Origin of the sequence: Faecalicatena fissicatena, from assembly GCF_016900595.1 — a bacterium.
In the GTDB taxonomy this organism is placed as follows: Bacteria; Bacillota; Clostridia; order Lachnospirales; family Lachnospiraceae; genus Claveliimonas; species Claveliimonas intestinigallinarum.
This window is the reverse complement of the sequence record NZ_JACLYY010000015.1, coordinates 1-57671: the sequence shown is the minus strand read 5'-3', so window position 1 is coordinate 57671 and position 57671 is coordinate 1. Positions and strand designations below refer to the sequence as shown.

The following is a 57671-nucleotide window of genomic DNA, read 5'->3' as shown; positions in this document are numbered from 1 at the left end:
TCACCTTTGAGCAGGGCAGAAATGAGCTCCATATCGGGGACGATTTCTTTGACAACATTGTGACGGAAAATAAAGAGATGCCAAAAGAGGCGAAGATAGACCTGGCCATTTCCATGATCACCCTGAAATACACCCAGTCCAACTCCGTCTGCTACGTAAAAGGCGGACAGGCCATCGGCATCGGGGCAGGCCAGCAGTCCCGTATCCACTGCACCAGACTGGCCGGACAGAAGGCGGACAACTGGTGGCTGCGCCAGTCACCGAAGGTGATGGGCCTGCAGTTCCTGGACAAGATCGGACGGGCCGACAGGGACAATGCCATTGACCTGTACATTGGGGATGAGTACATGGATGTGCTGGCTGATGGAAAATGGGAGCAGACCTTCAAGGTGAAGCCGGAGGTGTTCACAAAGGAGGAGAAGAGAGAATGGCTGGACAAGCTGACAGATGTAGCCCTCGGCTCCGATGCCTTCTTCCCCTTTGGCGACAACATTGAGAGAGCTTACAAGAGCGGCGTGAAGTACGTGGCTCAGCCGGGCGGCTCAGTCCGGGATGACAATGTTATCGAGGCATGCAACAGCCACGATATGGTGATGGCCTTCACGGGAATCCGCCTGTTCCATCATTAGGAAGCGAAATCCACAGAAAACCAGTTGTATATTTAGATAAAACGCAGTATAATATACAGGAAATGGCCGATTGTGCAAAAAAAACGGACAATCGGCCAAAATTATATCTGTGATAAGGAGATAATTCAAATGGGCAAATATTTTGGAACAGATGGTTTCCGGGGAGAAGCGAATGAAGTCCTGACAGTGGAGCACGCCTTTAAGGTGGGACGTTTTCTCGGATGGTACTACGGGCAGGAGCACAAGGCCAGAGTGGTCATCGGAAAAGACACAAGGCGAAGCAGCTACATGTTTGAGTACGCTCTGGCGGCAGGACTGACCGCGTCAGGTGCGGATGCGTTCCTCCTCCACGTGACCACCACTCCCAGCGTGTCCTACGTGACAAGGACCGAGAACTTTGACTGCGGTATCATGATCTCCGCCAGCCACAATCCCTTCTACGATAACGGGATCAAGGTGATCAACGGCAAGGGCCACAAGCTGGAGGCCGAGGTGGAAGAGAAGATCGAAGCGTATATTGACGGGGAGACAGGAGAACTGCCCCTGGCCAAACGGGACCAGATCGGCCGCACGACAGACTACGTGGCCGGAAGGAACCGCTACGTAGGCTATCTGATTTCACTTGCTACCAGGTCCTTTGAGGGGATGAAGGTGGGGCTTGACTGTTCCAACGGAAGCGCGTTCATGATCGCCAAGAGCGTGTATGACGCCCTGGGCGCGAAGACCTATGTCATCAACAATGAGCCAAACGGTCTCAACATCAATCTGAACTGTGGCTCCACCCATATCGACGTGCTGAAGCAGTATGTGAAGGACAACGGCCTGGATGTGGCCTTTGCCTTTGACGGAGACGCGGACCGGTGCATCGCTGTGGATGAGAATGGAAACGAGGTCAACGGAGACTTGATCCTCTACATCTGTGGAAAATACATGAAGGAGAACGGCCGTCTCAACGGGGACACCATCGTCACCACCATCATGTCCAACCTGGGTCTTTACAAGGCCTGCGACAAGGCCGGGCTGAAATATGAAAAGACGGCTGTGGGAGATAAGTATGTGTATGAAAACATGGTGAAGAACAACTTCTCCCTGGGCGGCGAGCAGTCCGGACACATTATCTTCAGCAAGCACGCCACCACAGGAGACGGCATCCTGACCTCTCTGATGGTCATGGAGGTCATGCTGGAGAAGAAGATGAGCCTTGCCAAGCTGACAGAGGAAGTCCGGATCTATCCCCAGCTCCTGAAGAACGTAAAGGTGACGGACAAGAAGACAGCCCGTGAGAACCCGGCAGTCGTGAAGGCTGTGGAGGAAGTGACAGAGGCTCTTGGAGACAACGGCCGCATCCTCGTGCGGGAGAGCGGTACAGAGCCGGTGATCCGCGTTATGGTAGAGGCGGAGACAGATGAGCTCTGCGAGAAATATGTGGATCAGGTCGTGGACGTGATGCACGCGGAGAACCTGGCTGTGGAAGCGTAAAAGCACAAAAAACAAGGTGAGAAAAGATGCGCCGCATGAGTGATGCGGCGCATTTTCATTTGTGAAAAGGGACATACTAAACTCCGGCTGAAAGAATTTTAAGATGAAGATAAAAAGGAGGAGCAGGATGTTTTATCAGTATTTACCGATCACAGATGTGTACGCGAGAGAAATCATCGACTCCAGAGGGAATCCTACGATAGAGGTGGAGGTTCTGGCCGACGGGAAGTACGTGGGCAGAGCCAGCGTCCCCTCGGGGGCGTCTACCGGAAAATACGAGGCGGTGGAGTTGCGGGACGGGGAAGAGCGCTACGGGGGAAAGGGCGTGGAGCGGGCAGTGGACAATGTGAACGCCCGGATCGCGCCGGAGCTTGTGGGAAAAAACGTGCTGGAGCAGATTCAGATCGACCAGCTGCTCACCAGGCTGGACGGCACGGAAAACAAGAGAAACCTGGGGGCCAACGCCATCCTGGGCGTTTCCATGGCTGTCGCCAGAGCAGCCGCGGAGGCGCTGCGGCTGCCTCTTTATGCCTATCTGGGAGGAGTGCACGCCAGGACCCTTCCTGTTCCCATGATGAACATTATGAACGGAGGGCGGCATGCGGACAACACGATTGATATACAGGAGTTCATGATCATGCCCTGCGGCGCCTGCTGCTTTAGGGATGGGCTGCGGATGTGCGCGGAGGTATACCAGCACCTTAGAGGACTTCTGAAGAAGCACGGCTACAGCACCGCGGTGGGAGACGAGGGCGGTTTTGCCCCCAACATGAAGGATGCGGGGGAGGCCCTCGGCTTTATCCAGGAGGCTATCCAGTCGGCCGGGTATATGCCCGGAGAGGATGTGCGCATTGCCCTGGATGTGGCTGCCTCTGAGCTGTATGACAGAAAGCTGAAAAAGTATGTGTTCGAGGGGGAGAGCCGGATGCACGGCTACAAGGTGACCCGGTCGGTGGAGGAGCTGATCGACTATTATGAGGAGCTGGCCGGAGACTATCCGGTGGTGTCCATCGAGGATCCCCTGGACGAGGAGGACTGGGATGGCTGGGAGCTGCTCACCGCCCGCCTGGAGAGAGACATGCAGCTTGTGGGGGACGACCTTTTTGTGACAAATACAAAAAGGCTCCGCAAGGGGATCGACCGCGATGTGGCAAATGCCATCCTCATCAAGGTCAATCAGATCGGCACCCTCACAGAAGCCTTTGACGCCATAGAGACAGCCCGCAATGCGGGCTACAGGACTATTATTTCCCACCGATCCGGGGAGACGGAGGATTCTGTCATCGCGGATATTGCGGTCGCCTTCAACGCGGGGCAGATCAAGACAGGCGCGCCCTGCAGGGCGGAGCGCACGGCTAAATACAACCAGCTCCTGCGCATTGAGGAGAAGCTGGGGGAAGCCGCCAGGTACGGCAGCTGACCGGGAGCCCGGGGCCCGGAGCGGGCAACGCCGCCTGGGGGCCTACCAGATGCCCAGCACGTGCTGCAGGGCGAGGCTGACGGCGGTGATGCCGATCCAGCAGCAAAGCCCCAGAAGGATAGGCTTTCCGCCGGTCTTCACCAGTTTGACAATATTGGTGCCAAGACCGATGGCCGACATGGCCAGGACGATGAAGAACTTGCTCAGCTCCTTGAGAGGTGAGAAGAAGTCCGCCGGCACGCCGAGAAGGCCTGTGGCCACCGTGGTGATGACAGAGGCGATGACAAAATAAATGATAAAGAAGGGGAAGATCTTCTTCAGGCTGACAGAGCTGCCTGCGGAAGATTTTTCCTTTTTTGCGCGGCAGTATGCCAGCACCAGGGTAATGGGGATGATGGCCAGTGTCCGGGTCAGCTTGACCGTGACAGCCTTGTCCAGGGTGGCGGAGCCGAGGCCGAACATGGTGTCCCAGGTGGAGGCTGCCGCCGTCACCGAGGAGGTGTCGTTGATGGCCGTGCCGGCAAAGATGCCGAAGGCCTCCCCGCTTGTCTGGGAAAAGCCGAGAAGGTTCCCAAAGTGGGGGAAGAGGACGGCCGCCAGCACGTTGAAGAAGAAGATTACCGAGATGGCCTGGGCCACCTCCTCATCGTCCGCGTCAATGACCGGGGCAGTGGCCGCAATGGCGGAGCCCCCGCAGATAGAGGAGCCAACCCCCACGAGCGTGGAGATCTTTCCCGGAATGTGCATGACCCTGCTGAGGACAAAGGCGATGACAAGGGAGGTGGCGATGGTGCACAGGATGATGGGGAGGGACTGACGCCCGGTATCCAGGATCACGGACAGGTTCAGGCCGAAGCCGAGAAGGATGACCGCGTACTGGAGGATTTTTTTTGAGCAGTAGTTAATGCCGTCCTGGAAGGCGGACTTGTCCTTAATGAAGAGAGTGACGATCATGCCAAGGATGATGGCGATGACCGGCCCGCCGATGACGGGGAAGGCAAGCCCCGCGAACCAGGCGGGAACCGCGATGATAAGACAGAGCAGAAGCCCCTTTATGTTTTTGCTGAAAAATTCCATGATAAACCTCTTTTCTCTTTTTGATTTTTAAGAATAGATTTTTTCCTTTATCTGCCAATAAATGTAGCATGATAAAATGATAATGTAAAATTATAATAAATTATGATATAATAATATAAATTTATTATTAATGCCGCTGACAAGACCGGACAGCGAGGGAGGCCCGAGGCGGAGAAGGAGGAAGTTTCATGCTCGATTTCAGGATGGATACCTTTCTGGCGGTGTGCAGACATATGAATTTTACCAAGGCGGCCAGGGAGCTGCACATCACCCAGCCCGCTGTCACTCAGCATATCCACTTTATAGAAAAAGAATACGGGGTACAGCTCTTCTCCTTTCAGGGGAAGCGGATCAGCCTCACCCCGGAGGGCCGCCGCCTTCTGGGGGCTGTCACCACCATGAAGCACGACGACATGGCCCTGCGGAGGACGTTTGACGAGGGGAAGACGGGGAGGAGACAGCTGATCTTCGGCGTCACCATGACCATCGGGGAGTATGTGATCGGGAAGTACCTGGCCTCCTACATCCGCAGGCATCCGGAGACGAGGATACGCCTGTCCATCGCCAATACAGAGGAGCTTCTTGGCAAGCTGGACAGAGGGGAGATCGACTTTGCCCTTGTGGAAGGCTTTTTTGAGAAGAGGGACTATGATTTCCGCCTCTTCAGGCGGGAAAAGTACCTGGGAGTGTGCGCGCCTGGCTTTATCCCGCCCCGGGAGACACCTCTCAGATTCCAGGAGCTCTTTCCCGCCACTCTTATCACCAGAGAGCCGGGATCCGGGACCCGGGAGGTGCTGGAGAGGGCCCTCTCAGAGAAGGGGTGGGGGATCGGCGATTTTTCCAATGTGGTGGAGATCAGCAACATGGGAGCTATCAAGATGATGGCCCAGGGCGGAGGCGGCATCGCCTTCCTCTATGAGGCGGCGGTGCTGCGGGAGTTGGAGGAGGGCGTCCTTGTCCCGGTCTGCCTGGAGGATTTCCCTAAGTATCACGATTTTACATTTATATGGAGGAAGAACAGTCTTTTTGCCGGCCAGTACATGGAGCTGCTGGACGAGATGGAGAGGGTGCAGCTTCAGAGGGAGTAGTTGTAAAAAATTCCTTGCCATACGGACCGCCTTGTGCTAGAATAAATGTGGTTTATCCGCAGGAGGTGTTAACGGTGGAAATATTGAAAGTGGTTTTAATGATCATATTTGCTATAGACTGTATTGCGCTCACCATCATCATTCTGATGCAGGAGGGCAAGCAGGCAGGACTGGGAACGATCGGAGGCATGGCCGACACATACTGGGGTCAGAATAAAGGACGTTCCATGGAGGGAGCGCTTGTGAAATCTACCAAGTTCCTTGCCATTCTTTTTATTGTTCTGGCAGCAGTCCTGAATTTGCAGGTATTTGCGTAAAACAAAGAGAACAGATACAAAAGCGGAACACTCTTGTTTGTATAGACGGGAGTGTTCTTTTTTATTCTGCGGGAAAGTCCCTTTTGGACTTCCCGGTGGGATAAAAGCCCTCTGTGAGGGCACACTTACGGAAGAAGGGAAGTGATAGGATGGACGGGACATTTGAGAAGAGAAAAAAGATCATCTATGAATTTATCTGTGATGATTTCTATATACCCATGAAGCTGAAGGAGATGGCTTCTCTTCTCCAGGTATCAAAGGAGCAGAGAGGCGAGCTGAAGGAAGTGCTGGACAGCCTTGTGGACGAGGGAAAGATCTATGTCAGCAAAAAGGGAAAATACTGTAAGGGTGAGTCCCAGACTCTCACCGGCGTGTACCAGGCCAATCCGAGGGGATTTGGATTTGTGGCTGTGGAAGGCCGGGAGGAGGATATTTTTATCGATGAGGACGACACCGGCGGCGCGTTTCACGGAGACACGGTGGAGGTGGCCCTCACCCGGGACGGCAGCCACAGGCGGGACGGCCGCAGAGGTGACAGCCACAGACACCGGCAGGAGGGGCGCGTGGTCAGGATCCTGGAGAGGGGGACGACCACCCTGGTGGGGCTCTATGAGAAGTCGAAAAAGAAGAGCTACGGATTTGTCGTTCCGGACAACCGGCGTTTTCTGGAGGACGTGTTCATCCCGGAGGGAAAAGACGGGGGAGCCGTAGACGGCCACAAGGTAGTGGTGGAGCTGACCTCCTATGGCGGCTCCGGAAGAAAGCCGGAGGGCCGGATTGTGGAGATACTGGGGCATGTGAATGACCCTGGAGTGGATATCATGTCCATCGTGAAGGGGAGTGACCTGCCCTGCGAGTTTCCGGAGAAGGTGCTGAACCAGGCGGGCCGTGTGCCGGATCACATCAGCGAGGCGGACATGGCGGGCCGAAAGGATATAAGAGACTGGCAGATGGTGACCATAGACGGGGAGGACGCCAAGGATCTGGACGACGCTGTTTCTCTCACAAAGGAGGGAGACAGGTATGTGCTGGGCGTCCATATCGCGGATGTGGCCAACTACGTGCAGGAGGGCAGCGCCCTGGACCGGGAGGCCTTAAAGAGAGGAACAAGCGTGTACCTGGCAGACCGGGTGATCCCCATGCTGCCCCACCGGCTGTCCAACGGGATCTGCTCTCTGAACGCGGGGGAGGACCGGTTGGCCTTGAGCTGTATCATGACCATAGATGAGCGCGGGGAGGTGACAGACCACGAGATTGCTGAGACTGTGATCCGGGTAGATCACCGCATGAGCTACACAGGTGTCAGCAGGATACTGGGAGGGGAAGATCCGGAGGAGATGAAAAAATATGAGGACGTGGTTCCCATGCTCACCCGGATGGCGCAGCTCTCCGGTATACTGAGGGAGAGACGCCACAGGAGAGGATCCATTGACTTCGATTTCCCCGAAGCCAAGCTGATCCTGGATGAGAGGGGGAAGCCGGTGGAGATCAGGCCCTACGAGAGAAATGTGGCCACGCGGCTCATTGAGGATTTCATGCTGCTGGCAAACGAGACTGTGGCGGAGGAGTATTTCTGGCGGGAGGTGCCTTTCCTCTACAGAACCCACGAGGCACCGGATGAAGACAAGATAAAGACGCTGGCCACCTTTATCAACAATTTCGGCTACACAATGCACGTTGGGGAGAAGGTGCGGCCCATGGAGATACAGAAGCTCATGGGAAAAATTGAGGGCACGCCCCAGGAGGCCCTGATAAGCCGGCTGGCCCTGCGGTCTATGAAGCAGGCCAAATACACCCCGGAGAACACAGGGCACTTCGGCCTGGCGGCCAAGTACTACACCCATTTTACCTCCCCCATCCGGCGGTATCCGGATCTGCAGATCCATCGGATCATCAAGGACGACCTGCGCCGGCGCCTGAATGAGAAGAAGGCGGAGCACTACGAGAAGATCCTGCCCGAGGTGGCAAGGCAGGCCAGCCAGACCGAGCGCCGGGCAGAAGGAGCGGAACGGGAGACGGTGAAGCTGAAAAAGGCGGAATATATGTCGCAGCACATCGGCCAGGAGTTTGAGGGAGTGGTCTCCAGTATCACCAAATGGGGGATGTACGTGGAGCTCCCCAACACAGTGGAGGGCCTGGTGCATGTGGCATCTATGAGCGATGACCACTATGAGTACTACGAGGACAGATACGAGATGATCGGCAGCCATACAGGACGGGCCTACAAGCTGGGGCAGAGGCTCCGGGTGCGGGTGACCGGGGCAGACCGGCTGCAGAGAACCATAGATTTTGAGATCGTGAAGGAAGGAGAGTCGCGGGATGGCGAAGAAGAAGACAGACGGGAAGCTGATTGCCAACAATAAGAAGGCATATCACGACTATTTTATACTGGACACCTACGAGGCCGGCATCTCCCTGGCAGGGACGGAGGTCAAGTCCCTGCGCATGGGAAAATGCAGCATCAAGGAGTCGTTTATCCGCATTGAGAACGGGGAGGTCTGGATCTACGGCATGCACATCAGCCCCTATGAGAAGGGGAACATTTTCAACAAGGATCCCCTGCGGGTGCGCAAGCTCCTTCTCCACAAGTCGGAGATTAACAAGATGACAGGAAAAATGAAGGAGAAGGGTATTGCAATCGTGCCACTGAAGGTTTATTTTAAAGGCAGCCTTGTAAAGGTGGAGATTGGCCTCGCAAGGGGCAAGAAGCTCTACGACAAGCGGCAGGACATCGCCAAAAAGGATCAGAAGAGAGAGGCGGAACGGGAATTTAAGGTAAGAAACTTCGGATAGAGGAGGAAATAGTATGGTACCTGTGAGTAAGGAGGAGCTTAGAAAAATGGTCTCCCAGACGACTATCGAGACCTATGAGGAGCTGACGCCTCAGCTCATTTCGCTCATCCAGGAGACAAACGCGAAGACAGAGCTGACGGAAAGTCAGAGGCAGGACGAGATATCCCTTCACATGATGGGGTACATTAAGTCCTGCACAAATGAGATCATCATAGAAGTCCTTGCAGAGATACTGGGCCTGGAGGACGAGAAAAATCCAGTGCACATGGGAGGAAAGTAAGATGGCATATTGTGTGAAGTGCGGAGCAAAGGTGGACGACGGGATCCGTTTCTGTCCCTACTGCGGGGCTGAGATCCCTCTTGGCCAGGGCCAGTACGACCAGCAGAGTCAGGACCAGGGCTGGCAGGGACAGTACAGTCAGCAGGGGCCGTATGACCAGTCAGGGGAGGGGTATTTTCATCCGGAGGACGTGAGAGCGAACAAGGTGATGGCAGTCCTGTCCTACATAGGCATTCTGGTACTCATCCCTCTCCTTGCGGGAAACAAAAGCTCAGAATATCTGAGACACCACATCAATCAGGGACTTGCAATCTGGATCGGGAGCATCCTGGCGGACATACTGTCCGGAGAGGGCTTCCTGGGCTTTGCGCTCTTCTCCTCCTTCTGGCCCCTTGATCTGGTGGGTGATATTCTGAGTCTTGTGTTCCTTATTCTGATGATTGTGGGAATTGTGGACGCCTGCCGGGGTGTGAGAAGAGAGCTGCCTGTTGTGAGAGCTTTCAAAATACTTTAAAAGAGACGTGAATTCACAAATTTAACTTGATAAAGTGCTAAAGCGGTTGTATAATAAATCATATGGTAAATGAGAGGGAAGATATATGATTTCTAAAAGGATACAGGAAGTGGAGCCGTCCAGGACGGTAGAGCTGACAAACCGCATAGCTGCAATGAAGAGGGAGGGAATCCCTGTAATCGGGCTCAATGTAGGTGAGCCCGATTTTGATACTCCGGCCCATATCTGCCGGGCGGCAGAGAAGGCCATCGAGGAAGGATTTACGAGGTATACGCCGGTTATGGGTGTGCCGGAGCTAAGAGAGGCCATAGCGTCCAAGCTTGTGGAGGAAAATAGGGCAGATTATGCGCCGGATGAGATTACCCTGGGCCCGGGGGCCAAACAGTGCATCTATGCGGCGCTCCTGGCCCTCTGCGATCCGGGGGACGAGGTGATCATCCCCTGTCCCTGCTGGGTCAGCTACACTGAGATGGTGCGCATGGCCGGGGGAGTGCCGGTGACTGTGCGGACGGCGGAGGATTTCAGCCTTGACCTTACCAGTATTGCGCAGGCGGTGACGGATCGGACAAAGGCGGTGATCATCAACACGCCCAACAATCCAACCGGCGCTGTGTACAGCCGGGAGAGCCTGGAGGAGCTGGCGCTTCTTGCGCAGAGACATGATTTTTATATCATATCGGACGAGGTCTACGAGTCTATGGTGTACGATGGGCGGGAGCATGTGAGCGTAAGTTCCCTCTCCGGAGACGCCAGACGGAGGACTGTGCTCATCAACAGCTTTTCAAAAACTTACGCCATGACAGGGTGGAGGCTTGGCTACCTGGCGGCGGACCGGGAGGTCGTAAAGGCGGTCAATGTGGTTCAGAGCCAGATGATCTCCTCTGTCAATTCCATTTCCCAGAAGGCCGGGATCGCGGCGTTGCAGGGCAGCCAGGACTGCGTCAGAGCCATGGCGGCGGAGTACGACAGGCGCCGCTGCTTTCTCCATGAGCGACTGTGCGGCATAGAGGGCATCCGATGCCGGAAGGGGAAGGGGGCCTTCTACCTCCTGCCGGATGTGACAGATTATTTGGGCCGGGAATATAATGGAAAGAGGATAGAGGACGATCTGGCCCTTGCGGAATTCCTCCTGGACAAAGCCCGGGTGGCGGTGGTGCCGGGCAGCTCGTTCCTGGCGCCGGGGCACCTTCGGATCACCTATGCGGCTTCCATGGAGACGCTGGAGAAGGCGGCGGACGCCATGGAGAAGGCCCTGCGGCTGCTTTAGGAAAAGACAGGAAAAGACGTTTGCGGGAAAGCCTTGACAGGGCCGGAGCCAGTTACTATAATAAATGAGACAACAAAAAACGTCTGCGGCCAGACAGCGCGGGCTTGTACTGGTTTCGACGGGGGTTTGGAAGTTGGAGAAGCCATCCGTAGCGGGACACTACGATAAAAGTTCCAATTAAATATAAACGCAGACAATAGAGAATTAGCGTACGCTGCCTAATTTTGGCGGCAGTCGGCCTTAGGTCATCCGCTGCTTAAGATCCCGGCTTCAACAAGGCGGAGCACTTCGTCCTCAAAGCTTTGAGGGGATGGAAGACTTTATGAAGCTACTGAAACCGGAAGCCTGTCATTAGGCGGCCGGCAGAGGGAATGTCAAACTAATGACTGTGATGGGAGATGCTCTGATGGAAAGGCTTTCGGACGCGGGTTCGATTCCCGCCAGGTCCATTTTGGAAGCAAAGGGAAATGCTTGGTATGCAGGCGTTTCCCTTTTTGTTTTATTGATACAATGTTCCCGGAAGTGGAGACTGTTTGATAGATATTTTAAAAAGAGGGTGCCCCTCAAGTCAATACATGACTTTTGGACACCCTCTCTCATTTCAGCGGAGACGGAGGGATTCGAACCCTCGTACCGGCGATAAAACCGATAAACTGATTTCGAGTCAGCCCCGTTACGGCCACTTCGGTACGTCTCCAGAAAAATGCTGTCTCTCTGAAAGGCGATAAACAGCACAAATTATTATAGCATGTTCCGGAAAATTCGGAAAGGAAAAATTTGAAAAGATTTTATTTTGATTTCTTCCGGCGGCCAAAGAGTCCTCTTTTTCCCTCGCGCTCTTCCCTGCCGATAGCCAGAAGCTCGTCGTAGGCCCGGCGCATCTCTGTCTCCCGCTTCTCGCGGACAGACTTTGGGGGAATATTGGCGTATTTTGGATAGTGCTCCTCCTCTTCCTCGCGAACCTGCGGTGCCTTCTGCTCCGGAAGGCGGTACTTCTTACGGCAGGTATCGCAGAGACCAAATCTGGGATCCTTTCTGCTTATTCTCAGTTCGTTTCCACATCTGGGACAGTTCATGGTTGTCCTCCTCCTCATCCGATCTTGGGCACGGCGCACGCTGCCGCGCTGTGCGGCAGGACTGAAAATTCCTGCCAGTAGCTCATTATACCATATTTCTGAAAAAATTTCACAAAAGAAACATAGAATACTGCTATAATAGTGTAAAATGTAAGCGGCAGGAGGTATGCTTTGATGGAAAAGATGAAAATACTGGTGGTCGACGACGAGAGCCGCATGCGCAAGCTGGTGCGGGATTTCCTGGAGCGGGAGGGCTTTCAGGTACTTGAGGCCGGAGATGGCATGGAGGCCATGGATATATTTTATGAGAACAAAGACATCGCGCTCATGATCCTGGACGTCATGATGCCCAAGATGGACGGATGGCAGGTGTGCCGGGAGGTCCGCCAGTCCTCCAAGGTACCCATCATCATGCTGACGGCCAGGGGAGAGGAGAGAGATGAGCTCCAGGGCTTCAGCCTGGGAGTGGACGAATATATATCGAAGCCCTTCAGCCCCAAGATCCTTGTGGCCAGGGTGGAGGCCATCCTGAGGAGGACCCGGGACGCCCAGGCCCAGGAGACGCTGGAGGCCGGCGGCATTGAGCTGGACAAGACGGCCCACATCGTGAAGCTGGACGGTGAGCCGGTGGAGCTCAGCTACAAGGAATTTGAGCTGCTCACATATTTTATGGAAAACCAAGGGGTGGCTCTCTCCCGGGAGAAGATCCTGAACAATGTGTGGAACTACGATTATTTTGGCGATGCCCGGACCATCGATACCCATGTGAAGAAGCTGCGCAGTAAGCTGGGAGACAAGGGAAACTACATCAAGACTGTCTGGGGCATGGGATATAAATTTGAGGTGGCGTAGATGAAACATTCAATACGCAGGCAGATGATCGCTGTGTTTGTGGGGCTGATCGTCTGTATGCTGGTCATCCTTCTGCTCCTGGTGGGCTCCGGTCTGGAGCCCTATTATATACGGGAAAAGAAGGATAATTTTACCGAGCTGTACAATGAGATTGACCAGATTACTCAGAACGGCGAGATGACGGAGGATGAGATCAGTCAGATCAATCGCACGGCAGAGCGGTACAATTTTTACTATATTGTGTGGAATTTTTCCAATGAGTCCGGCTTTTCCAATCTTCACGACAGCCAGATGCTGCTGATGCAGCTGGCCGGCGTCCTCTTCAACAAGATCGACAGCCAGGTCATGGAGAGAAACGACAATTACCAGGTGGTGGAGTTCCGGGACAGCGCCCAGCAGGTGGATTACCTGGCCCTGTGGGGGACGGTGGGAGACTCCTACAACATTTTCATCCGCAGTCCCCTGGAGAGTATCCAGGAGACCATGGTTCTCTTTTACCGTTTCCTCATTATCGTGGGACTTGGGATCATTGCGGGTGGCATCCTGTTTGTCTGGTATTTTTCCAGAAGGCTCACAGAGCCTCTGCGGGAGCTGGCTGTCCTGTCGGTCAGGATGGCGGACCTGGACTTTGAAGCCAAGTACACAAGCGGCGGAGGGGGTGAGATCGGCGTCCTCGGGGAGAATTTCAACACCATGTCCGAGAAGCTGGAGATGACTATTTCTGAGCTGAAGAACGCCAATTTCCGCCTGCAGCAGGACATCGAGCAGAAGGAAAAGATCGAGAAGATGCGCACCGATTTCATGGGAAATGTGTCCCACGAGCTGAAGACTCCCATCGCCCTCATCCAGGGCTATGCGGAGGGGCTGAAGGAGGGGGTCAGCGACGACCCGGAGAGCAGGGAGTTCTACTGTGACGTCATTATGGACGAGGCTGCCAAGATGAACCAGATGGTGAAAAATCTCATGACTCTCAACCAGCTTGAATTCGGAGATGAAAATGTGGAGTTCCAGAGGTTTGACCTGACTGAGCTGATCCGGGGGGTTCTCCAGAGCATGGAGATCATGGCCCAGCAGAAGGAGGCCAAAGTCCAGTTCCGGCAGAAGGATCCGGTCTATGTGTGGGCAGATGAGTTCAAGGCGGAGCAGGTGGTGAGAAACTATGTGAGCAACGCTTTCAACCATCTGGACGGAGACCGGGTGGTGGATGTGAAGATCATTCCCTCCGGCGATAAGGTACGAGTCACTGTATTCAACACAGGCATCCCCATACCGGAGGAGGATGTGCCCCATATCTGGGAGAAATTTTACAAGGTGGACAAGGCCCACACGAGAGAGTACGGGGGCAACGGCATCGGCCTATCCATTGTGAAGGCCATCATGGACTCCTTCCACCAGGAATACGGCGTCAAAAACTATGATAACGGCGTGGAATTCTGGTTTGAGCTGGATGTGAAATAGAAAATATGGTAGACTAAAATTGCATGTACACTGTGACACAGACAGAAAGGAACCGGGAGGACAGATGATAGCGATTATTGATTACGATGCGGGAAATATAAAAAGTGTGGAGAAAGCCATGCGCTACCTGGGGCAGGATGTGGAGATCACCAGGGACCGGGAGCGGATCCTGGCAGCGGACAAGGTGATCCTGCCTGGGGTGGGCGCCTTTGGCGACGCCATGGAGAAGATACGGCAGTACGGCCTGGAGGAGGTGATCCGCCAGGTGGTGGACAGGGGGACGCCCTTCCTTGGCATCTGCCTGGGGCTGCAGCTCCTCTTTGAGGAGAGCGAGGAGAGCCCCGGCGCGAAGGGGCTCGGCATACTGAAGGGAAAGATCCGCAGGATCCCCGGAGGAGAGGGCCTTAAGATACCCCATATGGGATGGAACACCCTGGAGCTCTCAGGGGATGGCCGGCTGTTTAGGGGCGTGCCGGAAGAGCCCTTTGTGTATTTCGTGCACTCCTATTACCTGGAGGCGCAGGAGGAGGAGATCGTGAAGGCAGTCACCTGGTACGGCGCCAAAATTCACGCCTCGGTGGAGAAGGAAAACGTGTTTGCCTGTCAGTTCCACCCCGAAAAGAGCAGCTCCACAGGGCTTCTCATGCTGAAGAATTTTGTAGAACTATAGACGGAGGTACATAAAGATGCATACGAAACGGATCATTCCCTGTCTGGACGTGAACGGCGGAAGGGTAGTGAAGGGTGTGAATTTTGTGGATCTCAGAGATGCGGGAGATCCGGTGGAGATTGGAAAGGCATATGACGAGGCAGGCGCGGACGAGCTGGTGTTCCTGGATATTACGGCATCCTCTGATGCCAGAGCCACTGTGGTGGACATGGTCCGCAGGGTGGCGGAGACTGTGTTTATCCCCTTTACGGTGGGGGGAGGCATCCGCACGGTGGAGGATTTCCGCGCGCTCCTCCGGGAGGGAGCGGACAAGATCTCCATCAATTCCTCCGCCATCCAGACTCCGGAGCTCATCAGCGCGGCGGCGGACAAGTTCGGGAGCCAGTGCGTGGTGGTGGCGATTGACGCCAAGAGGCGTCCTGACGGGACAGGGTGGAACATCTATAAAAACGGCGGTCGGATCGACGTGGGAATCGACGCCCTGGAGTGGGCGGCAAAGGTGGAGAAGCTGGGAGCCGGGGAGATCCTTCTCACCAGTATGGACTGCGACGGCACTAAGGCGGGCTACGACCTGGAGCTGACAAGGGCTGTGGCGGACGCAGTGTCCATTCCCGTTATCGCCTCCGGGGGTGCCGGGAAGCTGGAGCACTTTAAAGAAGCCCTGACCGTGGGCGGCGCGGACGCGGCCCTGGCTGCTTCTCTATTCCACTATAAGGAGCTGGAGATACGGGAGGTGAAGGAGTACCTCAGAGGCGAGGGGATTCCTGTGCGCCTGTGATGTGACCACAAAAGAAAAAGGAGATAGAATGAACCATGGCAGCGATTTCCAATGACTGGCTGGAGGCTCTCCAGGGAGAGTTTAAAAAGCCCTATTACAGACAACTGTTCGAGACGGTGAAAAAGGAGTACGCGACCCATCAGGTCTTCCCGCCCTCGGACGATATTTTCAACGCCTTTCACCTGACGCCCCTAAAGGACGTGAAGGTGGTCATACTGGGGCAGGATCCCTACCACAATGTAGGCCAGGCCCATGGTCTGTGCTTCTCGGTCAGGAGGGGAGTGGCCATTCCGCCCTCCCTTGTGAATATCTACCAGGAGCTCCACGATGACCTGGGCTGCACCATACCGAACCACGGCTGTCTGGAAAAATGGGCCCGGCAGGGCGTGCTGATGCTCAATACAGTCCTGACAGTCCGGGCCCACCAGGCCAACTCCCACAGGGGGATCGGCTGGGAGGAGTTCACAGATGCGGCCATTCAGGCCCTGGACGAGCAGGACCGGCCTATTGTGTTTATCCTGTGGGGAGCGCCGGCCCAGAGGAAGAAGGCCATGCTCCACAATCCGAAGCATCTCATACTGGAGGCGCCTCATCCCAGCCCCCTGTCCGCGTTCAGAGGGTTCTTTGGCAGCAGGCCCTTCAGCAAGACAAACGCGTTCCTCGAGGCGCACGGCGTGGAGCCGATTGACTGGCAGATTGAGTAGGAATTGATCAGGGGGAAAGCTTATGAGAGATACATATGATCTTGTGATCGTGGGCGCGGGCCCAGGCGGCTACGTGGCGGCCAGGAAGGCGGCAGGGATGGGAATGTCGGTAGCTCTCATCGACAGGGGGCCTGTGGGCGGCACCTGCGTCAATCGGGGCTGTATCCCGGCCAAGGCCCTTCTCCACGCGTCTACTCTGTACAGGGAGATGAAGAGCTGCGAGAGGTTTGGGCTTCACGCCGAGGAAGTTTCCTTTGATCTTCAGGAGATCTACAGCTATAAGGATGAGGCTGCGGATCGGATGCGCGGGGAGCTGGAGGAGGAGTTTTGCCGGCTTGGAGTGGATCTGATCCGGGGCAGTGCGGTGATCTGCCGGGACCGGATGGTGCGCGTGACAGATGAAGACGGGAGCGTGTCCGTGTGCCAGGGGAAAAATATTCTGGTGGCCGCGGGGGCGAAGGCCAATCTGGCGGACATCCCGGGCGTGGAGCTGCCCGGCGTCATGACAAGCGAGGAGCTTCTTACCGCGGACGCCCACAGGTACGACCGGATGCTGATTCTGGGAGGCGGCGTCATAGGTCTGGAGCTGGCCACTGTCTTTCAGTCCCTTGGCACGGAGGTGACGGTGGTGGAAATATCAGATCGCCTTCTACCCAATATGGACCAGGAGTTTTCTGACGCCCTGGAGCGCATCCTGACAGGCAGAGGGATCCGCATCTGTAAGGAGAGCATCCTGGAGCGGATCGAACAGGGAAAAGAGGGGGACAGCGGCCGTCTTGTGTGCCGGTTTGTCTGTGATGGAAAGAACAATAAAGAGGCAGTGGACGCAGTGCTTGTCTCCGTGGGACGCAGCCCCGCCACAGAGGGGCTGTTTGAGAGGGATGTGCCTGTGAAGCTGGAGAGAGGGCGCATCATCGTGGACGATTTCTTCCGGACGAATATTCCGGGAGTCTACGCGGTGGGCGATGTGACAGGCGGCATACAGCTGGCCCATGTGGCTTCTGCCCAGGCTGCTTACGTGGTGGAGCGGATGAACGGAAGAAAGCCCTCTGTCATCATCTCCATGGTGCCAGGAGGACTTTTTACTCCTGTCTCTATCATCCCAAGCTGCATTTACACAGATCCGGAGATCGCCTCCGTGGGGCTTACGGAGGAGGAGGCCCGGAAAAAAGGTGTGCCGGTGCGGTGCGGCAGGTATGTGATGCGGGAGAACGGACAGTCCATCATCTCTGGTGAGGAGGAGGGCTTTATCAAGGTGCTGTTCGCCCCGGACAGCGATGAACTGCTGGGGGCCCAGCTCATGTGCCCCAGGGCTACGGACATGATCGGGGAGATGGCCACAGCTCTGGCCAATGGACTGACCTCCACCCAGCTTCTCTATGCCATGAGGGCCCATCCCACCTTCAACGAGGCCATCTCCTGTGCGGTGGAGGACAGCAGGAAGGATTTTCCGGCATAAAGATCCGTGTGAAAAAGAGAGCTTCGGCTCTCTTTTTTCTATATTGAAAAATTTTATCGGCTAACCTATTGACATGCGTACGGTTCTGTGATTATATTAAAGCATGAACATATGAACAATCATTCATATATAAACCTATGCAGGGAGGAATTGCTATGCTTGCTGAAAAAAGAGAACTGGAGCATGACCACGAGCATGAGGCCTGCGGCTGCGGCCACGAGCATCATCACGGCCACGAGGCCTGCGGCTGTGGCCACGAGCACCATCACGAACACGAGTCCGATGGCCACGAGCATCACCATGAGGAGATACACCACACGGGCCGGGAATTTGACAATATATCCGCCGGCGTAGAACAGAGAGTCTACATTCTGGAAGGACTTGAATGCGCCAACTGCGCGGCCAAGATGGAGAGACAGATCCGGGAGCTGCCGGGCGTGGAGATGGCTACCATCACCTTTGCCACAAAGCAGCTCCGGGTGGCGGCGAGTCACCAGGAGGAGCTTCTGCCCAAATTCCGGGAGATCTGCGCCTCCATAGAGGAGCAGGTGACAGTCACTCCCAGGGAGGAGATACAGCCATCCGGGAAGGCGCAGAAGAAGAGTATTTTCCAGGAAAACAGAAAGGAAATCCTTATCATTGCGGTGGGAGCAGCCCTTTTTGCCGCAGGGGAGATTGCAGAGCATATGGGGGCGGCGCCTCTGTGGCCCTCCGTGGGCTATGTCATCGCCTACGTGCTGCTGGGCTGGGAGATCGTCTGGACTGCTCTCAGGAACCTGGGGAAGGGCCATGTGTTTGACGAGAACTTCCTCATGAGCGTAGCTACCCTGGCCGCCTTTGCCATCGGAGACTTTGCGGAGGCAGTAGGCGTTATGCTGTTCTACAGAGTGGGAGAGCTCTTTGAGGACGTGGCTGTGGCGAGGAGCCGCTCCCAGATTATGGAGGCCGTGGATATGCGGCCCGAGGTAGTGGGACGCCTGGAAGGCGGGGAAGTGCATGAGATTCCGGCAAAGGACGCAGCGGTGGGAGACATCCTCCTTGTGCGCCCGGGAGACCGCATCCCTCTGGACGGCATTGTGACCGAGGGGGAGAGCCGGATCGACACCTCCCCGGTGACGGGAGAGCCGGTCCCTGTGACCGTGCGCAGAGGCTCCAGGCTCATGTCTGGCTGTGTCAACGAGCAGGGAGTGCTGCAGATGGAGGTGGAGAAGCCCCTCTCCGAGTCCATGGTGACCAAGATACTGGACTCCGTGGAAAACGCCGCCGCCAGCAAGCCGAAGCTGGACCGGTTCATCACAAGATTTGCCAGGATCTACACCCCCATCGTGGTGCTGGCTGCTGTGGCCACGGCCATCATTCCGTCCCTCATAACCGGAAACTGGCGGGAGTGGATCTACACGGCCATCACCTTCCTTGTCATCAGCTGCCCCTGTGCCCTTGTGCTGAGTGTGCCCCTGGCCTTCTTCTCTGGCATCGGCGCGGGCTCCAGGGAGGGCATCCTCTTTAAGGGCGGCATTGCCATCGAAGCGCTGAAAAATATAAAGGCCGTTGTGATGGATAAGACCGGCACCATCACCAAGGGGGAATTCCAGGTGCAGAGCGTGATTCCCTTTGGAAGAGAGAGCATGGACGCGCTCCTTGAGATGGCAGCCCGGTGCGAGCTGGGATCCACACATCCCATCGGGACCAGCATTGTGGAGGCTGCCAGGGAGAAGGGCATGACCCTGGAGCGGCCGGAAAAGGTGGAGGAGATCTCCGGAAAGGGGATCCACGCCGTCACACAGAGGGGAGAAGTCCTCTGCGGGAACAGGGCCCTCATGGACATGTTCCACGTCAAGATGGACCGGTACGAGAGCGGCCAGTATGGCACGGAGGTGCTCCTTGCTCTTGACGGGAAGCTGGCGGGCTGTATCGTTATCGCGGACTCTCTGAAAAAGGAGGCAAAGGAAGCCATTGCCATTATGAAAAAGCAGGGCCTTGTGACTGCCATGTTTACTGGGGACGGACAGGAGAGCGCCCGGGCGGTGGCAGGTGAGGCGGGCATCGACAGGGTATTTGCCCAGCTCCTTCCCCAGGATAAGCTGACCCATCTGCAGGAGATGCGCAGGGAGAACGGGGCGGTCATGTTTGTGGGAGACGGCATCAACGACGCCCCTGTGCTGGCCGGAGCGGACGTGGGGGCGGCCATGGGAAGCGGCGCCGACGCGGCCATAGAGGCGGCGGATGTGGTCTTTATGACCTCCCAGGTGACCGCGGTTCCTGAGTCCATTGCCATTGCCAGGAGAACCGGGCGGATCGCTATGCAGAACGTAGTCTTTGCACTGGCTGTGAAGGCGCTTGTCATGATCCTTGGCTTCGCGGGCATGGCAAACATGTGGATGGCTGTGTTCGCGGACACGGGAGTGGCCATGCTCTGCGTGCTGAACTCCATCCGGGCCCTGTACGGGAAAACCGTGTTACAAAAGTATTAAGTTTCCCCGATTTTCCGGGAAAAGGTTGAAATGCCGGGCTTGTTTTGGCATAATTAACAGATGAACTGATATTCATATGAACAAGTCCGGCAGAACGCTGACTTCAGAAAGGGTGACTGACGATGAAAAAGACAGAGGCAGAATGCTGCGACGTGGTGGCGGCTCATACAGATATCATCCGGGAAGTGCGCGGCAGGATGCCTGGGGAGGAGACGATCCGGGAGCTCGCGGATTTCTACAAGGTGTTCGGAGACGCCACCCGCATCCGTATCCTCTGCGCCCTTCTGCAGGCTGAAGTGTGCGTCTGCGATCTGGCGGAGCTGCTGGGCATGAGCCAGTCGGCCATCTCCCATCAGCTCCGGGTCCTGAAGCAGATGAAGCTGGTGAAGAACAGAAGAGAGGGAAAGACTGTCTTCTATTCGCTGGCCGACGGCCATATCCAGACCATTATCAGCCAGGGCATGGAGCATATCAGCGAATAAAGTCTAAGGAAAACAAGAGGGGCAGAAGCGATGGCGAAGGAAATCAAGATACAGGCAGGTACACTGGCGGCGGGCGCGGCTTTGTTTATTGCCGCCGTCATTTGGTCGGGGCGGGCGATGCTGGAAAACGAGGTGCGCTTTGCCCTGTTTCTTGCTGTGTATCTTGTCGTCGCGTTTCACTCCTTTTACAGTATCAGCAGCAGCCTTGCCCGGAAAAAGCTGGAGAAAGAACATCTGCTCATGGTGATCGCCACAGTGGGAGCCCTGGCAGTGGGACACTACGCGGAGGCTGTGGCCGCCATGCTTCTGTTTCAGATCGGCTGTATCCTTGAGGCCGTGTCTGTGGACAGGACAAAGAGGACCATTGAGAAATTCATCGATATACGCCCTGCCTATGCCACAAGGAAAGAGGAGGACGGCGAGGTGCAGGTGGAGCCCTCCCAGCTGGAGCTGGGGGATGTGATCATCATCAAGCCAGGCGAGCGGGTGCCGGTGGACGCTGTAATCCTAAACGGAAATACCAGCCTTGACACAAAGGCCCTGACCGGCGAGGCCATGCCCGACAGTGTGGGCCCCGGCAGCCGGATCTACAGCGGCAGCATCAATATGACCGGCGTGGTGGAGGCCCAGGTGAAGAAGCTCTACAAGGACTCCACCGTGTCCCGGATCATGGAGCTGGTGGAGGGAGCCCAGCAGCAGAAGGCGGACAGCGAAGGCTTTGTGAGAAAATTTACCCGGATCTACACGCCTGTGGCGGTGCTGGCGGCTCTCCTTATCATGGTCTGTCCGCCTCTCTTTATCACAGGGAGCGGCTGGGAGACCTGGATCTACCGGGGGATGATCGTGCTCATCGCCGCCTGCCCAACGGGACTGATCCTGTCCGTGCCCATCGCCTTCCTGGGGGGGATCGCCTCGGCGGCCCGCCAGGGCATCGTGGTAAAGGGCGGCAACTATCTGGAGATGCTGGCGAAGGTAGATACATTTGTTTTTGATAAAACGGGTACACTGACAGAGGGAACCTTTACTGTGACCCGGGTGCGCCCGGAGGGGCTCACGAAGGAGGAGCTGCTGGAGATCACGGCTCACGTGGAGAGCTATTCCAACCACCCCATCGCCCAGTCCCTCATGAGCGCCTACGGCGGCACGTACGATCCGGAGAGGGTGACGGATGTGGAGGAGATGCCCGGCTATGGGATCAGCGCCAGCTACAACGGCAGCAGGGTACATATCGGAAATCTCCGGATGATGGAGGAGCAGGGCCTTGCGGTGGAGCAGGTGAAGACCATCGGGACGGTCATCTACGTGGCCCGGGAGGACCAGTATGCCGGATATATTGTCATCGAGGACCGGATCCGGGACAATGCCAGATGGACCATGAAGATGCTGCGGGAGAGGTACAATGCGGTTCTTGTCATGCTCACAGGAGACAGCCGTGCCGCCGGAAATGCGGTGGCAAAGGAGCTGCAGCTGGACTACACCTACACGGAGCTGATGCCGGAGGATAAGCTGGAGCAGATGGAGGAATTCATGCAGTACCAGTACGAGGCAGAGAGAGTGGCCTGTGTGGGAGACGGAATCAATGACGCCCCTGTGCTTGCCAGAGCGGATGTGGGTATCGCCATGGGCGCCCTTGGGTCGGACGCAGCCATAGAGGCGGCGGACATTGTCCTTCTGGAGGACGAGCTGCCCAAGGTGGTGGACGCGGTTCGGATTGCCAGGGAGACGGTCCGGGTGGTGAGCCAGAATATCAACTTTGCGCTGATTATGAAATTTGTCGTCCTTCTCCTTGCGGCGGCGGGCTATATCACCATGTGGGAGTCTGTGTTTACGGATGTGGGGGTTATGATCATCTCCATCATCAATGCGGCGGGAGTTGTGAAATATTCAGTATAACATGCAGGAGAGTATAGACGAAGGGAGCTTGAAGATGAAAAGACAGGCAGGAAAATGTGCGGCGGTTCTTCTGGCCGCCCTGATGCTGACGGGCTGTGGCTCCAACCTTCTGGAGGATGGAACTTCCCTCCTGGAGGAAGGAAATTATGAGGAGGCGGCCGCTGCATTTCAGGAGGCTGTGGACGAGGACAGCCAGGATGCGGAGGGCTGGAGAGGCCTTGGCCTTGCAAGGTGGGAGCAGAAGGACTACGAGGGGGCCCTGGAGGCCTTTCAGTCTGTGCTGGACAACGGGGGAGATAAGACCGGGGAGCTCTACAATCTCATGGGGTGCTGCGCCATGCAGCTGGACAATCCCACGGAGGCCCTGAACTATTTCCGGCTGGGCATGGAGGCCGAGGATGTCAGCGATGAGATGATGCAGGAGATGCGCTTCAACGAGATCGCGGCCTACGAGCAGTCCGGGGACATGGAGAGCGCAAAGTCCAAGCTGAAGGACTACACAGCCGACTACCCGGATGACGAGAAGGCGGCAAAAGAGGCGGAATTTCTTGAGACCAGATAAGGAGTCCTGTGTATATGTATGAGACAGCGGAGAAAAAAGAGCGGGTCATCCTGGTGGGCGTGAGCCTGACAGACAGCGACGATGCGGAGCAGTCCCTTGATGAGCTGGAGGAGCTGGCCCGCACGGCGGGAGCCCTCTGTGTGGGGCGTATCCTGCAGAAGAGGGAGCAGATGCACCCGGCCACCTACCTTGGAAGAGGGAAGACGGAGGAGCTGAAGGAACTTATCTGGGAGACCCAGGCCGACGGCATCATCTGCGACGATGAGCTGTCGCCGGCCCAGATCGGCAATCTGAAGGATGAGCTGGATGTGAAGATCATGGACAGGACTCTTCTCATCCTGGACATCTTTGCGGCCAGAGCCTCCACCAGCGAGGGAAAGATCCAGGTGGAGCTGGCTCAGCTCAGGTACAGACAGTCCAGACTCACCGGCCTTGGCACCTCTCTGTCCAGGCTGGGAGGGGGCATCGGTACGAGAGGACCCGGGGAGAAGAAGCTGGAGATGGACCGACGCCTCATCAAGGGGCGGATCTCCCAGCTCACAAAGGAGCTGAAGGAGGTAAAGAGGCACCGGCAGCTCACAAGGGAATCCCGCGCCAGGAGCCGGATCCCGGTGATCGCCATTGTGGGCTACACCAACGCAGGGAAGTCCACCCTCTTAAATTATCTCACCGGCGCTGGCATCCTGGCGGAGGACAAGCTCTTTGCCACTCTGGATCCGACCACCAGAAATCTGAAGCTGCCGGGGGGCCAGGAGGTGCTCCTGACAGACACGGTGGGCTTTATCCGCAAGCTGCCCCACCACCTCATCGAGGCCTTTAAAAGTACCCTGGAGGAGGCGAAGTACGCGGACCTTCTCCTCCACGTGGTGGACGCGTCCAATCCCCAGACGGATCAGCAGATGCATGTAGTCTATGAGACATTGAGAGAGCTGGAGGCGTCGGATAAGCCGGTGATCACGGCCTTCAACAAAAGGGACAGGTTTGAGGGGGAGTACGCGCCCAGAGATTTTCAGGCGGAGAGGACAGCCTTCATCTCGGCAAAAACGGGAGAGGGCGTGGATGCGCTCCTCTCCTGTGTGGAGGATGTGCTGCGGGAGCAGAAGGTGGAGATCGAGCAGATTTACCCCTACAGCGATGCGGGGAAAATACAGCTCATCCGAAAATACGGGGAGCTGGAAAAGGAAGAGTACACCCAGGATGGAATCTATGTCAGGGCCTATGTGCCTGTGGATGTCTACGGGAAGCTCACCCATGATCCGTCAGGAGGAAAATAGTATGGCATTGAAATTTATTTTTGGGGGTTCCGGTTCCGGGAAGTCCCATTATCTATATGAGAGGATCATAAAGGAGGCCGGGGAAAATCCCGGCCTTTCCTATCTGGTCCTTGTGCCGGAGCAGTTTACCATGCAGACTCAGAAGGATCTTGTGATGATGAGCCCCGCGAAGGGGATCATGAACATCGATGTCCTCAGCTTTGTGCGCCTGGCTCACCGGATCTTTGAGGAGACGGGGAAGGGGGGATTCCCCGTGCTGGACGACGAGGGAAAGAACCTGGTGCTGAGAAAGATCGGCGGAGATCTGGAAGGGAAGCTGACGGTGCTGAAGGGCAATATGCGCAGGCTGGGTTATGTCAGCGAAGTGAAGTCCGTCCTCTCCGAGTTCATGCAGTACGACGTGGGGGAGGAGCAGCTGGACCAGGTCATAGCAGGAGAGCAGGAGGGCTCCTACCTGTCCTTTAAGCTGCAGGATTTAAAGCGCCTCTACCGAAGCTTCCAGGACTATATGAAGGAGAGGTACACCACCAAGGAGGAGCTGCTGGATGTGCTGGCAAAGGTGGCGGCGGAGTCTGCCCTTCTAAGGAAGAGCACAGTGGTGCTGGACGGCTACACCGGGTTCACGCCGGTCCAGAACCGCCTGCTGGGAGAGCTTATGACGATCTGCCGGGACGTGGTGGTCACGGTGACTATCGACGAGAGGGAAAATCCCTACGCCTGCGAGCACCCCTATCAGCTCTTTGCCATGAGCAAGAAGACCGTCGCCTCCCTGGTGGAGATCGCCCGGGAGCGCCGGGTGCCGGTGGAGGAGCTGAAATTCCTGCGGCCCCAGGTGCCCCCCAGATTTCAGGGGAGCCCTGCCCTGGCCTTTGTGGAGCGTCAGCTTTTCCGGTACGGGAGCAGCTCCTTTGAGGGGGAGCAGGATGGGGTGGAGCTCCACGTGGCGGCCAGCCCGGACAAGGAGGCGGAGGCGGCCGCCAGGAAGGTGCGGTCCCTTGTGAGAAAGGAGGGGTACCGGTACCGGGAGATCGGCGTCATCGCCAGCGACATGGAGGTGTACGGCAATTATCTCCGGAAGGCCTTTGTCCGCTGCGAGATACCGGTCTTTATGGACCAGAAGAGGAGCATCCTCCTCAACTCCTTTGTGGAGTACATCCGCAGCCTTCTCGCCATGTCCAGGGAGAGCTTTACCTGCGACAGTGTGTTCCGCTTCCTGCGGACCGGCTACACCTCCTTTTCCAGGAGTGAGCTGGACGACCTGGAGAACTACTGCCTGGCTCTGGGCATCCGGGGATGGAAAAAATGGCAGCAGCGCTGGATCCGCCGGACAGAGGGCATGGACGCCGGGGAGCTGGACCGGCTCAACCACATGCGGGTCCTCTTTGTGGAGAAAATGGAGCCTCTCCTTTTTGTGCTCCGCCAGAGAAGAAAGACGGTCCGGGATATCACGGAGGCCCTCTATGATTTCCTGGCAGGGGAACAGATGCAGCTTGCCCTGAAACGGCAGGAGGAGGCCTTCCAGGAGAGGGGCGAGAACGCCCTGGCCCGGGAGTACGCCCAGATCTACGGCATTGTCATCGGCCTTTTTGACAAATTTGTGGAGCTTCTGGGGGAGGAGCAGGTCTCCCTCCAGGAGTACTGCGACCTGCTGGACGCGGGCCTTGCGGAGGCCAAGGTGGGGGTCATCCCGCCGGGCATTGACCAGGTGGTGGCCGGAGATATGGAGCGGACCCGCCTGAAGGGGGTGAAGGCCCTGATCTTCGTGGGGGCCAACGATACCTTTCTGCCGGGCTCCCTGGTGAGGACAGGTCTTCTCTCCGAGCGGGATGTGAAGGCCTTTGAGAAGGAGCGGATCGCCCTGACGCCGGGAAGCCGGGAGCAGGCCTATGTGCAGAAGTACTATCTCTATCTGAACCTGACCAAGCCCTCCCGGAAGCTCTGCGTCTTCTACAGCAGGGTGTCCGCTGACGGGAAGACCATCCGGCCCTCCTACCTGGTGCAGGAGCTGGAGAAGCTTTTCCCGGAGCTGGCAGTCATCGACGAGGATGCCATTCTCTTGAAAGACCGGGAGCTCTCTCCAAGGACCGGGCTCTCCCAGCTCATTGAGGGCCTGCGGATGAAGAGTGAGAAGGCGGGGGGTGCCTGGATGGAGCTCTACACCTGGTATAAGAGGAACCGGGAGTGGGGAGACCGGATCGGCGCCATTCTGGAGGCGGGATTTTACCGGAGACCCCAGGACGCCATCACCCGGGCCGCGGCAGAACGGCTGTATGGGAACCGGCCTTTGGAGAGTATCTCCCGGATGGAGAAGTTCTCCGCCTGCGCCTTTGCCCATTTTCTCGATTACGGGCTGCGGCTGAAGGAGAGAGAGACCTTTGAGTTCCAGGCTGTGGACATGGGAAATGTGTTCCACGGCGCTATCGAGCGGTACTCCCGGAAGGCCTCTGCCAGCCAGGGAGGGTGGACCGGCCTGGACCGGGAGGCTCAGAAGCGGCTCTGCCAGGAGAGCGTGGAGGAGGCGGTGACAGACTACGGTAACTCCGTCCTTTACAGCTCCTCGAGGAACGCCTGGCTCATCACCCGCATCGAGCACATGATGGAGCGGACGGTGTGGGCACTGACAGAGCAGCTGAAGGCCGGGGATTTTCAGCCGGAGGCCTATGAGCTGAAGTTCGGGGCAGGCAAGATCGACCGGGTGGACACCTGTGTGGGGGCGGACCGGGTCTATATCAAGATCCTGGACTACAAGACCGGGCAGACTGCCTTTGACCTTTCCCTTGTCTACGGGGGACTGCAGATGCAGCTTCTGGTCTACATGGAGGAGGCGCTGAAGATTACCGGAAAGAGGTATCCGGGCCGGGAGCCTGTCCCTGCCGGGGTGTTCTACTACTACATTGAGGATCCCTTCACAGATCCTGGGGGAGAGGAGAGTCAGATCGAGGAGAGGCTTCTAAAGAAGCTTCGGCCAGACGGCCTGGTGAGCCTGGAGGGGGATTCCCTCCGGCATCTGGAGCACAGGACACAGGGGGAGTCTCTGGCCATTCCGGTTTCCTTTAACAAGGACGGGGCCCTCTCCGCCAGGTCGAAGGCGCTTTCAGGGGAGCGCTTCCGCATGCTGGGAGCGTTTGCCAGGGCAAAGGCGGGGGAGCTCCACAACCGCATCGCCTCCGGGGAGGCGAAAGCGGAGCCCTACAGGTACGGGGGGCGGACCGGCTGTGATTACTGCGGATACCGGCATATCTGCGGCTTTGACAGCTCCCTGCCAGGCTACGGCTACCGGGACATCAGCAGCATGGGGCAGGAGGAGGCGCTGCTGCGCATCCAGGCCTACAGCGCCGGGCCTGATACAGAGGAAGGAAGACAGGAGGGACAGTCATGAGCGTAAAGTGGACAAAAGAACAGCAGAGTGTCATTGACTTAAGAGACCGCAGCATCCTTGTGTCCGCGGCGGCGGGCTCCGGCAAGACGGCCGTGCTGGTGGAGCGCATCATCACCATGCTCACCAGGCAGGAGGATCCGCTCTCCGTGGATGAGCTCCTCATCGTCACCTTCACGGAGGCGGCTGCCGCGGAGATGAAGGAGAGGATCCGCCGGGCCATCGAAAAGAAAGCCCAGGAGGATCCCTTTAACGAGCACCTGCGGCAGCAGGCCACTCTCATCCACAGCGCCTCCATCACCACTATCCACAGCTTCTGCCTCTCTGTGATCCGGGAGAATTTTCATGTCATTGACCTGGACCCTTCCTTCCGCATCGGCGAGGAGGGGGAGCTGAAGCTGCTGGAAAGAGATGTGCTGCAGGAGCTTCTGGAGGAAAAGTACGGGGAGGGACAGGAACGCTTTCTGGCTTTTGCGGAGAGCTATGCGTCGGGAAAGAGCGACCGCAGGCTGGAGGAGATCATCCTGAAGCTGTACGAATTTTCCAGGAGCTGTCCTGACCCGGAGGGGTGGCTTGCGGACTGCGTCCGGGCCTGTCAGGTACAGACAGGCGAGGAGCTGGAGAAGACGCCCTTCTTTGCTTTCGTCCGGGAGGAGGTGGACCACGCCATGGAGACGGCGGTCCGCCTGAAGGATCAGGCGCTGGCCCTCTGCCTGGAGCCGGATGGCCCCTACATGTATGAGGAGATGCTGGAGAGCGACATGAAAAACGTGGAGCGGTTCCGGCAGGCCGCCACCTACGCCCGGTACCGCCAGGCGTCTGAGCAGATTGCCTGGAAAAAGCTGGCCCCTAACAGGGACAAGGCTGTGTCTAAGGACAAGGCGGACCGGGTGAAAAAGCTTCGGAAAGAGCTGAAAGATGAGTTTGACTTCCTGGCCAGGCAGTATTTTTCGCAGACAGAGGAGGAGCTCCTCGCAGGCTTGGCAGTCTGCGCTCCTATGATGGCGGAGCTTAAGGACCTGACAGAGGCCTTTGCCGCCCGCTTTGAGGAGAAGAAGAGAAGCCGCGGCATGATCGACTACTCGGATATGGAGCAGTACGCCCTGCGCATCCTCACGGAGAAGACGGAAGAAGGGCTTCGGCCCTCCCCCTGCGCCCGGGTGTACCAGGAGCAGTTCCGGGAGGTGATGATCGACGAGTACCAGGACAGCAACCTGATCCAGGAGGCCATCCTGACAAGTGTGTCCCGCACCTGGCAGGAGAGGAACAACATTTTCATGGTGGGGGATGTGAAGCAGAGCATCTACCGGTTCCGCCTCTCCAGGCCGGAGCTCTTTATGGAAAAATTTGACACCTACCGGATCTATGAGGGGGAGGGCACGGACAGTCGGACTCAGAGGATCGATCTGTTTAAGAATTTTCGCAGTCGTCCGGAGGTCCTGGAAAGCGTCAACGCCCTTTTCCGTCGGATCATGATACCGGAGCTGGGAGGCATCACCTACGACGACAGGGCCGCCCTCTGGCCCGGCGCCTCCTACCCGGAGAGCCGGGGCAATGACACGGAGCTGCTTCTCGTTGACGGCAGCCTGGACGAGGAGCTGGAGGAGGCGGCGGGAGAGAAGCTCTCCGCCAGAAAGCTGGAGGCCAGGGCCGTGGCAGACTGTATCCGCAGGATTTTAAAGGAGCAGCTGGTGACGGACAAGGAGACAGGGGAGCTTCGGCCGGCGCGCTATGGGGATATTGTCATCCTGACAAGGAGCATCAAAGGGTGGAGCGACGTGTTCATGGAGGTGCTTCTGGAGGAGGGAATCCCCGCCTGCGCGGGGACGAAGGAAGGGTATTTTGAGACGAGGGAGATCGGCGTGCTGCTGGATTACTTCCGGGTACTGCAGAATGAAAAGCAGGATATCCCCCTGACAGCCGTCCTCTCCTCCTGGTTTGGACAGCTCACCGACGAGGAGCTGGCCAGGATCCGCATCGCCTGTCCCGACCGCCGTTTCTGTGAGGCGGTGCAGCAGTACAGAAGCCAGGGGGAGGATCCGGCGCTTCGGGAGAAGCTGGCTGCCTGCCTGGACAAGATGGATTATTTTCGGGAGAAAGCCTCCTACACAGCCATTCATGAGCTTCTCTGGGAGATTCTGGATGACACCGGATACGGAGACTATGTGGCGGCCCTTCCCGGCGGTGAGCAGAGGAGGGCCAATGTGGATATGCTGGCTCAGAAGGCCATGGCCTTCGAGAGTACCAGCTACCAGGGGCTTTTTAATTTTATCCGCTATATCGAGCAGCTGCAGAAGTACAACGTGGACTACGGAGAGGCTTCTGTCAGCGATGAGAACGCGGACACGGTGCGCATCATGAGTATTCACAAGAGCAAGGGACTGGAGTTCCCTGTGGTGATCGCGGCCGGAATGGGAAAAGGCTTCAACACCCAGGACACAAAGGGGAACATCCTCATCCACGCCTCCCTGGGAGTAGGCATGGATGTGGTGGATCTTAAGTATCGCACAAAGGCGCCCTCCTTCTACAAGCAGGTGATACAGAGGAGGGAAAAGCTGGAGAACCTAGGGGAGGAGCTGCGTGTCCTCTACGTGGCCCTGACCCGGGCCAAGGAGAAGCTGATCTTGGTGGGAACTATGAAGGATCCGGCGGGGAGGCTGGAGGAGCTGCGGGCTTTAACGAGCGCAGAGGAGGAGCTGGAAGCCCTACGCCCCCTCTCTTTCGGGGAGCTGTCCCGGGCCTCCAGCTATCTGGACTGGATTCTGCCGGCTGTGGCCGCGGCAGACGGAAAGGCCCACGTGCAGGTGGAGATCCTGAATTTGGAGGGGCTTGTCAGAAGGCAGGTGCAGGAGGAGGCAGAGGGCATCTTTACAAAGAAGGCCCTGGAGGACTGGGACACAGAGAAAGTGTACGACGGGGAGATGAAGGAGAGCTTGGAGGAGCAGTTTTCCTACAGATATCCTCATCCGGATCTGGAGGGGCGGAAGCTGAAATTCACGGTCTCTGAGCTGAAAAAGAGGGAGTATCTGAGAGAGCTGTCTCTGGAAGAGCCAGGAGACGCAGGAGAGATGCTCTTTGAGGAGCCGGAGGTGGTGCCTCTGATCCCCAGGTTCCGGGCCGGGGAGGAGGAGCTCACCGGCGCCTCCCGGGGAAGCGCCTACCACCGGGTGATGGAGCTTCTGGACTTTACAGAAGAGTACACCCAGGAGAGCCTGTCCCAGGCGGTCCGGTCTATGGAGGAGAGCGGCCGCATCGCCCCGGAGATGGCCCGGTGCGTCCGTCCCGGGGATATTCTGGAGTTTACCCGCTGTGAGAGTGGAGGACGAATGCGGGAGGCGGCCAGGAGAGGACAGCTCTTCAGGGAGCAGCCCTTTGTCATTGGAGTGGACATGGCGAAGGTGTACCCCGACAGCGCCGGCAAGGAAGAGGACAAAATCCTTGTGCAGGGGATCATCGACGCCTGGTTTCAGGAGGAGGACGGGATTGTGGTGCTGGACTACAAGACAGACCAGGTGAAGACCGCGGATCAGCTTGTGGAGAAGTACCACGCCCAGCTTGACTACTACGCAAAAGCCCTGGAACAGCTTCTGGGCAGACCGGTCAGGGAGAAGATCATCTACTCCTTCACTCTGCGGGAGGAGATCATTCTGCCCGGATAAGGCCCGGCAGAAACAGAGCAGCCCCGCTCTGACAGCAGGACATCTGGTCCCTGTCAGGGCGGGGCTTTGTCTTGTCTTTATGATACTTTTATATAATATTTATTGACAAATAATACTATACAACATATAATATAGCCATGAAAATAATATTGAGATTTTGACAATATCAGTGCCGGTGTTGGAGCGGCACTGTAAGGCAGGGAGAAAAGGAGTGATTGTATGGTATTTAACACCGGAGCTGCCCTCCTTGACGCGATCGTCCTGGCGGTTGTCTCAAGAGAAAAAGAGGGGACGTACGGTTATAAGATCACCCAGGATGTAAGGAAGGCCATCGAGGTGTCGGAGTCCACCCTGTACCCCGTGCTGAGGAGACTGCAGAAGGACGACTGCCTGGAAGTGTACGACAGGCAGTACGACGGGAGGAACCGACGATATTACAAGATTACGCCGAGAGGTGAAGCGCAGCTGAATTTGTATCGATCCGAGTGGAAGAGCTATTCGGAAAAGATCAGCGAAATATTTGAGGGAGGTGCTATCTTATGAACCGTATACAGTTTATGCTTGAGCTGGCGGCGCTCCTGCAGGATATATCCGTGGAGGAGCGCACAGAGGCAATGAAATATTACAATGACTATTTTGACGAGGCGGGAGAGGAGAACGAGGCGGAGATCATCCGGGAGCTGGGAAGCCCCGCCAAGGTAGCGGCCGAGATCAAGGCGGGCCTGGGAGGAAAGGCCGGGGAGGAAGGCGAGTTCCGGGAGACCGGATACACAGATCCCCGATTTGAGCGCAGGGAGTCCCCCGCAAGACCGGGCGGCCCGGGCCCGGACAGTCAGAGAGGCGGCACGGGGGCCGGAACTGAAAATGGCGGCCCATCGGCGGGGTATAGCTCAAACGCCGGCAGTTATGGCCAGCCCCGCGGGAGCCGGACCTGGAAGATCATCCTGATCGTGCTGATTCTTCTTGTCTGCTCACCCGTCGTGGTTCCGGTAGGGTTCGCCCTCCTCTGTGTTGTGGCGGGGCTTGCCATCGCTGCGTTTGCCGTCTTTTTTGCCTTTGCTCTTGCGGCTGTCGTGGTGGCTGTCGTAGGGGTCGTCCTCTTCTTTGCGGGGATGATGGCCCTGGTGCCGGACCTGCCAACAGGGCTGGCTCTGATTGGAAGCGGCATGATTTTGGCGGTGATCGGAGCGATTCTGACCGTGGCGGCCGTAAGGCTCTGCATCATCGTGCTGCCGGGACTGTTCCGGTTTTTTGTAGAACTCTGCAGACGTCCGTTTCACAGGAGAAAGGCGGTGGGTTAAATGAAGAGAGGATGGAGAAATTTCTGGATCACCTGCGGCGTGGTAGCCGGTATCGGGTGCGTATGCCTGGTCAGCGGGAAAGTGATGGGAGCTACCCTGACTGTCATGGATAACTATATTCCGGACTGGATCGGCCCGGGAAGAGGGGAAGTGGATGTGTCCTACGATTACGGCGACACTCCCCTGGAGGCGGACACAGATGAGACTTACTATGGTGTCCGCTCCCTGAAGCTGGACACAGAGGGACTCGATGTCCAGATCCTGAAGGGCACCGGCGACGGCATCACCGTACAGACGGAGGACGTCTACTCTGCCCTGAAATTCCAGGTGGCAGAGGAGGACGGAGAGCTGACGGTGGAGACCACGGCCCGCCGCTTCCCCTGGCGGATGAACAAGGGAAATTACGGCAATGTGTGGATCTATGTTCCGGAGGAGCTTCAGCTTGAGACAGCGGATCTTCAGCTGGGCATAGGTGAGCTCTATGTGGAAAATATAGACGCCGGAGAGCTGAAGCTGGAGGTGGGCGCCGGCTCCGCCGCCCTGGACTGGTTCACAGCGGATGAACTGGACATAGAAGTAGGCGTGGGCACTGTCGAAGTGTCCGGCGATACCAGACAGAAGGCGGATCTGGAGTGTGGCGTTGGCAGCCTTGTCTACACGGCAGCGGGAAAAGAGACAGATTTCAACTACAGGCTGGAGTGCGGTGTTGGAGAGCTGAATATTGGAGAGAGCAGCTACTCCGGACTTGGCGTAGAGAGGACAATCGACAACAGGGCCCAGAGGACAATGGATATTTCCTGCGATGTGGGAAGCACAGAAATTTATTTTGAAGAATCGTAGAAAGGAAGGATTGATTATGGATACAAAGAGACTTTACCGTTCCAGAAGAGAGCGCATGATCTGCGGTGTGTGCGGAGGCGTGGCCGAGTATTTCGGTATTGACCCGACCCTCATAAGGCTGGCCTTTGTCCTGTTTATCTTTGCGGGAGGAAGCGGTTTCCTGGCCTATCTGATCGCGGCCATCATCATACCGGATGATCCCAGACAGTAAAAGGGCTGTATAAAATAGCTGATCCTGTCAATACTTCCAGATAGCAATCTATTTGGAAAGGGGCAGGCATATGGGAAAGAAAAAAGAAAAGCCGGTTGATCTGAATACGCTTACAGAGGAGGAAAAGCTGAAGTACGAGATCGCGGAGGAGCTGGGTCTGCTTGACAAGGTTATGGAAACAGGATGGAGGTCTCTGTCGTCCAAGGAGACGGGCCGCATCGGCGGCCTGATCACCAAGAAAAGGCGGCAGAAAGGCCAAAAGTGACAAAAGTGTTAAAAATATTACGAAGTGTGAAGATTTAGTGTCAAAGGTTGAAAAGGACAGGTCATTTTGTTATAATCGACAGCCAGAGGGAATTGCGGGTGATTATCAATGAACGGAAAGATCCATGTGCTGAATATTGACATAGATGACTGTACCGCCAAGGAGGCCATGAAGCAGACTGTGGCATATATGGGGACTGAAGCGATCAATGTGATCGAGATGGTCACGGTGGATACCTTGATGTATGCCTCCGGCGATCCTTCCCTGCGTGAAAATATAGAGAAGATCGATCTCGTGATCCCAGGTGAGAAGGAGATCCTGGAGGGTGTGGATGTGCGCGAGAAGAGACAGCTCCAGGAGATCGAGCAGAGGACTTATCTGAAAATGTTCCTTCGCTTTCTTCACAAGAACCATTCCAGAGTCTTCCTCCTGGTGGAGACAGAGGAGGAGGCGGAGGGATTTTACCGCTTTCTCGAGGAAGACTACAGCGGGATCCAGATTGCCGGTATGGCAAAGGTGTCGCCTGCGGATGAGGCCGATGACCTGGTGGTCAATGCGGTCAACGGGGCTGAGATCGACTGTGTTATCGCTTCTCTGTCTTCTCCGGGCCAGGAGGAGTTCATTGCCCGGAACAGGCTGCTGCTGAACGCGAGGGTCTGGCTGGGGGTGGGGAAGAGCGAAAATCCCATCTACAGAAGCCGGGGCAGGCTGGAGCGGATCGTCCAGTTTATCAACCACAGGCTTTTCCGCCACGAGGTGGAAAAAAACAGAAAAAAAGAGCTGGAGACAGCCTCGGAGCACTGACATTTTCAAGGCAATTTGTATAGCCCCTTGGGGTGGAAAATTAAAGAAAATAGAGGAAGAAAATTGAGGAAATTAACAAAAATGTGTGATTTCCTCTTTCTTTTTTTGTGAATTTATATTAGTATAAAAAAGAATAATATGCAAAAAGCGGTAAATGTGCGCAAATACATTGTGGAAAATGCATATTGAAATGAGTGGAGGAGATGGAATATGATATCTAATCAAATACTACAAAATACCATCGATGGCTTAAAAGCGATCACGCGGATTGATCTGTGTGTCATGGATACAGACGGGAAATCTCTAGCAAGCACATTTGCCGAACAGGAGAATTACGAGGCATCTGTACTTTCTTTTGTGGAGTCGCCGGCGGACAGCCAGGTGATCCAGGGCTATCAGTTTTTTAAGATTTTTGACGAGCATCAGCTTGAGTACATCCTTCTCGCCAACGGCGGGAGCGATGATGTCTACATGGTCGGGAAGGTGGCGGCGTTTCAGATCCAGACGCTTCTGACTGCCTACAAGGAGCGCTTCGACAAAGACAATTTTATCAAAAATCTCCTTCTCGACAATCTGCTGCTGGTAGATATTTATAACCGTGCAAAAAAATTACATATTGACACAGAAGTCAGACGTGTTATCTTTATAGTGGAGACTGCCCGGGAGAAGGACAGCAGCATGCTGGACCATGTGCGCAGCCTTCTCGGCAACAAGACAAAGGATTTTGTCACTGCGGTCGACGAGAAAGATATTATAATCGTAAAGGAGCTGGCACCTTCAGACGGTCACGCGGAACTGGAGAAGACGGCTGAGACTATACTGGAACTCCTGAAAGGGGAGGATGATGACGATATCCGCATTGCTTACGGAACTGTGATCAATGACATCAAGGAAGTGTCGAAGTCCTACAAGGAGGCAAAGCTTGCCCTGGATGTGGGGAAGATCTTTTTTGATGACCGGAAGGTCATTGCCTACAGTACACTGGGGATCGGGCGTCTGATCTATCAGCTTCCCATTCCGCTCTGCAAGATGTTTATCCGTGAGATTTTTGAGGGGAAATCGCCGGATGAGTTCGATGAGGAGACACTGACGACGATCAACAAGTTCTTTGAGAACAGTCTGAACGTGTCCGAGACATCGCGGCAGCTCTATATCCATCGCAACACGCTTGTCTACAGGCTGGATAAGCTGCAGAAGAGCACGGGGCTTGACCTCCGTGTGTTTGAGGATGCCATCACGTTCAAGATCGCGCTGATGGTAGTGAAGTACATGAAATACATGGAATCACTGGAGTATTGATAATTAGGAGGAAAATATGATTGAACTGAACGAAGTAACGAAGGAATACTCGAAGGGAGTCGCGGCGCTAAACGGTGTGACTCTGAAGATCGAGCAGGGTGAGTTTGTCTTCATCGTCGGAGACAGCGGATCGGGTAAATCCACGCTGATCCGTCTGATCATGAAGGAACTGGAACCGACTTCCGGTACGATCGTCGTGAATGGACAGAATCTGGAGAGGCTGAAACACAGACAGATCCCTATGTATCGCAGGGGTCTGGGTGTCGTGTTCCAGGATTTCCGTCTTCTGAAGGACAGAAATATATATGAGAATATTGCCTTTGCCCAGCGTGTCGTGGAGACATCGCCCAGGATCATCAAGAAGAAAGTGCCTGCGGCTCTTTCGCTGGTTGGTCTTGCCCAGAAATATAAGTCTTATCCAAAGGAGCTGTCCGGAGGTGAGCAGCAGAGGGTTGCCATCGCGCGGGCTATCGTAAATGAGCCTGCCATCCTTCTGGCCGATGAGCCGACAGGTAACCTGGATCCGACTAACTCCTGGGAGATCATGAAGCTCCTGGAGGAGGCCAATGAGAGGGGGACGACTGTCCTGGTCGTGACACACAACCAGGAGATCGTGAACGAGATGAGAAAACGAGTAGTGACAATGAAAAAGGGAGTCATTGTCAGCGACGAGCAAAAAGGTGGGTATAATAATGAAGATTAGTACAGTCGGATATTCGACAAAACAGGGGTTTAAGAACATTGCCCGTAACAAGCTGTTTTCCATTGCGTCCATTGCGACGATGGCGGCGTGTATTTTTGTGTTCGGTCTGTTCTTTGCAATTGTCATGAACTTTAACTATATTGTGCAGAAGGCCGAGGAGGGAGTTGCCATCACCGTCTTCTTTGACGAGGGGCTGGATCAGTCCCGGATCGATGAGATCGGCGATGAGCTGAGATCCTGCGACGGCGTGCTGGATGTGGAGTATGTATCGGCGGACGACGCGTGGGAGTCTTTCCAGAGTGAGTATTTCGGAGAGGACTCCAGTCTGGCGGAGGGCTTTAAGGATGACAACCCTCTTGCCAACTCAGACAACTACGCAGTCTATATGGAGGACGTGTCCAAGCAGGAGAGCGTGGTAAGCTTCGCAGAGAGCTTGGATGGCGTCAGAAGGGTCAACAAGTCGGACGTTGTGGCGGATACGCTCAGCAGCGTCAACAGACTGATCACCTACGTGTCCATCGCGATCATCGCCATCCTGCTGGCTGTGTCCATCTTCCTGATCAGCAACACGGTCACCATGGGTATCACAGTCCGGCGCGAGGAGATCGCCATCATGAAATATATAGGAGCCAAGGACGGGTTTGTCCGGGCGCCCTTCGTCATAGAGGGTGTGGTCATCGGACTCATCGGAGCGATCATACCGCTCGCCCTGTTATATTTTATGTACGGGAAGGCGGTTTCATACATCCTTCAGAGATTTAATCTGTTAAATAACATTCTGGATTTCCTTCCGGTTACAGAAGTCTACAAGGTTCTGCTTCCGGTAGGTCTTGCCCTCGGTGTGGGCATCGGATTTGTGGGAAGCTTCTTCACGATCCGCAAACATCTGAAAGTGTAGCAAACAGGCGCGGAGACGCCTGTCTGTGATAGATTACGGAACCAGAAAACAGACACAGGGGAAACAAAGGGGTACAAAGTAAGGGAGAAAAAAGCTATGGTTAGGAAAAGGTTAGTCAGTGTTTTATTGGCGGGAGCGCTTGTGGCAGGAATGGGGCTGCAGGTGAATGTGACAGTGAAGGCGGATGATCTGCAGGACGCAAAGAACAAGGCCAGCGAGCAGCAAAGCCAGATCGACGCTGCACAGGCGGAGAAGAAGGAGCTGGTGGCTCAGCTTGACGGCATTGTGGCGGATATGGAGCAGACCCAGGCCGACATTGAGGCAAAGCAGGAGGAGATCGCCAAAAAGGCAGATGAACTTGACGCCGCTAAAATTGATGAGAATAATCAGTATGAAAGCATGAAGCTCCGCATACAGTATATGTATGAGAACGGGAACGGACAGTTCCTGGAGACACTGCTGGAGTCCAAGAGTATTGCCGAGTTCCTCAGCAATGCGGAGTACATTACGCAGATCTCTGAGTACGACAGAAACATGCTGGTGGAGTTCCAAAATGTTGTGGATAAGGTGGAAAAGCAGCAGGAGGAGCTGGAGCAGGAGAACGCAGAGCTGGAGGAGATGCAGAACAGTCTCCAGAGTCAGCAGACAGAGCTTCAGTCTCTCGTGGACAGCAAGAGCAGCGAGATTGCCAGTCTTCAGTCCGAGCTGAGCGCTACAAACGCCAAGATCTCCGAGCTGCAGGCGGCTGCGGAAGAGCAGGCGAGACTGCAGAGGGAAGCTCAGAATTCAAATAATAATAATAACAATAGTAATGATAACGATTATACACCAGGGCCATCCTATACGCCTTCCGGCGGAACAGGGAGACTGCAGAACCCCTGCCCGGCGGCCTACATCAGCAGTGAGTTCGGCGGACGTCAGTCTCCGGGAGGCATCGGAAGTACAAACCACAAGGGACGCGACTATGCTGCGGCATCCGGCACACCGATCTATGCTGCGGCATCCGGTACAGTTACAACCGTATCCTACAGTGGCGCCAGGGGAAATTATGTGATTATCAACCATGGAGATATTTCCACCCTCTATCAGCATTGCAGCGCTATTTTTGTGAGTGTAGGACAGTCGGTAGGGGCAGGTGCTAATATTGCGGCAGTCGGTTCTACGGGTAATTCCACCGGACCTCATCTCCACTTTGAAGTGTGGGTGGGCGGTACACCGGTAGACCCAAGATTATATCTGTAGAAGACGAATAGATGGAGAACAGGACTTCATATATGAAAAATCATAGTTTTTTAAAGGGGGCGCTTGCTGGCGCCCTCGTTGTGTTATTGGCAGGGGGAGTTGTCTCCTGCGGGATTTTGAAAAGTGAAGAGGGACGGAAGATGGATCTTCTGAACAGCCTCATCGACCAGTACTATATCGGCGATGTGGATGAGGCGGAGCTGTCTGAGGGAGTCTACAAGGGCTATATCGAGGGGTTGGGAGATCCCTACTCAGTCTACTACGACGAGGAGGAGACAGAGCAGATGAACGAGAGTTTGTCCGGCGAGTTCGGGGGCGTGGGCGCCCTCATGAGCCAGGACAGGGACTCTGGCGTCATCACGGTGCTCCAGGTGTATGACGGCTCCCCGGCACAGGAGGCCGGCATGCGGGACGGCGATACCCTCTACAAGGTGGAGGGGGAAGAGGTGATCGGGGAGGACCTGTCCGATGTGGTGAGCAAGGTGAAGGGAGAGAAGGGCACCCAGGTGACCCTCACAGTCCTCCGGGCGGACACAGGCGAGGAGGAAGAGCTGACCATCACAAGGGATACCATCCAGGCCCAGACGGTCTCCCACGAGATGAAGGAGGACAATGTGGGCTACATCCGCATCGCGGAGTTTGACGCCGTGACCTATGACCAGTACAAGGAGGCGCTGGAGGATCTGGAGAGCCAGGGCATGGAGAAGCTGATCGTGGATCTCAGGAGCAATCCTGGCGGCAACCTGGATACTGTCTGCGATATCCTGGATCTGATGCTGCCGGAGGGACTGATCGTCTACACCGAGGATAAGAATGGGGAGCGGGAGGAGTACACATCTGACGAGGAACATCAGTTTGACAAACCACTAGTGGTCATGATGAACGGCTACAGCGCCAGCGCCTCGGAGATATTTGCAGGCGCTATCCAGGACTACGGCCTGGGGCAGATCGTGGGGACCCAGTCCTACGGGAAGGGCGTTGTGCAGAGCATCTTTGACCTGCAGGACGGCACAAGCGTGAAGCTGACCATTGCAGAGTACTTCACCCCCAACGGCCGCAGCATCGACGGTGAGGGCATTACCCCGGACGTGGAAGTGGAATACCAGTATGATGAAAATGATCCGGAGGCTGACAATCAGCTTGACAGGGCCATGGAGGTCCTGGCGCAGCAGTGAGCGGCAGTCCCTGCGAAAGAGGTGGAACGGGAAATTTCCCGTTCCATTTCTTATAGTGGTATGATAAAATGTTGCCAGGATAGATGTAAAAGAGATTTAGAAAGGAATACAGGCTATGACGATTTTAATTAAAAACGGACATGTGCTTGATCCCGGGACAGGGCTGGATGATATATGTGACGTGCTGATCGACGGGGATCGGATCACAGAGGTGGAAAAGAACATTGAGACAGAGAGCGACCGGGTCATCGACGCCGGCGGATGCTGGGTGATGCCGGGCTTTACCGATCTCCACGTGCACTTCCGGGATCCCGGACTGGAGTACAAGGAGACACTGGCAACAGGCGGCCGCGCGGCTGTCCGGGGAGGCGTCACAACAGTGTGCGCCATGCCCAACACAAAGCCGGTCATTGACAACGGCGTGAAGGTGCGGGAGGTCATGGAGAGGGCCAAGAGAGAGTCCCTCACCAACGTGATCCAGCTGGGGGCCGTGACGAGAGGACAGAAGGGCGAGGAGCTGGCTGACATTAACGGTATGGCGGAGAACGGCTGCCATGCCATCAGCGAGGACGGGAAATCCGTCATGAACGCTTCTCTCTACAGAAAGGGCATGAAGGCGGCCAAAAAGGAAGGCATCGCCGTGTTCGCCCACTGCGAGGACATTACCATGGTGGAGGGCGGTGTCATGAACGCAGATGAGAAGGCCAGGGAGCTGGGGCTTCCGGGCATCACCAACGCGGTGGAGGATGTGATCGTGGCCAGGGATATCCTGCTGGCCAAGGAGACCGGTGTGCAGCTCCACCTGTGCCACTGCTCCACAGCGGACAGCGTGAAGATGCTGGCGCTGGCAAAGGAGGAGGGGCTTCCCGTGACCGGGGAAGTGTGCCCCCACCATTTCATCCTCTCCACAGACGACATCAGGGAGGACGACGGCAACTTTAAGATGAACCCGCCCCTTCGTAGCAGGGAGGATGTGGAGGCCTTAAGAGAGGCCCTGAAAAATGACGTGGTGGACGTCATTGCCACAGACCATGCGCCCCACGCAGAGGCGGAGAAGAACCGCTCCATGAAGCTGGCGGCCTTCGGCATCGTGGGCCTGGAGACCTCCGCGGCCCTGACTTACACAGAGCTGGTGGAAAAAGGCGTTCTCACCCCCATGCAGATGGCGGAGAAGATGAGCTATAATCCGGCACGGATTCTGGGGCTTTCGGACAAGGGCTCTGTGAGCGCAGGCAAGATCGCGGATGTGGTGATCTTTGACCCGCAGAAGGAGTATGTCATTGACAAGAACACATTTTTATCTAAAGGGAAAAACACGCCCTTCCACGGCAGGAAGGTGAGAGGCGAAGTGCGCTGCACCATCGTGGGCGGACGGATCGTATACGAAGGAGGAAAGACAATTGATTAATCAGTTAGTAAGCAATATCAAAAAGACAGGGGCTCCCATTGTGGTGGGACTGGATCCCATGCTCAGCTATATCCCGGAGCAGGTGCAGAAGAAGGCTTTTGCCGAGTTCGGAGAGACGCTGGAGGGAGCCGCGGAGGCTATCTGGCAGTTCAACAAAGAGATCGTGGACAAGACATACGACCTGATCCCGGCTGTGAAGCCCCAGATTGCCATGTACGAGCAGTTCGGCATCCCGGGACTTACAGCCTTCAAGAAGACGGTGGACTACTGCAAGGAAAAGGGGCTGGTTGTGATCGGCGATATCAAGAGAGGGGACATCGGGTCCACCTCCGCCGCCTACGCTACAGGGCACATCGGGAAGGTGCAGGTGGGCGGCAACACCTTTGCTCCCTTTGACGAGGATTTTGTGACGGTCAATCCCTATCTTGGCTCTGACGGCGTGAAGCCGTTTATCGATGTGTGCAAGAAAGAGCAGAAGGGCCTCTTCATTCTTGTAAAGACATCCAACCCCTCCAGCGGGGAGTTCCAGGATCAGCTCATCGACGGGCGTCCGCTCTACGAGCTGGTGGGCGAGAAGGTTAATGAGTGGGGCCAGGAGTGCATGGGCTGCTCCTACAGCTATGTGGGCGCAGTTGTGGGCGCTACCTATCCGGAGATGGGCAAGGTGCTGCGCAAGATCATGCCCAAGGCCTACATCCTTGTGCCAGGCTACGGCGCCCAGGGCGGCCAGGGAAAAGACCTGGTGCACTTCTTCAACGAGGACGGGCTTGGAGCCATCGTCAACTCCTCCAGAGGCATCATTGCCGCCTACAAGCAGGAAAAATACGCTTCCTTTGGAGCGGAGGCCTTCGGCGACGCCTCCAGGGCAGCGGTGGAGGACATGATCGCTGACATCAGAGGCGCACTGGAGAACCGGTAAGCAGAGTCGGCGCAGGTATCCGCCGGAAGGGCGGATACAGCAGAAAAACAGGAGAAGGAAAAAGATGACAAGGAAGAAAGAACAGGTACAGATCATCTCCCAGGAGCAGCTTGCGGAGGGGATCTTTAGCATGTGGATACAAACGGAGGCGGCGAAGGCAGCAAAGCCCGGGCAGTTTATATCCATGTATACAAATGACGGGACAAAGCTGCTGCCCCGACCCATCAGCATCTGCGAGATCGACAGAGAAGGCGGCGCGCTGCGGGTGGTGTACCGGGTGACAGGAGAACATACCGGGACAGAGCAGTTTTCCCGGATGAAGGCAGGGGATAACCTCTTCATTGTTGGCCCCCTTGGAAACGGCTTCCCGCTGGAAAGGGCAAAAGGGAAAAAGGCCTTCCTCATGGGCGGCGGCATCGGCGTGCCTCCCATCCTGGAGCTGGCAAAGGAGCTGGACTGTGGGAAAAAGCAGATCATTGCCGGGTACAGGGACGCGCAGACCTTCCTGCGGGAGGAATTTGAAAAGAGCGGAGAGCTCTACATCTCCACAGAGGACGGAAGCGAGGGCGTGAAGGGAAACGTGCTGGACGCGGTGCGGGAGCTCGGCCTGGAGGCGGATATCATCTACGCCTGCGGCCCTACCCCCATGCTCCGGGCGATCAAGCAGTACGCGCAGGAAAGGGGAACCGAGTGTTACATTTCCCTGGAGGAGAGGATGGCCTGCGGCATCGGCGCCTGTCTCGGGTGCGTGTGCCAGACAAAGGAGAAGGACGCCCACAGTAATGTGAACAATAAAAGGATCTGCAAGGACGGACCGGTCTTTTTAGCGACGGAGGTGGAGATCTGATGGACATGAGAGTAAATATAGCGGGTGTAGAGTGGAAGAACCCGGTGACCGTGGCTTCCGGCACCTTTGGTTCCGGTGAAGAGTTTTCAGAATTCGTGGATCTGAACCGTCTGGGAGCTGTGACCACAAAGGGCGTGGCAAACGTGCCCTGGAGCGGCAACCCGACGCCCCGTGTGGCGGAAGTGTACGGCGGTATGATGAACGCCATCGGCCTGCAGAACCCGGGGATTGAGCTGTTCTGCCAGAGGGATATCCCCTATCTGAAGCAGTTTGATACAAAGATCATCGTGAATGTGTGCGGCCACGCGCCGGAGGAGTACCTGGCAGTGGTGGAGCGGCTTCAGGACGAGCCCATCGACATGATGGAGATCAACATCTCCTGCCCCAATGTGAACGCGGGATTTCTGGCCTTCGGGCAGGATGCGGGACATGTGGAGGAGCTGACAGCGCAGATCAAAAAGATCGCAAAGCAGCCGGTGATCATGAAGCTGACTCCCAATGTGACGGATATCACAGAGATTGCGAAGGCGGCGGAGGCGGGCGGCGCGGATGCCATCTCTCTTATCAACACACTGACCGGTATGAAGATCGACATCAACCGCAGGACATTCGCCCTGGCCAATAAGACCGGCGGCGTGTCCGGCCCGGCAGTCCACCCCATTGCCGTGCGCATGGTGTACCAGGCGGCCCAGGCAGTCCGCATCCCCATCATCGGTATGGGAGGCATTGCCACGGCGGAGGATGCCATCGAGATGATCCTGGCCGGGGCCAGCGCCGTGTCGGTGGGGACAGCCAACTTCCACGACCCGGCCGTGACCTTGAAGGTCATTGACGGCATCGGGAAGTATATGGAGAAGTATGGCTTTGAGACCGTGAAGGACATGGTGGGAGCTGTGAGATAGAAGGCAGTCGGCGAGGCGGCCCGGCAGATGGTAAAGGTGATCCTGGAAAAATATATTCCTGTATTCGCAGAGCTGCGGGAGAGGATAGAGAAGGATTACGGGGAGCTTGTTTCGGACCTCTGAGAATATGTGCAGTGCAGAGCAAGCGCGGTGTAAAAAATAAAAACAGTTCCGTAATATGCGTATGATCGGGAGAGCATATTGCGGAGCTGTTTTTGTTTGAGAAACAGGATAGAGATATTGCCCCAACAGACCGATTGAAAATACATCCCACCTATGTTAAAATTGAAAAGAAAAATTCATGTTAAATACTCACAGATCACAGGAGGCTTTATAGATATGGAAGGATACAAGCAGGAATTTATCCGTTTTATGGTGGACAGCGATGTGCTGAAATTTGGAGATTTTACTTTGAAGAGCGGGAGAAAATCTCCATTTTTCATGAACGCCGGCGCTTACGTGACAGGCTCTCAGTTAAAGAAGCTGGGAGAGTACTACGCAAAGGCTATACACGACAGGTACGGGGATGATTTTGACGTTCTCTTCGGGCCTGCCTACAAGGGAATCCCCCTGGCAGTGGTGACAGCCATCGCCTACAGTGAGCTCTACGGAAAAGAGATCCGCTACTGCTCAGACCGCAAGGAGGAGAAGGACCACGGCGCGGACAAGGGAAGCTTCCTCGGCAGCAGTCTGAGGGACGGCGACCGGGTTATCATGATCGAGGATGTGACTACTTCCGGGAAATCCATGGAGGAGACTGTGCCCAAGGTGAGAGGCGCGGCGGATGTGACCATTGTGGGCCTCATGGTGTCCCTGGACCGGATGGAGGTCGGAAAGGGTGGCGTGAAGAAGGCCCTGGACGAGGTGAAGGAGCTGTACGGGTTTGACACAGCGGCCATCGTCACCATGGCAGAGGTGGTGGAGTGCCTCTACAATAAAGAATGTGATGGAAAGGTTGTCATCGACGATACATTAAAGGCGGCTATCGACGCATACTATGAACAGTACGGAGCAAAATAGGAGGAAGTTGCTATGAATGAGAAAGCATACAGATCTATGGCGTTTGCGGGAACCGGAAATATAGCTATCGGCATTGTGATGATCGTGGTGGGCACAGTGGCAGGCATCCTGGCCATCATAAGCGGGGCCAGACTCCTGAAGGAGAAAAATGGCCTGATGTTTTAGAGAAAGCAGTCTGCGCGGCGGACTGAACGGAGGAGTAGAAGACAGATTTTGAGTTATAAAAAAGGCAGGGGAATACGTATACTGGGGAAGATCCTCTTTATCCTGTATATGGCATTTATCGTGTATTTTCTGCTGTTTTCTGATCTGTACGGGCGAACTGGCCCGGCCAGCGAGTACCACTACAATCTGGTCCTGTTCCGGGAGATCAGGAGGTTCTGGACGTACAGGCATCAGCTTGGCACCTATGCCGTGTTTTCCAATCTCTTTGGAAATGTGCTGATCTTTATGCCTTTTGGGTTTTTCCTGCCTATGGCGAGCCGGTACAGGAGCTTTGCCGCAGCCGTGCTGTACAGCTTTTCGCTGAGCCTGATGGTGGAGACCTTTCAGCTCTTGACGAAGGTGGGCAGCTTTGACGTGGACGACCTGCTCCTGAACACCATAGGAGGAGCGGCAGGATACATCATATTTATCATATGCGCAGCGATAAGGAGACACCATGCTTCTAAGAAGAATAAGAGAAGCCATTGAGGAGATGGCGGAGGGAAGAAAAAAGAAAAAAATTGAAAAAGAAAAGATGAAAAGGCGCAGCCGGAAATACGGACAGGCGCAGCTGAAGCACTCCAGAAGGGGAATAAGAGCCACTTTCCTGGCAGTGTGCTGCCTGTTCCTTCTGGTGCTGGCTTTTTCTGCATCATACATAACCAGAGGAGATGTGGGGCTCCTGATCGGCGTCGTAGGTCTCTTTGCCCTTGTCCTGGCCATCGTCGGTCTGAAGGACGCTGTCCAGGGCTTTAAGGAGCGGGAGAAGAACTACGTGACCTGCAAGGTGGGCGCGGCGTTGAACGGCCTTCTTCTTCTCGGGCTGATCGCAATATTTTTAAGGGGGCTGTTTTAGATGGCAGAGCTGACAGAAGAAAGATATGAACTTGCAATAGAAAGAATTTCGCAGATCCCGGATGAGAGGGCGGCAGGAGAGAGGTTCCGGCCCTGGTTCCGGCGCACTGCGGAATTTATTCTTTTATTGGACAGATTTTACCGATGCGTCCGGTCCGGGGAATACCGGAGATCCTCTCTGGAGGAGCTGAAGGAGTGGAATAGGCGGCTGTACGAGGACATTTTGCCGGAAAATTACGGGACCAGCTTTGGAAATCCAGCCTGGGCAGTGGACCAGCTGGGGGAGGAGTACGGCCAGATATTAAGCTTTCTCTACGCTGAGATACGAGGCGGCATCCCCTACGCGGCGGAGGAGAAGACGGAGTATCTGGATATTCTGTACGAGCTCTTCATTGAGATTTACAACTGCTTTGAGGAGGAAGAGGAGCCGTCGGTGCACACCCTGCGGGACATCATCTACTGGTATGCCAGCGACTACTGCGATGTGTTCGTGGCGGACCGGACCTTGGATCAGATCGACCCGGAGAAGACATTTGCCCTGGACATCATAGAGGGCAGTGACCTTGGGGATCCCAGATACCTCTATTTCTTCGGGGAATATGTAAGTGAAAATGAGCTGGGGACGGCCGCGTATCTGGCCTCCCTGCCGGAGGAGACCATCCGCAGGATGGCGGACGTGTACACAGAGGGCTACCGGGTGGGCTTTGTCAACACGGGAAAGGATCTGTCAAAGAAGAGTACAGTCAACATTCGCTACACCCTGGGATTTGAACGGGTGGTGAAAATGGCGGTGGAGAATTTCGCCCGGATGGGGCTTTCGCCGGTGATCTACAGGGCGGCAGCCAGCGCTCTGACAAAGAGGGGAGCCGGGCGTGTGGGCTACCACGGCGGCATTCCCAACATGCAGTACGACTACGACCACAGGAATGACCAGGGCCTTTTCTTCAACAAGCGTTTTATGGAGAGAAAGCTGGAGGTTATGCATACCTTCTATGAGAGAAATAAAAAGCTGGCCCTGGGGCTTGCCGGGCCGGCCGTCATGGAGACCTTTGGTGAGAAGCCCTTTGCGCCGGAGCCAAAGCAGGAGGCGGTGGCGCTGACGGCCAAGCAGGAGGAGCTGATGCTCCTCTACGACAGCCGTTCCTCCCAGATGACCAACCAGTACATCCCGGGGGATGAGAGGAGTTTCACCATCATCGCCTGGCCGGTTCCTGAGATTGGGGAGAAGTATCCGGAGATTTTTGACGAGGTGATCCGGATCAATACCCTGGACGCAGAGCTCTACGGAAAGGTTCAGCAAACGCTCATCAATGCCCTGGACCAGGGAGAGTATGTGCGCATCCTCGGCAGAGGCGGCAACAGGACGGACATGACCGTGCAGCTCTTCCGGCTTAAGGATCCTGCAAAGGAGACCATCTTTGAAAACTGCGTGGCGGATGTGAACATCCCTGTGGGGGAGGTCTTTACCTCCCCGGTGCTGGAGGGCACCCGGGGTACGCTCCACGTCAGCCATGTGTACCTGAATGGTCTGCAGTTCAAAGACCTGGAGCTGACCTTTGAGGATGGCATGATCACCGGCTACCGGTGCGGGAACTTTGCGGACGAGGAGGAGGGGAAGAAGTATATCTATGACAACATCCTTTTCCGGCACGAGACTCTGCCTCTGGGAGAGTTTGCCATCGGAACCAACACCACAGCCTATGTGACGGCCAGAAAATATGGCATCGGGGACAAGATGCCCATTCTCATCGCTGAGAAGACAGGCCCCCACTTTGCGGTGGGCGACACCTGCTACAGCTGGGCGGAGGACATCAAAGTGTATAACCCGGACGGCAAGGAGATCGTGGCCAGGGACAACTCGGTGTCTGCGCTGCGCAGGGAGGACGTGTCAAAGGCTTACTTCCACTGTCATACGGACATCACCATACCCTATGAGGAGCTGGGCCGGATCGCGGTGGTGACAGGGGACGGACGGGAGATTTCCCTCATCGAAAATGGAGAATTTGTGCTTCCCGGCACAGAGATTTTAAATGAACCATTGAAAAATACGAATAAATAAGCTATGATTTATCTGCAAAACTTATAAATAAGCGGAAATCATACAAGCGGAAAGGATGGAAACTATGCCAAAAGTAGGAATTGTAATGGGCAGTGACTCTGACATGAAGGTCATGAGCAAGGCTGCCGATATGCTGGAAAAACTGGGGATCGAGTATGAGATGACGATCATCTCCGCTCACAGGGAGCCAGATGTGTTCTTTGAGTATGCAAAGAGCGCGGAGGAGAAGGACTTTAAGGTGATCATCGCGGGAGCAGGCATGGCTGCCCATCTGCCGGGTATGTGCGCCGCCATTTTCCCCATGCCGGTTATCGGTGTGCCCATGTCAGGAAAGAACCTGGCCGGAGAGGATGCGCTTTTTTCAATCGTACAGATGCCACCTGGAATTCCGGTCGCCACAGTGGCCATTGACGGCGGCATGAACGCGGCCGTTCTGGCAGCCAAAATCCTGGCAACCTCCGACGCGGCTCTCCTTGACAGGCTGAAGGCCTACACCCAGGAGATGAAGGAGACTGTGCAGGCGAAGGCGGCGAAGTTGGACGAGCTGGGATATAAAGAGTATCTCAAGCAGATGTAGATACCGGGGATACAGATATCGGGAGAGACAGATACCGGAGTATCATAGAAACGATTACAAGGAGAAGAGTATGGATTACAAGAATGCTGGTGTAGATATTGAGGCGGGTTACAGATCCGTGGAACTGATGAAGGAGCATGTAAAGAAGACCATGCGCCCCGAGGTGCTGGGAGGCTTAGGCGGTTTTTCCGGCGCCTTCTCTCTTAGCAAGATCAAGGAGATGGAGGACCCGGTCCTCCTGTCCGGCACAGACGGATGCGGCACCAAGGTGAAGCTGGCCATGATCCTGGACAAGCACGACACCATCGGTATCGACGCGGTGGCTATGTGTGTCAACGACATTGCCTGCGCGGGCGGGGAGCCTCTGTTCTTCCTGGACTACATTGCCTGCGGCAAGAATTATCCTGAGAAGATCGCCTCCATCGTAAAGGGAGTGGCGGAGGGGTGCCTTCAGTCTGAGGCGGCCCTCATTGGCGGCGAGACAGCGGAGCATCCCGGGCTGATGCCTGAGGACGACTACGACCTGGCTGGATTTGCGGTGGGTGTCTGCGACAGAAAGGACATGATCACAGGGGAGGGTCTGGCAGAGGGCGATGTGCTCATTGGCATGGCCTCTTCCGGTGTGCACAGCAACGGATTTTCCCTTGTGCGCAAGGTGTTTGACATGACAAGGGCGTCTCTGGATACATACTATGACGAGCTTGGGAAGACCCTGGGGGAGGCTCTCCTGGCCCCTACGAGGATTTATGTAAAAGCTCTCAAGAGTGTGAAAAACGCAGGAGTCAAGGTAAAGGCCTGCAGCCATATCACAGGGGGCGGCTTCTACGAGAACGTGCCCCGTATGCTGAAGGATGGAACCCACGCGGTCATCGAGAAAGACAGCTATCCGGTGCCGCCCATTTTTGACATGCTGGCAAAGCAGGGCCATGTGGAAGAGCAGATGATGTACAACACATTCAACATGGGGATCGGTATGGTTGTGGCAGTGGATCCGAAGGATGTGGACGCAGCCATGGAGGCCATGAAAGCGGCAGGAGATACGCCTTATGTGATCGGCCATATCAAAGCCGGAGATAAAGGAGTCACATTATGCTAAGAGTACTGGTTCTTGTGTCCGGGGGCGGCACCAACCTGCAGGCTATCCTGGATGCGGTGGACGAAGGGAGCATCACCAACACAGAGATTGTGGGTGTGATTAGCAACAATAAAAATGCCTACGCCCTGACAAGAGCCAGGGAGCACGGGGTAGCGGCTCAGTGCATCTCACCGAAGGATTTTGCCACGAGAGAGGAATTTAATGAGAAATTCCTGGAGGCAGTGGACGAGATCGGGCCGGACCTCATCGTGCTGGCCGGATTTCTTGTGGTCATCCCGGCGGAGATGATCGCAAGATACAGGAACAGGATCATCAACATCCATCCATCTCTCATCCCGGCTTTCTGCGGGACAGGCTTCTACGGGCTGAAAGTTCATGAAGCGGCCCTTAAAAGAGGGGTGAAAGTGGTGGGAGCTACCGTGCACTTTGTGGATGAAGGTACGGACACAGGCCCCATCATTTTACAGAAAGCTGTGGAAGTGGAGGAGGGGGATACCCCCGAGATCCTTCAGAGGCGCGTGATGGAGCAGGCAGAGTGGAAGATCCTGCCACAGGCCATTAATCTTTTAGCAGGCGGCAGGGTGACAGTGGAAGACAATAGAGTCAGGATCCGGTAAGGGCCGGACAGACAGGAGGAAGACCAATGAATGTATTGATTGTAGGAAGCGGCGGAAGGGAGCACGCCATCGCGTACTGCGTGGCGAAAAGTCCCAAAGCGGATAAAATATACTGCACACCGGGCAATGCGGGCATCGCCGAGTATGCCCAGTGCGAGCCCATCGGCGCCATGGAGTTTGACAAGATCGTGGCTTTTGCAAAGGAGAAAGCCATTGACCTTGTCATTGTGGGCATGGACGATCCTCTGGTAGGCGGCCTGGTGGATGAGCTGGAGGCGGCAGGCATCCGCACCTTCGGCCCCAGGAAAAATGCAGCCATCCTGGAAGGTTCCAAGGCATTTTCCAAAGATCTGATGAAAAAATACCATATCCCCACAGCGGCCTTTGAGAATTTTGACGATCCGGACAAGGCCATCCAGTATCTGAAGGCAGAGGCGAAATTCCCCATCGTCCTCAAGGCGGACGGCCTGGCTCTGGGCAAGGGAGTTCTCATCTGCAACACCCTGGAGGAGGCGGAGGAAGGCGTGAAGACCATCATGCTGGACAAGAAATTCGGAGCTTCCGGCAACACCATGGTCATTGAGGAGTTCATGACCGGCAGGGAAGTGTCTGTCCTCTCCTTTGTGGACGGCAATATTGTAAAGACCATGACAAGCGCCCAGGACCACAAGCGGGCCGGGGACGGAGACACAGGACTCAACACAGGCGGTATGGGTACATTTTCTCCGAGTCCGTTCTACACAGAGGAGATAGACGAGTACTGCCAGAAGCATATTTTCCAGCCCACCGTGGACGCCATGAAGGCGGAGGGACGCCCCTTCAAGGGCGTGATCTTCTTCGGGCTGATGCTGACAGAGGACGGCCCCAAGGTGCTAGAGTACAATGCCCGCTTCGGTGACCCGGAGGCCCAGGTGGTGCTGCCCCGGATGAAGAACGACATCATCGACGTGGCGGAGGCCTGCATCGATGGCACCCTGGATCAGATCGACCTGGAGTTTGAGGACAACGCGGCTGTCTGCGTGGTGCTGGCGTCAGAGGGGTATCCGGTCTCCTATGAGAAGGGACTTCCCATCACAGGGCTGGATGAGTTCAAAAAGCATGAGGGATACTACTGCTTCCACGCGGGGACAAAGCTGGCCCAGGACGGCCAGATCGTCACAAACGGCGGCCGGGTGCTGGGCATCACAGCCAAGGGAAAGAACCTGAAGGAGGCCAGGGCCAACGCCTACGCGGCCACAGAGTGGGTGCAGTTTGACAACAAGTACATGCGCCATGACATCGGAAAGGCCATTGACGAGGCGTAGAGAAGAGCGCGGCCTGATAAGGGGCAGATGAAAAGCAAAAGAGAGGCTCTCTCTGGAGGGAAAGCTCCAGGGAGGGCTTTTTGACATTTTAAAGAAGATTTGCGGAAAGGGGAGATGACGGATGCAGACAGCGGCTGTGCTTCTTGTGGAGGACGATCCCTCCATTGTGGAGCACCTGACAGGCTTCCTGGCGGAAGAGGGCTTTTCGGTCCGGAGCGCGCAGGGGCAGGAGGAGGCCCTGGATATCCTGGATGAGAAAAAGACGGACCTGGTGCTTTTGGACATCACCCTGGCCCAGGGAAACGGGTTTGCCGTCTGTGCCAGGATTAAAGCCCAGTACCATGTGCCGGTGATCTTTCTGACGGCCATGGACGACGAGTACTCGGTGGTGGCAGGCCTGGATATGGGGGCGGACGACTACATCAGCAAGCCTTTCCGGCCCCGGGAGCTGGTGTCCCGGATGCGAAGCGTGCTGCGAAGAAGCGGCCGCGACAGGGGAGCGGCGGTGATAGGGGACATCACCGTGGACACAGAGCGGGGCCTGGTCCTGAGGGAGGGCAGAGAGCTGTATCTGTCTGCCCTGGAATACCGGCTCCTTCTCGTATTCCTGAGCCACAGGGGACAGGTCTTAAGCCGGGCTGTGCTGATGGAGGAGCTGTGGGACATTACAGGGGAGTACGTCAATGACAACACTCTCACGGTCTACATCAAGCGGCTCCGGGAGAAGATCGAGCGGGATCCCGGCAGCCCTGTGATCCTTAAGACTGTGCGGGGGCTGGGATACAGGATGGAGTAGCCGGGGGAAGCGTCCGGGCAAAAGATCCTGGAAAGAAGGAGGTAAAGATGACTTTTTTCAGAAACAGGGATATCAGGCTGCAGTGCGCTGTCTTTGCCGGGATGATCCTGGCTGGGGCGTCTCTTTCGCTTCTGACTGTCCGGGAGGCGGTCCTTCCGGTCCTGCTGGCGGGATGCGCCTCCTGGGGAATGTCCCTTTTATTTGCCTGGAAACGCTACAGGGCTGTGAGGCGTCTCGGGGAAGAGCTGGACGGAATCCTGCACGGTGAGCAACAGGGCGATAAGAGTGGGAGCGAGGCGAAGCTGCAGCACTTCCGGGAGGGGGATCTGGAGGTGCTGCGGGATGAGATCGAGAAGCTGCTGACCCGGCTGAACCAGCAGTCCGCCCTCCTTGAGGAGGACAAGAGGCGGCTTTCGGAGGCCCTGGCGGACATCTCCCACCAGATCCGCACGCCCCTCACCTCCCTGAACCTGCAGGCGGAAAGGCTGAGAAGTCCTGCCCTGGGCGAGGAGGAGAAGCGGGCTCTTCTGCGGGAGATGACAGGCATGCTGTCCCGCATCAGCTGGCTGGTGGAGACCCTTCTTAAGCTGTCCAGGCTGGACGCGGGGATGGTGCGGCTGAAAAAGGAGGAATTCTTAGCAGAAGAGCTGGTGAGAGAGGCGCTGCGGCCCTTTGAGATCAGTATGGAGCTTCACAGTCAGATCTGTGTCCGCGAACTGGAGCCAGGGACGGTCATACAGGGAGACTACACCTGGACTTTGGAGGCAGTGCAAAATGTGATCAAGAATGCTTTGGAGCACACCCCGGAGGACGGGAAGGTCTGGGTCAGAGCAAGGAGCACGCCTCTTTTTGCGGAAATCCAGGTTACAGACTCCGGGAAGGGCATATCGGAGAGGGATCTGCCCCATGTGTTTGAGCGGTTTTACAGGGGGGAGAGCGCAGCGGCAGGCAGCTTTGGCATCGGCCTTGCCCTGGCCCGTTCTATCCTGGCCGGACAGGACGGGGTGATCCGGGCAGGAAACAGCCAGGGCAAGGGCGGCCAGTTTACCATGCGGTTTTACAGATGACGGGTCTGAAGGTGACAGATCCGTCATTTTTCTGTCACGGTCCTGTCATGTGGCCGGGATATAATAACCATAACATGGTATTTGCAGCATGAATATCCAAGGCAGGAGGAAACAGAGAATATGAAAAAGACAGGGGAGATCCTACGGGTAGAAAATCTGACCAGAATATACGGGGTGGGGGAAAACGCAGTGCGGGCATTGGACGGCGTTTCCTTCTCTGTGCACAAGGGCGAGTTTGTGGCTGTGATCGGGGCCTCCGGCTCCGGGAAATCCACCCTTCTCCATCTGCTGGGGGGAGTGGACCGGCCCACGTCGGGGAAGGTGTTTGTGGGCGGTGTGGACGTGTACGCCCAGAATGAGGATGAGCTGGCCGTGTTCCGCAGGAGGAAGGTGGGGCTCATCTACCAGTTTTACAATCTCATACCAGTGCTGACGGTGGGGGAGAACATCACTCTGCCGGTACTTATGGACGGGCGGAAGGTGAATAAGGACCGGCTGAAAAATCTTCTGAGGATTCTGAAGATGGAGAAGCGAAGGAACCATCTGCCGGGCCAGCTCTCCGGCGGACAGCAGCAGAGGGTGTCCATCGGGCGGGCCCTTATGAACGCCCCGGCGGTTGTGCTGGCGGATGAGCCCACAGGCAACCTGGACTCGGAGAACAGCAGGCAGATCGTGGAGCTTCTGAAATACTCCAACCGCACCTATGACCAGACCATGGTGGTCATCACCCACGACGAGGATATCGCTCTCCAGGCAGACCGGGTCATTGCCCTGGCGGACGGGCGGATTGTGAAAGATGAGGTGATCCGCTGATGAGAAATATTTTTTCAGAAATCACAAAACGGACCATGATGAGAAACCGGACCCGCACAGCGGTCACTATTGTGGGCGTCCTTCTGTCTACTGCCATGCTCACGGCTGTGGCTGTGTTTGCCGGAAGCCTGCAGCATTTTCTTGTGCAGGAGACCATCGCCACAGAGGGGGCCTGGCACGTGGATATAGGCGGACTGACAGAAGAGGAGCTGGCGGATATCCGGGCGGATGAGCGGGTAAAGAGCATATCTGTGGTCAGAGAGGAGGGCTATTTTCCGGCTGATGAAAATGACGGCCTCTATCATCTGCTGATGAGCCGGGATGAGACAGCCTGGAGGGAGCTTCCCGTCCAGGTGGATGCGGGGCGGCTGCCAGAGCAGGCGGGTGAGATCCTCATTCCCTATGACGGCATCCTGGTAAACGGCCAGGCAGCCCATGTGGGAGAGACGGTTTCCGTGCCTTTGGGCCGCGTCCTGTCCCCGGAGGGGGAGCCGGCAAAGACCTGGGAGCTGGGCGCGGATGTGCGCTATGAGGAAGAGGAGACCCGAACCTTCACGGTCACGGGGATTTACGGGAGGATACCGGAGAGCAATTCTTACGGGAACGGGTATATTTTCCTGTCCGGCCCCTCAGACGCCGTGAAAGCCGTGGGAAACCCGGGGGCATGGGAGGGAACGTACTGCCGGGTCTTTATAGAGATGAAAAAGCCGGGGCAGACGGATGGCTTTATCGCGGATTGGGTGGATCCTGCCAGCGGGAGAAATAAGCTGGAGGATGTATCCTGGAGCCGGCACGACAGCCTTCTGCGGTGGCAGGGCGTACTGCGGAATGAAAATTATATCCGTATGCTGGGCGGGATGCTTGTCATTCTGGTGGCTGTGATCATGGTGGGGTCTGTCTCTTTGATCTACAATTCCTTTTCCATTTCCCTCCGGGAGCGGACGGCCCAGTTTGGGCTCCTCTCCTCTGTGGGGGCCACCAGAAAGCAGCTGCGAAAATCCCTGCGCTGGGAGGCTTTCTTTGTGAGCGCGGCAGGCATCCCGCTGGGACTTCTGGCCGGGATCATGGGAAGCGCGGTCACGCTGCATTTTATCGGGGGAGGGCTGGCGGCTCTGCTCTACGGGCATGAAGGGGAGATCCCGGTGCGCGTTTACCCGGTGGTGCTGGCGCTTGCGGCGCTGCTGGCCTTTGCCACAGTGCTCATTTCCGTGTGGATCCCATCCCGGCGGATACGGAAGATTTCTCCTATGGACGCCATCCGGGCCGCGGAGGATATAAGGATCCATCCCCGGGAGGTAAAGGGAGGAGGACTGTCCGGAAAGCTGCTGGGACTTCCAGGGATGCTGGCCGCCAAGAACTACAGGCGGGATCGGAGAAAATACAAGAGCACAGTGGTGTCCCTCACAGTCAGCATGGTGCTTCTCATGACAGCGGCCCTTTTCATGGAATATCTGACAGAGGCAGGGGGTGTGATCCTGGATCCGCCCAGGTATGAGCTTGGCTATACCCTGATCCTGTCAGGCGGGGAGGAGGATGAACAGGCAATAGAGGATACACAGCGGCTTATCGAGGGTGAGCCGGGGGTGGAGGAAGTATGGCTGTGCAGGCAGCTATCCATCACCATTCCCATGGAGGAGGGGGCGCTTGCCAGCGCCTACACGGGCGTATACTCCTGGAACAGGGAGTCCGCGCCGGACGGGAAGGTGCCCTTTACCTGTATGGCCATTGTGCTCTCAGATGAAGAGTACGCAGGTTTTCTCGAGGAGCAGGGACTTTCAGAGCCGGAGACAGAGGGCGCGGTGCTGCGGGCCGTCTACTATGATAAAATAAGAGCTTACGACGAGACGGACGGCAGCTATCAGCAGATCTCCATTCTCTCAGATGAGGTGAAGCACAGGCCGCTGGCCGCCGGGCAGTACAGGTCTGTAGGGGAAAATGACCAGGGAGAGCTTGTGTTTGACGAAAAGCTGCAGGTGGAATTTGACCAGGAGGCAGAAGAGCTGCCGGAGAAATATGACGCTTCGAGACTTTCCGAGCCCCTCATGATCCTGTCGAAGAGGCAGTTTGATCAGTATATGGAGCTGATGAACAGGGGAGAGGACAGTCAGGATGTAGAAAGCGGGGCGGAAATGAGCGGGACAGAGGAGAATGAGCCGGTCTCTTACTTTGCGGAATTTTCCATCCGGGCCAAGGATTACCGGGCTGTGGGAGAGGATCTGGAGGAGAAGCTTTCAGATGCCACCCGGGAGCTGGACGGCATCTTCTATACGCCGGCCGAGGACGCGGCTCTGAACCGGCAGGCTGTGGCCGCCATCCAGGTGCTGTGCTACGGATTTATCATCCTCATCTCCCTTATCGCCATGGCTAATGTGTTCAACACCATATCCACCAACCTGATGCTGCGGCGCCGGGAATTTGCCATGCTCCGCTCTGTGGGCATGACCGGCCGCGCCTTCCGGCTCATGATGGGATACGAGTGCGTGATTTACGGGCTGCGCTCTCTCGTGTACGGCACGGCGCTGTCCGTCCTGATCAGCCTGGCCTTCAGCCGGCTTACATTCCGCGGAATCGGAGGGGGAGGATTTCTCTTCCCCTGGGCCTGGTTCCTGGCATCCGTGGCGGGGGTGCTTGTCATCGTGTCCGTCACCATGGCGTACACCATGCATAAGATTCACGGGATGAATATTATCGATGAGTTGCGCAAGGAGTAGATGCAAAACACACAATAGTACACCAGTAAAGTGAAGAGGGTGTCCCAAAACTATGAATTTTTAAATTTATAGGAAAGGGGCATCCCTTTCTTTTATCAAAAGGCTCTTTCATATCTGAAAAACGGCACTGGTCCTTAGCCTTCCAGTGCCATTTTTGTGA

Annotated in this window: 53 protein-coding genes, 1 tRNA gene and 1 other RNA gene (1 of these 55 running past the window's edge); 52 read left to right on the top strand and 3 right to left on the bottom strand. The window is 56.1% G+C overall.

Features of this window, described 5'->3' with window-relative positions:
* From H7U36_RS13340 to eno, 3 genes are all read left to right on the top strand, one after another.
* Positions 1 to 629, top strand: the 3' portion of a protein-coding gene (locus H7U36_RS13340) for a phosphoribosylaminoimidazolecarboxamide formyltransferase (RefSeq protein ID WP_138303771.1). It extends 550 nt beyond the left edge of the window; 629 of the gene's 1179 nt are visible here — the last part of the coding sequence; its start codon lies off the left edge, out of view; the stop codon is at positions 627 to 629.
* 129 nt (positions 630 to 758) lie between these two features.
* Positions 759 to 2108: a phosphoglucosamine mutase gene (glmM, locus tag H7U36_RS13335; RefSeq protein ID WP_138303769.1), complete on the top strand. Its 1350-nt coding sequence runs from the start codon at positions 759 to 761 to the stop codon at positions 2106 to 2108.
* Between the two features lie 127 nt (positions 2109 to 2235).
* The gene (gene eno, locus H7U36_RS13330; protein WP_138303767.1) at positions 2236 to 3528 is read left to right on the top strand and encodes a phosphopyruvate hydratase; all 1293 of its coding nucleotides are present in this window, start codon (positions 2236 to 2238) and stop codon (positions 3526 to 3528) included.
* Positions 3529 to 3570: 42 nt separating this feature from the next.
* Here the strand turns inward: eno and H7U36_RS13325 are convergent, their stop codons facing one another.
* Positions 3571 to 4605 (bottom strand): YeiH family protein, encoded by a 1035-nt coding sequence (locus H7U36_RS13325; RefSeq protein ID WP_138303765.1) that lies wholly within the window; start codon positions 4603 to 4605, stop codon positions 3571 to 3573.
* Positions 4606 to 4793: 188 nt separating this feature from the next.
* Here H7U36_RS13325 and H7U36_RS13320 point away from each other — a divergent pair, with 188 nt between their 5' ends.
* From H7U36_RS13320 to ssrA, 8 genes are all read left to right on the top strand, one after another.
* Positions 4794 to 5693: a LysR family transcriptional regulator gene (locus H7U36_RS13320; RefSeq protein WP_138303763.1), complete on the top strand. Its 900-nt coding sequence runs from the start codon at positions 4794 to 4796 to the stop codon at positions 5691 to 5693.
* Between the two features lie 74 nt (positions 5694 to 5767).
* Positions 5768 to 6010: a preprotein translocase subunit SecG gene (gene secG, locus H7U36_RS13315; RefSeq protein ID WP_087173319.1), complete on the top strand. Its 243-nt coding sequence runs from the start codon at positions 5768 to 5770 to the stop codon at positions 6008 to 6010.
* Positions 6011 to 6159: 149 nt separating this feature from the next.
* Positions 6160 to 8373 carry a ribonuclease R gene (gene rnr / locus H7U36_RS13310; protein WP_205156316.1) on the top strand — a complete coding sequence of 738 codons (2214 nt, stop codon included), beginning with the start codon at positions 6160 to 6162 and terminating at the stop codon, positions 8371 to 8373.
* On the top strand, positions 8330 to 8803 hold the full coding sequence (smpB, locus tag H7U36_RS13305; RefSeq protein ID WP_138303759.1) for an SsrA-binding protein SmpB: 474 nt from the start codon (positions 8330 to 8332) through the stop codon (positions 8801 to 8803). The genes rnr and smpB overlap by 44 nt, the downstream gene beginning before the upstream one ends.
* A 13-nt stretch (positions 8804 to 8816) precedes the next feature.
* The gene (locus H7U36_RS13300; RefSeq protein ID WP_138303757.1) at positions 8817 to 9083 is read left to right on the top strand and encodes a hypothetical protein; all 267 of its coding nucleotides are present in this window, start codon (positions 8817 to 8819) and stop codon (positions 9081 to 9083) included.
* A gap of 1 nt (position 9084) precedes the next feature.
* Complete coding sequence (locus tag H7U36_RS13295) at positions 9085 to 9597, top strand: zinc ribbon domain-containing protein (protein WP_205156315.1); 513 nt, start codon at positions 9085 to 9087, stop codon at positions 9595 to 9597.
* 85 nt (positions 9598 to 9682) lie between these two features.
* The gene (locus H7U36_RS13290) at positions 9683 to 10864 is read left to right on the top strand and encodes a pyridoxal phosphate-dependent aminotransferase (protein ID WP_138303753.1); all 1182 of its coding nucleotides are present in this window, start codon (positions 9683 to 9685) and stop codon (positions 10862 to 10864) included.
* Positions 10865 to 10964: 100 nt separating this feature from the next.
* Positions 10965 to 11316: a transfer-messenger RNA gene (ssrA, locus tag H7U36_RS13285) on the top strand.
* Between the two features lie 153 nt (positions 11317 to 11469).
* Here the strand turns inward: ssrA and H7U36_RS13280 are convergent.
* A tRNA-Ser gene (locus H7U36_RS13280) sits at positions 11470 to 11561 on the bottom strand.
* 91 nt (positions 11562 to 11652) lie between these two features.
* The gene (locus H7U36_RS13275) at positions 11653 to 11940 is read right to left on the bottom strand and encodes a hypothetical protein (protein WP_138303751.1); all 288 of its coding nucleotides are present in this window, start codon (positions 11938 to 11940) and stop codon (positions 11653 to 11655) included.
* 174 nt (positions 11941 to 12114) lie between these two features.
* Between H7U36_RS13275 and H7U36_RS13270 the strand changes: the two genes are divergently transcribed.
* The 41 genes from H7U36_RS13270 to H7U36_RS13070 all read left to right on the top strand — a co-directional run bounded on the left by H7U36_RS13270 (position 12115) and on the right by H7U36_RS13070 (position 57511).
* Positions 12115 to 12792, top strand: a complete 678-nt coding sequence (locus tag H7U36_RS13270; RefSeq protein WP_191493410.1) for a response regulator transcription factor — start codon at positions 12115 to 12117, stop codon at positions 12790 to 12792.
* Positions 12793 to 14250, top strand: coding sequence for a sensor histidine kinase (locus H7U36_RS13265; RefSeq protein ID WP_205156314.1), 1458 nt, complete (start codon positions 12793 to 12795; stop codon positions 14248 to 14250).
* 64 nt (positions 14251 to 14314) lie between these two features.
* A complete protein-coding gene (hisH, locus tag H7U36_RS13260) occupies positions 14315 to 14920 on the top strand; it encodes an imidazole glycerol phosphate synthase subunit HisH (RefSeq protein WP_138303745.1) in 606 nt (201 codons plus the stop codon).
* A 16-nt stretch (positions 14921 to 14936) separates the two neighbouring features.
* Positions 14937 to 15698, top strand: a complete 762-nt coding sequence (gene hisF, locus H7U36_RS13255) for an imidazole glycerol phosphate synthase subunit HisF (RefSeq protein ID WP_138303743.1) — start codon at positions 14937 to 14939, stop codon at positions 15696 to 15698.
* A gap of 35 nt (positions 15699 to 15733) precedes the next feature.
* Positions 15734 to 16402, top strand: a complete 669-nt coding sequence (locus tag H7U36_RS13250; protein ID WP_205156313.1) for a uracil-DNA glycosylase — start codon at positions 15734 to 15736, stop codon at positions 16400 to 16402.
* A gap of 22 nt (positions 16403 to 16424) precedes the next feature.
* On the top strand, positions 16425 to 17861 hold the full coding sequence (lpdA, locus tag H7U36_RS13245) for a dihydrolipoyl dehydrogenase (protein ID WP_205156312.1): 1437 nt from the start codon (positions 16425 to 16427) through the stop codon (positions 17859 to 17861).
* A gap of 155 nt (positions 17862 to 18016) precedes the next feature.
* Positions 18017 to 20332 (top strand): heavy metal translocating P-type ATPase, encoded by a 2316-nt coding sequence (locus H7U36_RS13240; protein ID WP_243426769.1) that lies wholly within the window; start codon positions 18017 to 18019, stop codon positions 20330 to 20332.
* Positions 20333 to 20454: 122 nt separating this feature from the next.
* Entirely contained in the window at positions 20455 to 20814 is a 360-nt protein-coding gene (locus H7U36_RS13235) for an ArsR/SmtB family transcription factor (protein ID WP_205156310.1), read from the top strand.
* Between the two features lie 30 nt (positions 20815 to 20844).
* A complete protein-coding gene (locus tag H7U36_RS13230; protein ID WP_191428713.1) occupies positions 20845 to 22707 on the top strand; it encodes a heavy metal translocating P-type ATPase in 1863 nt (620 codons plus the stop codon).
* A 34-nt stretch (positions 22708 to 22741) separates the two neighbouring features.
* Positions 22742 to 23269, top strand: coding sequence for a tetratricopeptide repeat protein (locus tag H7U36_RS13225; RefSeq protein WP_205156309.1), 528 nt, complete (start codon positions 22742 to 22744; stop codon positions 23267 to 23269).
* A gap of 14 nt (positions 23270 to 23283) precedes the next feature.
* Entirely contained in the window at positions 23284 to 24543 is a 1260-nt protein-coding gene (gene hflX / locus H7U36_RS13220; RefSeq protein WP_205156308.1) for a GTPase HflX, read from the top strand.
* Position 24544: 1 nt separating this feature from the next.
* A complete protein-coding gene (locus H7U36_RS13215) occupies positions 24545 to 27922 on the top strand; it encodes a PD-(D/E)XK nuclease family protein (protein WP_205156307.1) in 3378 nt (1125 codons plus the stop codon).
* Positions 27919 to 31578: a helicase-exonuclease AddAB subunit AddA gene (addA, locus tag H7U36_RS13210; protein WP_205156306.1), complete on the top strand. Its 3660-nt coding sequence runs from the start codon at positions 27919 to 27921 to the stop codon at positions 31576 to 31578. The genes H7U36_RS13215 and addA overlap by 4 nt, the downstream gene beginning before the upstream one ends.
* Before the next feature lie 219 nt (positions 31579 to 31797).
* Positions 31798 to 32121: a PadR family transcriptional regulator gene (locus H7U36_RS13205; RefSeq protein ID WP_033126842.1), complete on the top strand. Its 324-nt coding sequence runs from the start codon at positions 31798 to 31800 to the stop codon at positions 32119 to 32121.
* Positions 32118 to 32879: a DUF1700 domain-containing protein gene (locus H7U36_RS13200; RefSeq protein ID WP_205156305.1), complete on the top strand. Its 762-nt coding sequence runs from the start codon at positions 32118 to 32120 to the stop codon at positions 32877 to 32879. Before H7U36_RS13205 ends, H7U36_RS13200 begins: the two co-directional genes overlap by 4 nt.
* Entirely contained in the window at positions 32880 to 33719 is an 840-nt protein-coding gene (locus tag H7U36_RS13195) for a DUF4097 family beta strand repeat-containing protein (protein ID WP_205156304.1), read from the top strand.
* A 16-nt stretch (positions 33720 to 33735) separates the two neighbouring features.
* Positions 33736 to 33930 (top strand): PspC domain-containing protein, encoded by a 195-nt coding sequence (locus H7U36_RS13190; RefSeq protein ID WP_205156303.1) that lies wholly within the window; start codon positions 33736 to 33738, stop codon positions 33928 to 33930.
* 70 nt (positions 33931 to 34000) lie between these two features.
* Positions 34001 to 34195, top strand: a complete 195-nt coding sequence (locus H7U36_RS13185) for an alpha/beta-type small acid-soluble spore protein (protein ID WP_205156302.1) — start codon at positions 34001 to 34003, stop codon at positions 34193 to 34195.
* Positions 34196 to 34303: 108 nt separating this feature from the next.
* On the top strand, positions 34304 to 34999 hold the full coding sequence (locus H7U36_RS13180; RefSeq protein WP_205148168.1) for a WecB/TagA/CpsF family glycosyltransferase: 696 nt from the start codon (positions 34304 to 34306) through the stop codon (positions 34997 to 34999).
* Positions 35000 to 35209: 210 nt separating this feature from the next.
* Positions 35210 to 36298: a PucR family transcriptional regulator gene (locus H7U36_RS13175; protein ID WP_033126848.1), complete on the top strand. Its 1089-nt coding sequence runs from the start codon at positions 35210 to 35212 to the stop codon at positions 36296 to 36298.
* A 16-nt stretch (positions 36299 to 36314) separates the two neighbouring features.
* Positions 36315 to 37001 (top strand): cell division ATP-binding protein FtsE, encoded by a 687-nt coding sequence (gene ftsE / locus H7U36_RS13170; protein ID WP_033126849.1) that lies wholly within the window; start codon positions 36315 to 36317, stop codon positions 36999 to 37001.
* The gene (ftsX, locus tag H7U36_RS13165) at positions 36991 to 37899 is read left to right on the top strand and encodes a permease-like cell division protein FtsX (RefSeq protein WP_205156301.1); all 909 of its coding nucleotides are present in this window, start codon (positions 36991 to 36993) and stop codon (positions 37897 to 37899) included. Before ftsE ends, ftsX begins: the two co-directional genes overlap by 11 nt.
* Before the next feature lie 96 nt (positions 37900 to 37995).
* The gene (locus tag H7U36_RS13160) at positions 37996 to 39141 is read left to right on the top strand and encodes a murein hydrolase activator EnvC family protein (RefSeq protein WP_033126851.1); all 1146 of its coding nucleotides are present in this window, start codon (positions 37996 to 37998) and stop codon (positions 39139 to 39141) included.
* A 32-nt stretch (positions 39142 to 39173) separates the two neighbouring features.
* Positions 39174 to 40316 (top strand): S41 family peptidase, encoded by a 1143-nt coding sequence (locus tag H7U36_RS13155; protein WP_081958104.1) that lies wholly within the window; start codon positions 39174 to 39176, stop codon positions 40314 to 40316.
* Positions 40317 to 40431: 115 nt separating this feature from the next.
* Positions 40432 to 41724 carry a dihydroorotase gene (locus H7U36_RS13150; RefSeq protein ID WP_033126853.1) on the top strand — a complete coding sequence of 431 codons (1293 nt, stop codon included), beginning with the start codon at positions 40432 to 40434 and terminating at the stop codon, positions 41722 to 41724.
* Complete coding sequence (gene pyrF, locus H7U36_RS13145) at positions 41717 to 42643, top strand: orotidine-5'-phosphate decarboxylase (RefSeq protein WP_033126854.1); 927 nt, start codon at positions 41717 to 41719, stop codon at positions 42641 to 42643. Before H7U36_RS13150 ends, pyrF begins: the two co-directional genes overlap by 8 nt.
* 64 nt (positions 42644 to 42707) lie before the next feature.
* Positions 42708 to 43490 carry a dihydroorotate dehydrogenase electron transfer subunit gene (locus H7U36_RS13140; RefSeq protein ID WP_138303721.1) on the top strand — a complete coding sequence of 261 codons (783 nt, stop codon included), beginning with the start codon at positions 42708 to 42710 and terminating at the stop codon, positions 43488 to 43490.
* On the top strand, positions 43490 to 44392 hold the full coding sequence (locus H7U36_RS13135) for a dihydroorotate dehydrogenase (protein WP_033126856.1): 903 nt from the start codon (positions 43490 to 43492) through the stop codon (positions 44390 to 44392). The genes H7U36_RS13140 and H7U36_RS13135 overlap by 1 nt, the downstream gene beginning before the upstream one ends.
* Before the next feature lie 339 nt (positions 44393 to 44731).
* Positions 44732 to 45412, top strand: coding sequence for an orotate phosphoribosyltransferase (pyrE, locus tag H7U36_RS13130; protein ID WP_033126857.1), 681 nt, complete (start codon positions 44732 to 44734; stop codon positions 45410 to 45412).
* Between the two features lie 12 nt (positions 45413 to 45424).
* Positions 45425 to 45577, top strand: coding sequence for a hypothetical protein (locus tag H7U36_RS13125; RefSeq protein WP_033126858.1), 153 nt, complete (start codon positions 45425 to 45427; stop codon positions 45575 to 45577).
* A 108-nt stretch (positions 45578 to 45685) separates the two neighbouring features.
* Complete coding sequence (locus tag H7U36_RS13120) at positions 45686 to 46105, top strand: VanZ family protein (protein WP_171031540.1); 420 nt, start codon at positions 45686 to 45688, stop codon at positions 46103 to 46105.
* On the top strand, positions 46074 to 46472 hold the full coding sequence (locus tag H7U36_RS13115; RefSeq protein WP_033126860.1) for a DUF6142 family protein: 399 nt from the start codon (positions 46074 to 46076) through the stop codon (positions 46470 to 46472). The genes H7U36_RS13120 and H7U36_RS13115 overlap by 32 nt, the downstream gene beginning before the upstream one ends.
* Entirely contained in the window at positions 46473 to 48530 is a 2058-nt protein-coding gene (locus H7U36_RS13110; RefSeq protein ID WP_033126861.1) for an aminopeptidase, read from the top strand.
* A 64-nt stretch (positions 48531 to 48594) separates the two neighbouring features.
* Entirely contained in the window at positions 48595 to 49107 is a 513-nt protein-coding gene (gene purE, locus H7U36_RS13105; RefSeq protein WP_191429091.1) for a 5-(carboxyamino)imidazole ribonucleotide mutase, read from the top strand.
* A 70-nt stretch (positions 49108 to 49177) separates the two neighbouring features.
* Entirely contained in the window at positions 49178 to 50203 is a 1026-nt protein-coding gene (gene purM, locus H7U36_RS13100; RefSeq protein WP_205156300.1) for a phosphoribosylformylglycinamidine cyclo-ligase, read from the top strand.
* The gene (gene purN / locus H7U36_RS13095; protein WP_205156299.1) at positions 50197 to 50820 is read left to right on the top strand and encodes a phosphoribosylglycinamide formyltransferase; all 624 of its coding nucleotides are present in this window, start codon (positions 50197 to 50199) and stop codon (positions 50818 to 50820) included. The genes purM and purN overlap by 7 nt, the downstream gene beginning before the upstream one ends.
* A gap of 26 nt (positions 50821 to 50846) precedes the next feature.
* Positions 50847 to 52124, top strand: coding sequence for a phosphoribosylamine--glycine ligase (gene purD, locus H7U36_RS13090; protein ID WP_205156298.1), 1278 nt, complete (start codon positions 50847 to 50849; stop codon positions 52122 to 52124).
* A 121-nt stretch (positions 52125 to 52245) separates the two neighbouring features.
* On the top strand, positions 52246 to 52920 hold the full coding sequence (locus H7U36_RS13085; RefSeq protein WP_205156297.1) for a response regulator transcription factor: 675 nt from the start codon (positions 52246 to 52248) through the stop codon (positions 52918 to 52920).
* Between the two features lie 47 nt (positions 52921 to 52967).
* Entirely contained in the window at positions 52968 to 53987 is a 1020-nt protein-coding gene (locus H7U36_RS13080) for a sensor histidine kinase (RefSeq protein WP_205156296.1), read from the top strand.
* Between the two features lie 120 nt (positions 53988 to 54107).
* Positions 54108 to 54800, top strand: coding sequence for an ABC transporter ATP-binding protein (locus tag H7U36_RS13075; RefSeq protein WP_205156295.1), 693 nt, complete (start codon positions 54108 to 54110; stop codon positions 54798 to 54800).
* Positions 54800 to 57511 (top strand): ABC transporter permease, encoded by a 2712-nt coding sequence (locus H7U36_RS13070; RefSeq protein ID WP_205156294.1) that lies wholly within the window; start codon positions 54800 to 54802, stop codon positions 57509 to 57511. Before H7U36_RS13075 ends, H7U36_RS13070 begins: the two co-directional genes overlap by 1 nt.
* Positions 57512 to 57671 lie beyond the last annotated feature (160 nt).

Bases quoted from the DNA above. Each gene is read 5' to 3' on its own strand.
- H7U36_RS13155 (WP_081958104.1), top strand. From the start codon at position 39,174: ATGAAAAATCATAGTTTTTTAAAGGGGGCGCTTGCTGGCGCCCTCGTT.
- ftsX (WP_205156301.1), top strand. From the start codon at position 36,991: ATGAAGATTAGTACAGTCGGATATTCGACAAAACAGGGGTTTAAGAAC.
- H7U36_RS13115 (WP_033126860.1), top strand. From the start codon at position 46,074: ATGCTTCTAAGAAGAATAAGAGAAGCCATTGAGGAGATGGCGGAGGGA.
- H7U36_RS13290 (WP_138303753.1), top strand. From the start codon at position 9,683: ATGATTTCTAAAAGGATACAGGAAGTGGAGCCGTCCAGGACGGTAGAG.
- H7U36_RS13140 (WP_138303721.1), top strand. From the start codon at position 42,708: ATGACAAGGAAGAAAGAACAGGTACAGATCATCTCCCAGGAGCAGCTT.
- H7U36_RS13295 (WP_205156315.1), top strand. From the start codon at position 9,085: ATGGCATATTGTGTGAAGTGCGGAGCAAAGGTGGACGACGGGATCCGT.
- H7U36_RS13185 (WP_205156302.1), top strand. From the start codon at position 34,001: ATGGGAAAGAAAAAAGAAAAGCCGGTTGATCTGAATACGCTTACAGAG.
- H7U36_RS13080 (WP_205156296.1), top strand. From the start codon at position 52,968: ATGACTTTTTTCAGAAACAGGGATATCAGGCTGCAGTGCGCTGTCTTT.
- H7U36_RS13195 (WP_205156304.1), top strand. From the start codon at position 32,880: ATGAAGAGAGGATGGAGAAATTTCTGGATCACCTGCGGCGTGGTAGCC.
- ftsE (WP_033126849.1), top strand. From the start codon at position 36,315: ATGATTGAACTGAACGAAGTAACGAAGGAATACTCGAAGGGAGTCGCG.
- H7U36_RS13110 (WP_033126861.1), top strand. From the start codon at position 46,473: ATGGCAGAGCTGACAGAAGAAAGATATGAACTTGCAATAGAAAGAATT.
- H7U36_RS13070 (WP_205156294.1), top strand. From the start codon at position 54,800: ATGAGAAATATTTTTTCAGAAATCACAAAACGGACCATGATGAGAAAC.
- purD (WP_205156298.1), top strand. From the start codon at position 50,847: ATGAATGTATTGATTGTAGGAAGCGGCGGAAGGGAGCACGCCATCGCG.
- purE (WP_191429091.1), top strand. From the start codon at position 48,595: ATGCCAAAAGTAGGAATTGTAATGGGCAGTGACTCTGACATGAAGGTC.
- H7U36_RS13125 (WP_033126858.1), top strand. From the start codon at position 45,425: ATGAATGAGAAAGCATACAGATCTATGGCGTTTGCGGGAACCGGAAAT.
- H7U36_RS13075 (WP_205156295.1), top strand. From the start codon at position 54,108: ATGAAAAAGACAGGGGAGATCCTACGGGTAGAAAATCTGACCAGAATA.
- H7U36_RS13240 (WP_243426769.1), top strand. From the start codon at position 18,017: ATGCTTGCTGAAAAAAGAGAACTGGAGCATGACCACGAGCATGAGGCC.
- H7U36_RS13150 (WP_033126853.1), top strand. From the start codon at position 40,432: ATGACGATTTTAATTAAAAACGGACATGTGCTTGATCCCGGGACAGGG.
- H7U36_RS13300 (WP_138303757.1), top strand. From the start codon at position 8,817: ATGGTACCTGTGAGTAAGGAGGAGCTTAGAAAAATGGTCTCCCAGACG.
- H7U36_RS13160 (WP_033126851.1), top strand. From the start codon at position 37,996: ATGGTTAGGAAAAGGTTAGTCAGTGTTTTATTGGCGGGAGCGCTTGTG.
- H7U36_RS13200 (WP_205156305.1), top strand. From the start codon at position 32,118: ATGAACCGTATACAGTTTATGCTTGAGCTGGCGGCGCTCCTGCAGGAT.
- purM (WP_205156300.1), top strand. From the start codon at position 49,178: ATGGATTACAAGAATGCTGGTGTAGATATTGAGGCGGGTTACAGATCC.
- pyrE (WP_033126857.1), top strand. From the start codon at position 44,732: ATGGAAGGATACAAGCAGGAATTTATCCGTTTTATGGTGGACAGCGAT.
- hisF (WP_138303743.1), top strand. From the start codon at position 14,937: ATGCATACGAAACGGATCATTCCCTGTCTGGACGTGAACGGCGGAAGG.
- H7U36_RS13180 (WP_205148168.1), top strand. From the start codon at position 34,304: ATGAACGGAAAGATCCATGTGCTGAATATTGACATAGATGACTGTACC.
- H7U36_RS13205 (WP_033126842.1), top strand. From the start codon at position 31,798: ATGGTATTTAACACCGGAGCTGCCCTCCTTGACGCGATCGTCCTGGCG.
- H7U36_RS13235 (WP_205156310.1), top strand. From the start codon at position 20,455: ATGAAAAAGACAGAGGCAGAATGCTGCGACGTGGTGGCGGCTCATACA.
- H7U36_RS13320 (WP_138303763.1), top strand. From the start codon at position 4,794: ATGCTCGATTTCAGGATGGATACCTTTCTGGCGGTGTGCAGACATATG.
- H7U36_RS13175 (WP_033126848.1), top strand. From the start codon at position 35,210: ATGATATCTAATCAAATACTACAAAATACCATCGATGGCTTAAAAGCG.
- H7U36_RS13275 (WP_138303751.1), bottom strand. From the start codon at position 11,940: ATGAACTGTCCCAGATGTGGAAACGAACTGAGAATAAGCAGAAAGGAT.
- H7U36_RS13120 (WP_171031540.1), top strand. From the start codon at position 45,686: ATGGCATTTATCGTGTATTTTCTGCTGTTTTCTGATCTGTACGGGCGA.
- lpdA (WP_205156312.1), top strand. From the start codon at position 16,425: ATGAGAGATACATATGATCTTGTGATCGTGGGCGCGGGCCCAGGCGGC.
- H7U36_RS13265 (WP_205156314.1), top strand. From the start codon at position 12,793: ATGAAACATTCAATACGCAGGCAGATGATCGCTGTGTTTGTGGGGCTG.
- H7U36_RS13190 (WP_205156303.1), top strand. From the start codon at position 33,736: ATGGATACAAAGAGACTTTACCGTTCCAGAAGAGAGCGCATGATCTGC.
- H7U36_RS13250 (WP_205156313.1), top strand. From the start codon at position 15,734: ATGGCAGCGATTTCCAATGACTGGCTGGAGGCTCTCCAGGGAGAGTTT.
- eno (WP_138303767.1), top strand. From the start codon at position 2,236: ATGTTTTATCAGTATTTACCGATCACAGATGTGTACGCGAGAGAAATC.
- H7U36_RS13225 (WP_205156309.1), top strand. From the start codon at position 22,742: ATGAAAAGACAGGCAGGAAAATGTGCGGCGGTTCTTCTGGCCGCCCTG.
- H7U36_RS13270 (WP_191493410.1), top strand. From the start codon at position 12,115: ATGGAAAAGATGAAAATACTGGTGGTCGACGACGAGAGCCGCATGCGC.
- rnr (WP_205156316.1), top strand. From the start codon at position 6,160: ATGGACGGGACATTTGAGAAGAGAAAAAAGATCATCTATGAATTTATC.
- H7U36_RS13135 (WP_033126856.1), top strand. From the start codon at position 43,490: ATGGACATGAGAGTAAATATAGCGGGTGTAGAGTGGAAGAACCCGGTG.
- H7U36_RS13325 (WP_138303765.1), bottom strand. From the start codon at position 4,605: ATGGAATTTTTCAGCAAAAACATAAAGGGGCTTCTGCTCTGTCTTATC.
- glmM (WP_138303769.1), top strand. From the start codon at position 759: ATGGGCAAATATTTTGGAACAGATGGTTTCCGGGGAGAAGCGAATGAA.
- addA (WP_205156306.1), top strand. From the start codon at position 27,919: ATGAGCGTAAAGTGGACAAAAGAACAGCAGAGTGTCATTGACTTAAGA.
- purN (WP_205156299.1), top strand. From the start codon at position 50,197: ATGCTAAGAGTACTGGTTCTTGTGTCCGGGGGCGGCACCAACCTGCAG.
- H7U36_RS13085 (WP_205156297.1), top strand. From the start codon at position 52,246: ATGCAGACAGCGGCTGTGCTTCTTGTGGAGGACGATCCCTCCATTGTG.
- H7U36_RS13230 (WP_191428713.1), top strand. From the start codon at position 20,845: ATGGCGAAGGAAATCAAGATACAGGCAGGTACACTGGCGGCGGGCGCG.
- hisH (WP_138303745.1), top strand. From the start codon at position 14,315: ATGATAGCGATTATTGATTACGATGCGGGAAATATAAAAAGTGTGGAG.
- H7U36_RS13215 (WP_205156307.1), top strand. From the start codon at position 24,545: ATGGCATTGAAATTTATTTTTGGGGGTTCCGGTTCCGGGAAGTCCCAT.
- smpB (WP_138303759.1), top strand. From the start codon at position 8,330: ATGGCGAAGAAGAAGACAGACGGGAAGCTGATTGCCAACAATAAGAAG.
- hflX (WP_205156308.1), top strand. From the start codon at position 23,284: ATGTATGAGACAGCGGAGAAAAAAGAGCGGGTCATCCTGGTGGGCGTG.